The organism is Paenibacillus sp. SEL3 (assembly GCF_054602585.1).
In genome coordinates, this window is record NZ_CM137725.1 from 807400 (window position 1) to 865070 (window position 57671).

Sequence of the window (57671 nt, forward strand, 5' to 3'; positions counted from 1 at the left end):
ATTAACGCAAGAATTAATCTGCACAAGCAGAATGTACAATTTTCACTGAAAAAGAAAAAAATAGACCGTGAAAAAGCACGTGTAGCGGTTGTATTCGATGCTTCTATTTCTATGTTCAAATTGTACACGGGTGGGACGGTGCAAAAAGCCTGCGAACGTGTGTTGGCTGTAGCCGCCTGTATGGATGACGATGGTGAAATGGATGTATGGTTTTTTGCGGACAAAGCCAAACGTGCTCCAAGCGTCACAGAGAGGAATTTCGAGAATTACATTCATAGGAATTATGCTGAGCCTAGTGAAGATAGTGAGCTGGGGTGGGGCAATAACGAGCCAGAAGTCATGAAGGATATCATACTTAAATACACAAAAGAAGATCCCAACGACATGATCCCGACCTACATTATCTTTTTTAGTGATGGAGGTATTTATGAACAAAAAAAAATAGAACAGCTGCTGATTAAAAGCTCAAGCACTCCGATTTTCTGGCAATTTGTAGGTCTTGGTAAAGCCGATTACGGAATTCTTCGAAAGTTGGATAAGATGCGCGGCCGCGTAGTAGATAATGCAGATTTCTTTGCCTTGGATGACTTCGACTCGGTGACGGACAGCGAATTATACGACCGTCTACTGAACGAGTTCCCTGGATGGCTTAAAAAGGTACGAGCTAAGAAAATATTACGAAGCTAGTTCCTAGAAGCTTGTAAAATACGCGATTTTCTTCAGTTTGTCCTCTATCGATTTCAATCTCTCTACCTGATCTTATTTCTTTCATTTCCTAATTGGATATTTTCATGTAGTATAAGTCTAATTGAAGTAACCCTGTTTGGGCTATGCTGAAGCTATACACTATATGAAGGAGGATTTCATATTGAAATCAAATGAACCCACTTTGCACAAAAAGCTGCTCCCACGGCATATTACCTTTATGGCTATGGGCGGAGTCATCGGGACGGGTATTTTTAAAGGAAGCACCGAAACGATTAGCTTGGCGGGACCAGGAGTTATTTTATCCTATGTCTTCGCAGGACTCCTGCTCTTGGTCGTTATGGGCGCAATTGCCGAGATGGCTACCGTCTATCCCAACATGAATATGAAGGATTTTATTCGCAAAGCTTTTGGAGAACGACTGTCCTTTATTATCGGCTGGTTGTATTGCTTCATGTGGCTGGCCGTCTGTATCATTGAGGTCATTGCTGCGGGTAGCTTCCTGCAATATTGGTTGCCAGATGTCCCTCTATGGGTACTCAGTTTAGTCAGTGCGGCTTTCATTATTGTCGTCAACATGCTGAGTGTCGGCGGATTTGGAGAACTGGAATTTTGGCTTGCAGGTATTAAGATTGCCATGATTATTATCTTCATCGCCTTGGGTGGCTGTATACTGTTCGGGATTATTCCCACTGAAACTCCACCTTATCTAAGCAACTACGCGCAGCACGGCGGATTTCTACCCAATGGCTGGTTGGCTATCTTTTCAGCGCTGCTGGTCGTTACCTTTTCATACGGAGGGTCCGAGCTGATTGGATTGACGTTGACGGAGACAGAAAATCCGGAAAAAGTACTGCCTAGAGTGGTTAAAAGCTTTATTCTTCGCGTTGTTTTGTTTTATACGTTGCCCATTCTCATCATTTGTGGCTTGATTCCCTGGAACCAACTGGATGCGAATACCAGCCCGTTTGTACAGGTATTGTCTTCTGTAGGGCTTCAAGGCTCGGCTCATGTCATGAACTTTATTCTGATCACTGCTGTACTGTCTGCCGCTAATTCGGGGATTTACGGGGCTACACGTATGCTACATTCGCTGGCTATCAATGGAGAAGGTCCCAAATCACTCGCCCGCTTATCTTCAAACGGGGTTCCGGTAAATAGTCTCAAATTGTGCGCTGTAGTCCTGATTGTCGGTTCTATGGTTGCTTATATCGCTCAAGACGGGCTGTTCCGTATTTTGATGGCTGTACCTGGCTTCGTCGTGCTGCTCGTCTGGAGCTGCATTTGTCTGTCCCAATTGAAATTGCGCAAATCTTATCCCGTGGAGCCTACTTTTAAGATATGGGGATTCCCTTATGTAACGGCGGTTACAGTGGGATGTCTATGGGTCATTGCGTTCCTGTTCTTGCTTGACCCGCAAAATCGCATCAGCATTAGCGTGTGCGTGGCTTTCATGGCATTTCTGATCATTTGGTCTTTGGTGAAGTTCCGGAGAAAGCAGGCGTAAGTAGCATATGATTCAATCTTACCTGTTTCCTGTTTCGTATGCCTTTCTTGCGTTTCCTTTTGCTGCGTTATTGTTTACACTGCCTTTTCTAATCGTGCAATATCGCAGGCATGGCTATATTCACAAGGCTAGAGCATGGCTGCTTTACCTGATGCTTTTATACTTGATGAACGCCTTCTTTCTGGTCATATTACCGCTTCCGGCATCGCGTCATAATGCTGCATTAACCGGGGGAGCGTTGCAGTTGATGCCCTTGCAGTTCGTTCAAGACATTATAAGAGAAACATCCGTCTCACCCGCTCATCCCTCCAGCTATGTTCATTTGCTGAAGGAGCGTGCTTTTCTACAAGTCGTTTTTAACGTTGTGATGACCATGCCTTTCGGTATGTTCTTACGTTATTATTTCCGTGCACGATGGGGATGGTGTCTGATTCTGTCCTTTATCCTCTCCCTCTTCTTTGAGGTGACGCAGCTGACAGGACTGTATGGATTTTTTGACCATGCGTATCGTGTGTTCGATGTGGACGATCTGATGGCTAATACATTAGGCGGTATGCTAGGCTTTCTATTAGGCGAATGGTTTTCACGCTTCCTGCCTCGCTTGGAACATCTGGACAAGCATGTGGACATGGCAACGAAGCGAGTGTCCTATACCCGACGGGGTGTAGCCTTTTTCGTGGATTCTATCATATGGACCGGGCTACTCGGCATCATGGAGTCCCTGCATGTGCCTGCTGCCTTCTGGGTTTCCAGTGGGGTCTACTTTATGGTGGTCCCTTACCTGACGAATGGACGAACGCCAGGGAAATGGCTGGTGCGTATTCATCTTGTAGGGACAGGACAACGGATTTCCCTGTGGGGGCTCATCAAGCGCTACAGTGTCTTGTATTGGTTGTATTTTGGACTTAATTACGTACTGGGCGGACCCGTGCTGTGGTCTCAAGTCTCTCCATGGGTAAGTGTTCTGATCAGCCTTTTGTTGTTGGTGATGAATGGATGGTTCTTTTTCCATCTGGTCATACGTCTATTCCAGAAAGCTCCGTTATTTTATGAGGAGCTTAGCCATACTTCGCACCAGATTATATGGCCCAAGCGCTACCATCCTACTCAGAATGACCCCGCTGACCCAACACAGACGTTGGGAGCGAATATAGTACAAAAATAACCAGAGGATCGACACGTCATCAAGCCCCGGATCTGCATTGCATCTTGGCGAATAAAAAAACAGGCGAAGCAAAGGGATGTGCCTTTGCTCCGCCTGTTTTTATTTTGCGTATATTTCTATGTTGCATATAGATATAACTTAACTTATTTCCACTGTGCAATTTGATCAATAGGTAAACGTGTGGAAGGATGACCATCGTTGATTCCTTTACCCATGGAAATGAGCATAACAGGGACATAACGATCTTTGTCCAGACCAAAGGCTTCAGCAATTTGATCCTTTTCATAACCGCCAATAGCGTTAGTATCATAACCATGAGCGCGCGCTACCAGCATAAGCTGCATGGATACCAAACCACCGTCGATCAGGACCGTTTCTTTGTTCACAACGGGATCAAGCGCTGCAAAATGGGCTGCTACTTTTTCCTGTTGCATTTCTTTTATGTCTTTTGGCATATAGCCCAATTCTACAGCTTCTCCGAAAATTTGTTCGAAATTATCAAAGTTGTTCAAATCTCCAAACACAGCGATCACTGCCGAAGATGTCTCTACTTGACGTTGGTTGAAACGGGCCAAAGGTGCCAGTGTAGCTTTACCTTCAGGGCTGTCAATGACGAGGAAACGCCAAGGTTGCAGGTTAATGGAAGATGGTGCGCGTGTAGCTTCTGTCAAAATCTCAGTCATTTCCTCGCGGCTGATCTTCACGGACGGATCGTATACTTTTACTGAACGGCGTCCCAGGGCGATTTCTTTAAAATCATTCGTTTTTACCGTACTGGATGTGTTCGTATTATTCATTCCAATCTCTCCTTATCCCTCTGTGGGTATAGTAATGTTAAAAAAATGTTGTCAGTCCATATCGGATATATGACTATTCATCACTTGCAGCATATCAGCTAGCTGGTGCCGCTGGGTCTCGTCGAAGCTCTGTAGCAGCTGAGCTACAAACTGTGAGCGCTCCTGCTTAAAGATGACAATGCGTGCACGTCCATAATCGGTCAGGCTTACCAAGGTAACCCTGTTGTCCTCTGGCTTCGTGCGTCGTGTGACCATTTCTGTTGCTTCCAGTTGTTTCAAATGGCGCGTTACGGCTGCAGCATCAATGCCAACCTCTTTTTGCAGCAGAGTTTGACTAATCTCCTGCACTTGATACAACTTGCACAATAGCTGCAATCTGGATGCGCTGACTCCTGCACAACGCTCAAACTTGGAGCTAATCTGCTTGTTCAGCAACAATAGCATGTCAAAAATATACTCAGGCTCGGATGGTGTCTGGGTGATATCAATCTCTCCTCCCTTAAGCATATCGCTGGGCTTCATGATCCGACCTTTGAGCTATCAATTATTGATCTATCAAGTAATATACATCCTCTTTAAAGATAAATCAAGTCCCTGAGAAAAATAAAGTGCTCTTTGCAAATAAAAGCTGAGCGACTCGCACAAGAGCCGCTCAGCTTCAATTCAACTTTATTATGTTCCGTTGTGCTAAATAATCCCGTGTGACAGCATTGCGTCAGCCACACGCACAAATCCTGCGATATTGGCTCCGACAACCAAATTGCCCGGCACGCCGTATTCCTCAGCCGCCTTCACGCTGTTAGCATAGATATTTTTCATAATATCATGCAGCTTGGCATCTACTTCCTCAAAGGTCCAAGATAGACGCATGCTGTTTTGTGACATTTCGAGCGCCGACACGGCTACTCCACCTGCATTGGCAGCTTTGGCTGGCCCAAACAGAACTCCATTGTCCAAAAACACTTCAATGGCCTGTAACGAGGATGGCATATTGGCACCTTCGCCTATAGCTTTTACGCCATTGCTTACCAGCAACTGAGCTGCTTGCTCGTCAATTTCATTCTGAGTGGCGCATGGCAGTGCGATGTCGCATGGGATCGACCAGATCCCCGAACAGCCTTCTGTATAGATTGCGCCTGGACGTTCTTGCGTATACTCGCTAATCCGCAGACGGTTCACTTCTTTCAGCTGCTTCACCAGCTGCAGATCGATACCGTCTGGATCATAGATGTAGCCATTCGAGTCACTACATGCCACCACTGTAGCACCGAGTTGCTGTGCTTTTTCAATCGCATAAATGGATACATTCCCCGATCCCGACACGACGACGCGCTTTCCTTCAAAGGACGACCCCTGAGCCTGCAGCATCTCGTTTACAAAATACACACAACCGTAACCGGTCGCTTCCGTACGTGTGAGACTGCCTCCGTAATGAATTCCTTTGCCCGTTAGGACGCCGCCTTCATGTCCTCCGCGAATCCGCTTGTACTGCCCGAACATATAGCCAATCTCACGTCCGCCTACACCAATATCCCCTGCCGGAACGTCGGCATCTGGACCAATATATTTATACAATTCCGTCATGAAGCTTTGTGTAAAACGCATGACTTCGTTATCTGATTTCCCTTTGGGATCAAAATCCGAACCGCCTTTACCACCACCGATAGGAAGACCCGTCAACGCATTTTTGAAAATCTGCTCAAAACCCAAAAACTTGACGATTCCGAGATATACAGACGGATGGAAGCGAAGTCCACCTTTATAAGGCCCTATCGCACTGTTAAACTGCACACGGAAGCCACGGTTGACCTGTACAACCCCCGCATCGTCCACCCAAGGTACACGGAAGGTAATGACTCGCTCCGGCTCCACTAGCCGTTCCAGAAGCCCCTGCTGCATATACTTAGGATGCTTAGCCAATACCGGAATTAGCGAATCCAATATTTCCTTGACGGCCTGATGGAATTCATTCTCATGAGGATTGCGCGCGATAACCTTCTCAAAAACGGACTGCACATATTCGGCTGCTGCTTGTTGACTCTGCTCTGGACGGATCATGGTCATTATTTAATACACCCCTTTTATAATTAGCCCCTCTGTTAAATGACGGAACGACTTATTCTGCACCTTCGAGAGTGGAACCTTATGTATTCATAAAATTTAGTTAACTATACATGATTTTTTATAATAATACAGCAAATTCGCCTATAAAAGATTTTTGTATCCTTCATTAAATAACTCTATGAACCTCTCATTGCCTGTTAGTTTCCTGAAGCTAAATCCCTTGATTTACGGGCTTTTTTCACGATTTCTAAGGCCCAAACACCTTACTCTATATGGCATTATAATGTGAACAAATTCAAACTAATACATACATCATATCTGGAAAATATGGATATAAAAAAAGAGGCTGCGCACAGGGCGTAGCCTCTTTTCCCATTCTGTTACACATAAAAGGCTTCAAGCTGACGCACAATTTCTGCTTCGTCATGCTCTACCACCTGCTGATGCTGCGATTTCGAGAACAATTGTTCAATTTGCGCCGGGAACTCCTGCTTGATATCCACCAGACGAATGGCCTCATCAAATTTGGCTGGATGCGCTGTCGCAAAGGTCACACATACTTCGTCCGCGCCATTATACGCCTCATACGCGGCAATACCGCAAGCTGTATGCGGATCAAGCAAATAATCGTACTCGGCTTTGTATTTTTTGATCAGCTCCAGACACTGCTCATTCGAAGCACCCAGCGCTTCAAAATCCTGCTGGACACGTTTCAAATCCTCTGCACCGATCACAATCCGTCCCTCTGTTTTGAGGTTATTCATGTATTCAGATACCTTGGCTGCATCCTCTCCGAGGAAGTAGTACAGGTATCTTTCGAAATTACTTGCCACCTGAATGTCCATGGAAGGACTGTATGTGCTTTTGAAATCGCCCGGCTGGTATTCGCCAGTCTTCACGAAGCGCTCCAAAATGTTATTTTCGTTCGTGGCAATGATCAGCTTGTGGATGGGTAGACCCATTTTCTTCGCAAGAAAGCCGGAAAAGATATTGCCAAAGTTGCCGGATGGCACGCTGACATTGATCTTCTTCGTACCCGCAGACTCCTGCGCCCGGAAATAAGCATAGAAGTAATAAACGGTTTGCGCCAAAATGCGCACAAAGTTAATCGAGTTAATCGCCCGCAGATGATGTTTGGCTTTGAAATCCAGATCGGCAAACAGGTCCTTAATTACTTTTTGACAATCGTCAAAGTTCCCTTTTACGGACAGATTCAGTACATTTTCATCGTCTACTGTCGTCATTTGCAGCTCTTGTACCTTGCTCACCTTTTGATGCGGATGCAAAATACAGATTTTGATGCCTTCCTTGCCACGCACGCCTTGAATGGCTGCTGCTCCCGTATCGCCCGAGGTTGCACCCAAAATATGAATGATCTCATTCTGCTTTTTGGACACGTAGGAATAAAATTCACCCATAAATTGCAGCGCCACATCCTTGAACGCGAACGTAGGCCCATGGAACAGCTCCAAAATAGACAGGGAATCGTTGATCTTCTTCACTGGCGTAACTTCCGGATGACGGAAGCTTGCATAACTACGCTCCACCAGTTGCTCCAAATCCTCACGAGGAATCTCATCATTGATATACAGCGCAAAAACTTCCAGCAGCAGCTCTCTGTAGCTCAATGTAGCCCACTGCTCCAGCGTAGCTGCCGACACGGTCGGAATCTGCTCCGGCACCATTAGTCCTCCATCGTCAGCTAACCCCATGAGCACAGTATCAATAAATCCCTTGGCTTCTACTCGACCTCTAGTGCTTATATATCTCATATACATCCCCCAATAAAAATTCAATTCGAACCTTTTTTCGAATATATTATTGTCTATAATACCCTGTCGCGGTGCTGTAACCAAGCCTTTTTTTTATATTTTAAAGACTTTCTCCTACTTTACCATACCCCGATGCATCAGGCATCTGTCATTGCTAGACAATCAGAACGTCAGGAACAGGTCGTAAGTCTGAAAAAAGAAGGCTGCTCCAGCCATTAGGAGCCTGAAATCGAAAGTGCAGCCAGCTTGAGCGAAGGAGATGTGCAGCTTCCTGTAAAACGCAAATCGTTGCCAACTTCCTCTACCTGCTGTAGTACATCAAAGAAGTTGCCTGATACGGTAATCTGATTGACCGCTCTGACCACTTGCCCTTGCTCAATCCAGTAGCCCAGACAAGCCAGCGAAAAATTACCGGATGCCGTATTCGTACCCGCATGCAGCCCTTGGAGTTCGACGATCATCAACCCGCGATCTGTCTTGCGAATCATGTCTTCCAATGTAGACGTGCCTGGAGACACGTACAGATTATGATACGACACCCCAATTTTACCGTTATAGCTGCCTTTGGAAGCATGAGAGGTACTCTGTACCCCGGCCTTGCGGGCCGTCTTTCGGTTATGGAAATACGTCCGCAGTTCGCCATCCTTGATAATCTCATTGCGGCGTGTCGCACTGCCTTCCGCATCAAACGTACTGCCTGCCGGAACGTTCTCCATTAGCGGATCGTCAATCAGCGTAATACGCTCGCTTGCCACCTTTTGCCCCAGTTTCCCAGCCAAGCGTGAAAAGCCTTTATCCACCGACTCCGCAGAAAATACCGACGTATAGGCAGCCAGCAATTGCGCGGCTGCATCATGACGGAAAATGACTGGATAGTTATCCGATTGGATCGTGTGCGCCCCCAGCTTGGAAACAGCCTCTTTCACGGCTCTATGCGCCACATTCGCAATATCGATCTCTTCCACGCTCCGCAGCGAATAATCATGCCAGCCCCCGGTAACGGTCTCGCCTTGGTCGGCTGCAATCACATACACATAAGCGGTCGCCAGACTTTTGCGACGATGGCAGTGCAGTCCTTTAGTATTTACTATCAGGACCTCATTTTCACGAATGCTAACCGAGCAATGCCGAGCCATTACAATCCGTGGATCTGCGGCAAGCGCTGTACGCTCCATTTCTAGCGCCGCTTCGATCAGAATCTCAGGAGCCGTGTCAGCAAGCGTTGAGGCATAGGCAGGCTGCTCAGGGTAGCTCTCAGAGCCTGCAAACAGCTCATCCTGCTCCTCGCTCTCCAATATATCCGCGTTGCTGCGTGCTTCTTCCAATAAAAAGTCGATCACATCCGGTTCCAGCTTCTCCGTAGAGGCATAGCCCATTTTGCCGTTAATAACACCACGGAAGGAAAGTCCGCCATTTTCAACGATGGTATATTGATCAATTTCTCCCTTCAGTACCTTTACCGAAGTAGAACGTCCATTGACATAGTAGATTTCCATATCCGCATAGCCCATTTCCCGACCTTTGGCGAACAACGCTTCCTGAAATTGCTGAATATTCATCGCCTATTCCCCCTTTCGTCCGCCGACGGTCATTTCGGACACACGAATCGTCGGCTGTCCGCAGTTGACCGGAAGACTTCCACTAACCGAGCCGCACATCCCCTGACCATGATCCAGATTGTTGCCGACCATATCAATATTTTGCAGGGTTTCAATCCCTTTGCCGATTAGCGTTGCGCCTTTGACTGGCTCAGCAATTTTACCGTTGCGAATCATATACGCCTCTTCGACTGCAAAATTAAACTCGCTTGTCGAGGTATTCACCGAACCCCCGCCCAGCGATTTGGCATAGATCCCGTACTCTGTATTGGCAATGATCTCTTCACGGGTAGACTCACCATTCGCAATGAACGTATTGTTCATACGGGATGCAGGCGCGAATTTATAGGACTGTCTTCGTCCTGACCCTGTCGCAGGTACACCCATCTGGCGCGAGCCCATGCGGTCGATTAGATATCCTTTTAAAATACCGTTCTCGATCAGTACGTTGCGCTGTGCCGGCGCCCCTTCGTCATCGATATTGAGCGAGCCCCACGCATTCGGAATTGTTCCATCATCTATAGCCGTGACGAGCGGTGAAGCCACCTGCTGCCCGATTTTATTCGCAAACACGGAAGTTCCATGCGCCACCGCCGTAGATTCCAGCCCATGCCCACACGCCTCGTGGAAAAGAACGCCGCCGAAGCCGTTCTCAATTACGACAGGCAGTCTGCCACTAGGCGCATATCCCGCTTTGACCATTGTGGACGCAATCCGAGCGGCGTGTCTGGCATTTTCTTCGATATTCAGATTCTCCAGAAATTCAGTCCCAGCATACGCTCCCGGTCCACGGAACCCGGATTGTCTATGCTCCCCATGAGTCGCAATCGCACTTATTCTCATGCGTGTATACGTACGGGTATCCTCCACCAGCAGTCCGTTACTATTGGCGATCAAGACGTTCTGGATCGAGTTGCTAATCCCAACAGAGGTTTGCGTGATGGAAGGGTCATATTGGCTTGCCGCCTCATGCGCCCGTCTCATCATGTCGATCTTGGCACGTTTCTGCGAACCGTCAGGGATGATCGCAATTGGATGTTGGTTAGGGATCGCATGGGGATGGAGGGTAATGGTGTGTGTACCTAGCACTCCACCTCCACGAATAGCCTTGGCGGCCGATTTGGCCAGTCGGATCAGGCTCTGTTCGCTCATATCGCTGGTGTACGCATACACCGAGAAATGCTCCTTCATGATCCGAATGCCAATCCCAAAATCCCGGCCCGACAGCGCCGTATCCACGACGCCCCCAGTCATGCCCAGTTGTCCATTGGTCCGGTCCTCGACGAACACCTCTGCAAAATCTCCGCCCGTCTCCAGCGCGGCTTGCAGCATATCCTGAATCTGTGTTGGATGTATCATCACGTTCCTCCTCTTTTTTTCCATGTTTCATATTGTACGTTTAAGCGATCAAGATCATATGCGGGTTCATGTTTATTTCCCATAACTTTACTATACATGATGTTGGGAGTGGGTGTAACTATCTGGGTGGCAAGTGGTTTGGAAGGGAGTGAAGATTTATGCACGGGGATAGAGGGATTGAAATGAGAAAACCCGACCGGACCGTGAAGGGTCGTGTCAGGTTAGCTTGAGTTGCTTGATTACTGGGTGAATTGAGCAAGTACGTGCAACTAAGGACGCTACGTGGACGGATCATTCTTCCGATCGCTGTTGCCCTCAGATTTTTTTGATTATAGTTTAACAGTAAAAATCCGGGTTCAAAGGCGAATGCTCCGCTTCTTCAAAACGATTCCGTCCCCTCCGCTGCTATGCTTTGGTTTGCTTCATCTTGTTTGCCAAAATACTTTTTTTCAAACGAACTTTAAACAGTTCTCTTCGTAAATCCAGTTCCATGATATGAAGATGATCGGCCGCTTCTTTGACGGTCTCCATGTGAAGTACGCTTGCCTTTTGAGAAATAATAGCTAGAGCATCCCAAATGAGCTTTGTACATGTTTTAAGTCTCTCTATGTGTTCGTCTTCCTGTTGAACTAAGCTCTCGTATTCTTTAGCCGTATTTTCTTGAATATCCAAGTTACCATCTCCTTTTCACCAAAGTGTAACAAAGGATGATGCTGGATGTGGTACGTAGATACGTAATAATGAAAAAAAGTAAAACCACCTAATATGGAATAAATAAGACGACAACTACTAGAAGACAAAAACAAATTTTTTATACTACATTAAAGGATATTAATTTCTAAAGGAAGAGGAAAGTAACCGTTACATGTTTTCTAAATTTTGACTCAGGCTGGATAATCCTAATCAATTTCACAGCTTTTAAGAATAAAGATCTCATTGGTAACAACAGCGAAAGGAGCGTATTTCACTCAAATCATTTAAATTAGCAAAAATGAAATTCAATAGAACCAGCTTAATTTAGTACGGTTATTGGACAAATTTTCAAATTTTCGACCTATTTAATAGTTTGAGTTATTTTTAATCATAGGTTAACAGCACGCCAAAAGACCCAGCATTGTTTGCTAGGTCATGAAACGTTTACACCGCATTATACTTTATTTATAATTTTGGGTGCAACACGTTTTCTCCTCGCTCTTTTATTATGTTGAATAATACTAGTACAAGCTCTTTTATTTTTTCGTTCATTAGAATTTATGACTACTGCTTTTGATTCTACTGCTTCTGACACTTTTGACGTTGATTTAGCCTTTATGATCTCTCTAAGGGTATCAAAAATAATTAGCGTTAAAAAAGATTCCTTTATGACATTTAAGAATTCAGTATTATCAGAAATTTGAAGTTTCGATGCCCCCGAAAAGAAAATAATCGATGTTAAATCGTCAGATATTAATCCTAAAGTTGATATTGTATAAACAATTCCTGCCCATAAATATAAATCAAATCTTACATCAAATTTATAAAGAACATACATCCCCATAAATAATAATGAAATAAAATATGACGTTTTAAAAAGAACAAAATCTAAAACTGCTAGCCGCTTTATATATTCCATTACATCAGTTGTGTTCCACTTAATTTCAGAAATTTTTTTTTGAATTTTATCGTTTCTCTCAAACTCTTGAAATGTAATATCATAGTTCTCATTTAGTAACATATAGATAGATCTTCTATCAGAAAGTTTTTTATTGTTTTCTGATGTTTTTTTCGCTATATCCGTTATAATTTTTTCTAACCCATTGTTTTCCAAATTTTCTTTTGTAAAAATAATTTCTTTTTTGACTTGCCCTTTTGAAGCATACTCATAAAAAAGAGATGGCTTAACTAAATTAATAACATTGAAGCTTTGCATATATATAAATAAAGGAAGAAAAACGATAAAAAAACTAAACATAAAAATACTAAAAAAAACTCCGGCTCTTTTTCTCTTCTTAGATTTTAAAATAAAAAACAGAAGCAATAAAAATACGCCAATTGATAGTATATTACTTTCAAATAGAAATGGAGATTTGGAAATTAAAAGGTAAATTATTGATGTGCCTGTAAAAGTAATTCCAATTTTCAAAGAATAAGATGCCACATTTCTTTCATACAAAAAATCTTTGACACTAAATATAATAAGTCACCAACCTCAATTTTTAATCTAATACTTAAAAATTCTTGAGTATATGTGCTTCTTTTATAAAAAAATAAGAAGACATTGTTATATAAAGTATAATTCCCTCTCTATAGAAAAACTTCGACCTCCTCTTCCTTAAACCATTTCTCTTTTAATACATGCATTTTAACTAGCTCTGGATTCTCTGAATATGCTAAGATAGCAAGACTTTTTTCGGCGCGGCTACATGTAACATAAAATAAACGTCTTGTTCGCTCAATACTTGTATCTTTTCCTACAGATTCATTTTCTACATCTGTTTTAGTTTTTTCTTTTACACCGAATAACTTTTCATAGCTAAACAGAAAGCCACGCGCTTCGCTATCATCAATAATTACTAGTACACGTGGGAATTCGAGGCCTTTTACTCCTTGATGAGTCATGAAATTCAACTTACCATTTATATAAGAATCATATGCCGAAATTTGGCTAAAGGGGGCATTTAAGCATTCAGCCCAAGCTTCCATAGAGCTATATTCATTTTCCTCCTTTATATCTTCTTTATTTGTCTGATCATATTTACTATTGGTAACAAACGGATAAAAGGTGTCTGGAATATTAAATAGTTTTAATTTTTCCACACATTGTAAGACATCAATGCAACGTGGCTCTACATCTGCATTCCAAAGTGAGATTAACTGATTAATCGCTTCTTGAGCCTTTTTAATTTTTAACTGTTGACCAACTTCGTCTTTTGCTATTTTTAGTAAAGGAGAATGTTTTCTCACAATACTACCTATGGCGAATTTATCTCCAATTTTATTTGCTTCTACTATAGGCAATATAATTTGTGTAAATAAAAATAAATCAGAAAGTGTACCTTCCAATAGTCCCGTCCTTAATCTATCTATCTGGTAAAGTGGCCGAAAAAACTCCAAAAAGCCTAGTCGATTGGCAGCCATATGATGTTCAAGAATTAGAGATGTATAATTTGCATTCATACTAGACCATTTTTTATCGGCAGTAATTTCTGACATTCTATCCGCAACCATTTTCTCAGCCTTACCTTTTTCAGCCGTTGAAGGAAATATGAAAAAACGAGCAAAACCAGCTTCCTTATCTGTTCTTGTCTTTTGTTCCTGTCCATCAACTGTAAAACGTATTTTATTTAACAGATTAATGATTCTCGGTGGGCAACGATGGTTCATTTTTTTTACTAGTTTTTTCCAATTTCCCGGTAAATCCACTCCTAAATCTACTTTCCCATCGGAATATATCCTTTGCATCGTATCTCCAAACAAACCTAGTGAAAAAACACCGATATTTTTTTGTTCAACTTCAAACAGTGAATTAATTAGATCTTTATTAGTATCCTGGCTTTCATCTATAAATATGATCGGATATTGATTAGTTAGGATTTTTTGCATTAATGTCTTGTTAGCTATAAAATAAGCCCCTATGCTTATTACCTCAGTGTGGCTTAAAGATGCTTTTTCTTGATTAAGACCATTGGGATTATAAGTGAACTTTTTAATATGTTTAATATTTTGAATCCGGTTTTCCTTTGCCTCTATGCTTTGTTGGCGTTCAATAAACGTTTTGGTACCCATACGTCCTTTCTCTTGTTTTAATTTTAAATCTTCAATTTGTGATTGTAAGTTGGTATATAGCCAGTTCCTAATGTCTGCATCAAACCCTTTAATCAACCCCCATATAAATGCATGAATAGTAGAAATATTAAATAAGTGGTCGTAATCAACCCTGCGACCAATCTCATTGCATGCAGCATTAGTATACGTAATAACTGCTACTTGTTGTCCTCTATGCTGTAATTGATGATAATATTTTTCTCGAATTTGATTCAGAGCATATACAAGCGATTTAGTTTTTCCCGATCCAGCTCCTGCAAATAAGAAAAAACTCCTCAACTCTTTTGGATTCAAACAACTACTGATTTCTTCATCTACATGATTATCTATACAATTGTCTTTATTCTCGTCTATTTCGTTCATTTAGCTCATCACCATTTCTTCCACTAAAATATCAACAGAATTCTGATGAATAATAATATCCGGTTGTTTCTTTTGTAACTGATCCTCTAACCAAGTCAATCCTTCATTAATATACTTTGGTACTTTGATATCTTTAAGATCTTCTAAACAAATTAGTTGGAGAGCAAACTCCGCTTTTTTCCCTTTTCTTAAATCATCAAAAAATTGCTTCCCTAAATCAGCAATTGTCTTTTTTTTAGTAATCGCATTTTTAAATTTTTTTATTAAACCAGTTCCCTCAAGACTTTTAAATAATGATAAGTTTTCGAAAACTAAAGCATCTTCAAAAGTATACGGAAGAGCCTCAACCTCAGATTCATCATGAACCATTAAAACCTTAATTGGATATTGATAAGCAACTCTTATTGAGAAATTAGCATTTTGATATCTTTTTACTTTTTCATTACACTTTAAATCAAATAATTCATCGATCTCAGTTATACACGGAACCCAAGATTTTAACGTGTCATTTCCAGTAATATATCTTTTGTTACGAAGAGGAGCCTTAGCTAATTTACTTTTAGAATCTGTTGAATCTAAATCAGTTATAATTAAACTCGTCAAACCCAAGCCCTCTATTAGGGGTTTTAAAGTGTGGGCATGACTTCCTCCAATCTCCAATAAAGAAATATATTTTTGATTCAATACCTTAAAATGTCTTCGAATAAAATGCGGAATCAGCATTCGCTCAGCTGGCCCTTCCACTAATATTGCTGCATCAGCGAAAAGCAAGTCAAAATGAGTTATTTGAAGATACCTGGTTACAAAACGTTCTGTTGCATTATTTTCGCCGAATACATTCGAGAGATTAACGACAGTAGATATTGGGACTTCATTTTCTGATACCGAAGATTGTTTACGGAAATAACGCAAACTTGAAAAGGGTATTTCATGAGCAATGTGTCCTGAGTGTGTGCTTACAATTAATTGAGTTTTAAAGAAGTCTTGTCCTTTTAAACGATTATTATTACATAAAATCTCATATACGTGGCGAATGAAGACTTGTTGAACTTGTATATGAAGATGTGCTTCAGGTTCTTCTACCAATACAATATGTAGTGGAGGTATAAAAAAATCATTCTTATTGCTCGGAGTACTCTTGGCTAATTTCCCAACCTTCATCCATTCATCTCTAAATTGCATCATTTTAAAAATAATCGATATCAAATTTTGGTAACCTAGCCCGTTATATTGTTCAGGAAGTCTTAAATGCATTTCTTTAAATTGTTTATTCTCCGGCATTAGATCAAACTGAACAGCGGAACTATGTTTAAGACCATCAATTGGTTTAAATTTTGTTGAAATAGTTATCTTAGGATCAGAAAATCCAGGGTAACCTAAACTTTGCAATTCAATAAGTGCATTTTCAAAACCATCGCGTAACTTGGAATCAAAGATATCTTGAGCTGATTCAATAGCTTGCAAAGCATCAATATCAGTTGGGTCTGGTGATTCAGTTGGATTCAAGTGAGTATTATAATATCTGCGTAGTTGTGTGGAAAGATTCCCAACTAAAGCACTGGTAGATTCATCTTCTTCGCTTGTTTTAGCTGAGTCAGAAAATCCTCGTTGTGCACCAATATAGTGTACTAAAAAGAGTTTCTTAAATGGGTCTTCATCTACAGCATCACTATCAAAAGGCAAAATTTGAGGTCGTGCTAGACCACTTTCAGGATCAATATTCAAGAGTTTACTAGGATCAAGAATGTATGCCCTAACTGTAAAATGTGTATAAAATTTTTTATTTAAATAATCCTTAAGATTTCTTGGCCACAAGGAAAACGAGCTTGCAGACTTCGCAGCTGACAGCGTCTCTTTTGCAGAACTAATTGATTCAACAAAATCTTTGTACAGATATTCATTGTCTTTGGGCTCCAGTCTCAACCTAACCCCTAGTAATCCTCCATCCCAATCTAAGGATGGGATTAAATGAGTTACATAATGAATTTCGTTTTCTGAGACTTGTAACCACACATCCAATGTAGGTATTAGTTTTTCTAAGTCCTCAAAATCAGTCGTTTCCTCACAATTAGACAACCAGCGCTCTCCAATTCTATTAATCTCAATCCAATTTGATAATGTAAAATCATTTATAGTAAAGTCACTTTTTTTATCTAAAAACTTTCTTAGTGCATCCATGGCGGATGTTTTTCCGCTGTTATTCGCTCCTACAAATATTGTAGTTTTGTCTGTAAATTCTACTCGACAAGATTTTAATTTTTTAAAATTTTGAATCTCTACACACTCAATATGCATCCTTGCACCCCCAATTTCACTAAAATGTTTAGATGAATTTGCCATTAAGAAAAAAAGGACTATATGCCCAAGCCTAAGGAAATGACTTAGCCCATTTTTCTACTAAATTCTGCATAAATCTTCTTTATTTCTTACACTATAGCATATTCATGGGGATATATGGAACAAAAAAGGCCCTTGAATAATACCAAGGTCCTAATTCAACGCAAAATTCAAAGTAGAGCTGAGAACATTCATTTATTTGGATAATTTTTGGATTTATTTTCAGATTCAAATTCCTCCACTGAATGAACTCAAATAAAGCCGCTAACGAAAGAATCACGTTACTACGGCTGATTGGTCTGTATGTAAAACAAGATGCCCTTAGTTTGATCACATAAGGGGGAATTTGTCCCATGTCTGCTGACCAGTAACAAACCTGAATGAGGGCTCGTTAATTCATATGATTGCAGATTACCTCAGTTTAAATGAATTTATTTAACATCTATTAACCACTCTGTAAGCTTTGTAAATAATTCAGAAAACTTCGTGAAACTGGGTAATTACTCTCCCAAAAATATTGGTTTGCATTCTGCTCATCTTTAATAAAAAATAATTGTCTTTCTCTTGATGCTGATTCATTCAAATTATCCCTATGCAAACAAATAAATAAGTCAATTTGCTTGTCTTCTTTAAGTTTCCTTTGATAATAGGATTTTAACTCACTTGAATAACCATATCCAAATTCTGAAAACAGTGTTCTCTTCGCTACACGTGTTTTAAAAGCAAATAATGCTAATCGTATATGCTTAGTCTGCTCTCTCCTTCTAAAATAATTGTTTTTATTGCTCGTATCACGAATGTCTGATAATGCTAAATTACCTTTAACTTCTATCACCATTAAACAGTCAGAAGGATTTACAAGATATAACCCCTCCAACTCTCTTTTGTACATATTTTTCCTACAAACTAAAATATCGCATTGGGGACTTAATTCACCATTACAAACAACAAAACCACTAACAAACTCTAACATGCCGAATCGTTCTTTCAGTTCTTTTAGCAATATATTTTCGCCACAACGTCCCATTTCAGCATTGTGTTTAAGTCGCTCAGCAATAAAATACTTACAGAACATTAATTGTTCCGAATACTCTTCAAAAATTTTGGTAATGTCCCCTTCCATTTTAGAAGAAACCTTGGGGGCTACATCATCAATCCGATCCATAACTACTGTTGGCGTATCATAGTCTATCTTCTCATAAACCATTTCTCTGTACCGATTAAACGATAGATCATAATCATTCGCTTCAATAACCGCCTTGCCCACCAAGAAACTCTGCTCAGTCGGTAAACAGTTAGTTTCTTCCTCAAGATTATGAAAGCCCGTAATAATATCATTAATATCATTGTTCTGAACAAGAGATTGCTTAGCATCAAGTGAGAACCCGTCTGCCTGCATACGGTAAAACCAAACTTTATCTGTACCACCAGCACCTGTCTTGGTAAAAACAAGTACTGATGTACTTACCCCAGCATACGGCTTAAACACACCGCTCGGCAAGGAAATGACCGCCTGAAGCTGATGATTCTCTACAAGTTCCTTACGCAACTCTTTATATGCTTTTGTCTTCCTAAACAAAACGCCATCCGGTACGATACATGCAGCGCGTCCACCTTTGCGCAGCATTTGCAGGGAGAGGGCAACAAACAGCAGCTCAGTCTTTTTCGTATTGGTAATGGTCTTTAGGTTATCATGGATGCTCTCGGCATCAACCGTACCAGTAAAAGGCGGATTGACCAAGATAACATCATATTTAGAAGTGATATCATTTTGTTTGGATACACTGTCCAAATATCCAATATTAGGATTATTGATGGAATGAAGCATCAGATTCATACTGGACAGACGCAGCATCGTACTGTCAGTATCAAAACCGCAGAACATGTCGCCTGCAAAATGCTCCCGCTGATCCGCAGTCATCTCTGACTCGTATTTCTCACGGATATATTCTGCGGAAGAGATTAGGAAGCCAGCTGTTCCACAGGCGGGATCACATATTTTATCAGTTGGTGTTGGCGCGAGCAGGCGCACCATCATATCACGGATATGCTTCGGCGTACGGAACTGACCTTTATGTCCTGCTGTAGATAGCTTGCTCAGCATGTACTCATACAGATCGCCTTGCATGTCTAGATCTTTGATATTATGCTCATACAGTTCATCCAGGTCGGTGACTATTTTCTGTAAAACCTGTGGGGTTGGGACGAGAAAAGTGGCATTCTGCATATAATGTGAGAATGCAGATGCTTTCTCACCGTTCATCTTTTTAATGAAAGGGAATATTCTGGTGCTTACTATTTCGAACATAATGTGGGCGTCTTTTGTCTTGAAATTGCTCCAACGCATAGACTGCCCGTCTTCGCCCTGTGGGAATATTTTAGGGATAGAAGCGCCACTGATAGCTTCAAAGCTCTCGTTTTCAGTTTCTTGTACATCCAGTGAACGGATGAACATTAAGCAGGTCAGCTGCTCAATTACAGTAATTGGGTTAGAGATTCCACCCGTCCAGATATGGGACCATATTTTATCTACTTTGTTACGTACTTCTCCGGTTAACATTAATCTTACTCCTAACGTAATTTAACTTACTTCTTATAATGAAATACAGCTACACCTTTACTTCGAAACAAGTATTACAAATTACTTATGGCAATTGTAACAAACAAAAATCATTAGAAAAAGATTTAAATTACTGAGCTTGAATTCATAAATAAAATTATCATTAATCGAAAAGACATACTCCCGATATATCAATACCATCGACTTCACGTACCTAATGTATGTAAATAAAATATATTCCCGCACTCAACCCTAAAGCGTTTTTTGAATGCAGGAACATATTCAAGTTGCTCTTGAATCCTCGTTCATCAATGCTTCTCATCTCGATATATTACTACCACGCACTCCACATGTGTTGAGAGGATGGAACGGATATACTCCCTCTTACTTCCCATTTATATGCTTTTTTCTACCCTACACTTCCTTCCCATATTTCCTACTTCCAGTATTACACATTGAAAATCCCCCAATGAATGGGTCATTCTGTAAACTAAATCCCCCTTTTAACCGATAAATACATATGCTGGATTTATAATCCCACTTTTTTAATACAACTACACAAGGAGACACCTATGGAAAATATCGTGACGTACGGTCATATCGAGATCATGCCTTATGAGTTCGTCCGTCTTCATGAACTTAAAATCTTAAAAACAGTCAATGATCATGCCCGCATTATTTGTACAGGTATCATTTCGGAAGATAAGCGAGAGCTGTACGTACGTGCTTCAGATGAAGAAACCCAGGTCAAAGCTTTTGTTACAGACAAAAATGGCAATCGGCAGCCCCTTTTTCGAGGCATTGCCTTGGATGTGGAGGAAAAAGTCGTTCACAGGGTCCATTACCTGACCGTCGAAGCCATCTCTCATACCTACGAGTTAGATATTAAGCGCCATCAACGCTCTTTCCAAAATCCCAAGCTCACCTATACGGGTCTGATTGAAAGTATTGTATCGGACTATTCCAAAGCAGAAGCCATGGATGTTGTGTCTCATAAGAAGCCCATTGGTACCTTTATCATGCAATATGATGAAACCGATTGGCAATTTCTGAAACGGATGGCTTCGCACTTCTACTCTCCACTCATTCCTGCGGTGGGCTATGGAGTGCCGAAGTTTTATTTCGGGTTGCCTATGGGACTCAGCAAAGGAGAAATTAAATCTACGAATTATAAAGTCACCAAACGGGTCGCAGATTTTCAAACCGCCTCAGAGAACCATATCCCTGGCGTGTGTGATGCGGATTTTATCCAATATGAGGTCGAGACGGAGAAATTGCTGGAGCCTGGCTACGAAGTGACCTTTCAAGGTCATAAGCTGATCGTAGCTGAGGTGCTAACGGAGATGAAAGACGGGGTACTGACCCATACCGCCAAGCTGTCACCGCGGAGCGGCTTACGTCCGATTAAAGACTACAATCGCTCCATTATCGGCGCTTCCATTCAAGGCAAGGTACTGAGCGTTCGTCGGGACAAAGTACGCGCCCATCTCGATATGGACGATCAGCAAGATCCAAACACGGATTACTGGTTTCCCTACTCTACTATTTATGCCTCTGCGGATAACACGGGTTGGTATTGCATGCCTGAAGATGGGGACAGCATTCGTATCTATTTTCCCAGTTATAAGGAAGAAGAGGGATACGCGATCAGCTCAGTTAAGAGAGAACCTCAGCCTTCCGGGGGAAAGGTTTCTGTTCCTTCTGGTCACGGCACAGCCTCTGTTTCGTCTGCCGGATCAAATTCTTCTTCGGCCTTGTCTGCAGCAGCTCCTGCGCCAGATCGAATGGCTGATCCTGCCATTAAGACGCTGCGAACCAAATACGGCAAAGAAATCATGCTCGCCCCCGATCAAATCGTTATTTCCGGCAATGGCATGTCCATTGTCATTAACGATAAAACGGGCATTGATATTGTAAGCGGAAAAAATGTGAGCATTAGTGCAGCTTCGGATATTGTTATGAGTTCCGGTAACATCCAGCTTTCTGCCGGAAAAATTGAGCTGTCTGGTAAAGGCAATACGATCACATTGGATGACAAAACCACCTTCTCTGGTACGGAAATTAAGATGAACTAATGGAAGGTGAGAACTAGTAGATGGATAAACAAGCAGCGTTACACCATTTTAAAGAGCATTATTTTACACCTTTACTGGACATTCAGTTGGACCTGCTGGAAGCCATGTTTCATCGCTACCAAGCTCAACTAATCTTCGATTTCAAAGAATCGTTTAGGAATTTGTGTATACACATTCTGAGCATGCAGCAACAAGGTCAAAAAGAACCCATTGGATATATTCACTACTCGTTCTTGCGCACTCAGATGCTGGAGCAATCCTACCTGTATATGATCGAGGCTTATTCTGCTGAATGGTATGAAGATGATTCCGATTGCAAGTTAACCTATGACGCATCATGGGCTTATGGCCCGATGAGTACGATGCTGGAAACCTTGGAGCAGGAACGAAAAATATATATGGGGACGATTACCTCAGTGGACGTTGAACGACTGATATTGGAATCCGCTCCTTTATTCCACCAGTTTGTGAGCTCCCTCCTGCGCTTAGGCATGGCAGAAGCGGTTCAAATGCCTGAGTATCTTGCTATCCAAAAGGCTGAACGGCTGGCCATTCGAACAGGCGAGTACAGAGATATCAGTGAGAATCTTTATGTAGAAGATCAGGAAGTACTTCTTGCAGATCATGTGAGAGAGCATTTGATACATTCCAGTGAAGAAGAACCTTATGTTTATGAAAACCTGAAGCAGCTCTCTCTTCCCCACCTTCAGCTGATGCAAAAGGATTTGCGTTATAACGATTTCAGCCACAGTGACTTACGGGAAAGCCAGTTTCATACCTGCATATTGATCGGAAGTAGCTGGCAACGAGCGAATCTCGAAGGAGGCAGCCTTCAGGGGTGTCTGCTGACGGATGCGGATTTTAGATATAGCAATCTAGAGGGTGTTCATTTCCGCGGTGCCAGCGGACAGCCGTATCGGGAGCATGGCGTTCGGGTGCCAGGGCTATGTGGCCTTCATTTTGAACACGCCATTCTGGATGGAGCTGATTTTACAGATGTATATTCGTTTGAACATGCGTATTTTGAGGGGGCTTCAATGCAAGGGACCCTTGTCCCACGAAAGTACCAACAGCATTGGAAATTAAGCGAAGCACAGCGTCAATCGATCGTGTGGACAGAGTAAGGAGGAATGTGTATGCGCCATTATTATTTGCTGGTCGATGATCATCGTATTTCTCGAAATGTTAAACCGATGAATTTAGATCTTTTTAAAACGCCATTTGTTGGCATGCCTCCGGCTCAGGTTGTAGATGTTCATGCGACAGAAGATGCCGAGTATACGGACTGGCTACCATTTTCAACCTCACAACCACTATTTTCCGATTCTATGAAACGGATTCTAGAACTATACAATACACAAGCTCGGTTTAAGCAGGTGTATATCGTGAATCGGGAACCTAGTCGTCAGGAATTATATTGGGTTTCATCTGTTCCCTCTGTGGAGGGCCTTTCAGAACAGACTGAATTTTATGCGCACGACCAAACCCTAAAACGACTTGTGCTGGATAGCCATAAGGTGAATGGACACCATTTTTTCCGATTGTCCAACGTGAGGGAACCTTATTTCATCATTAGCTTGGAGGCTGCTGAAAGCTTGCTGCGGCGGAGTTTGAGTGGTTTTCGGCTACAGAAGCTAGAACTTGTATAAGGAGGTTCCATCTTGACGGAGCATTGGGATGAATTTTTTTTGAAACTGCATCATCAACAAACGTTGAAGGAGCAACTAGGTACAGCGGAGAACGATGAAAGCTGGATGATGATATCTATTGAAGAAGCGATCGAGGGAATTTCGAAAGGCTCACTAACGCTGGAAAATGAACAGGAAATTCGGTTTCAAACCCTTCCTGTCTTTGAAAATCAGGTCACTATTTCCCTGCCCGACTCTCTTGCTCCAGAAGTTCGAACTGGACAGACAGTAGATCCACCAAGAAGCTTCGTCGTTCAGGACAAATTGGGCGGAATTCTGTTCGGTCTGCACCAAAGCGGGCAAGAACTGAACCCCACGCAAATAGAAATCTATCAACAACAGATGATTGAGCAAACGAGTCGTGCACAACCAAGCATGAAGCTCGTAGATGAAAAGGCTCTTTCTATTCAAGATACCACCATTGGCTGCTATGAAGCTGTTTTTCTAGTTTCCCCCTCTCCCTATTATCAGATTGTCTTTGTGCGTTCCTGGCGCGGCAAAGCTGTGATCGGGAGTTGCCAATTTAAGCTGGAGGATGCTCCCCTTTGGGTCCCGTTAACCTATGCCATGCTGCATACTGCGACATGGTCGAAGCTTTCTTGATTCTATACCTTTTATCCAAGGAGGTACTTATATGTTTTTACCTATACTTATTAAAGCTTTGGCCCAGGGTGCGCTCAGCGGAGAACATTCCTATGTGGTGAGAGGAGCCAAGCTACAGTGCAGTCAAGGTACTGACCCTGGTGTGCTTAATATGATGTACAGCCATGGTGTCTTCATTAAAGATAAGCCCGTTCTGAATGTGGACGATGCCGTTTGTGGAGCCAATATTAGCAAAATTAATGCTTTTGGGCTGTGTAAATTGAAGCATGGTCTTCCTTGTGAACCCGAGATTGCATTTGGCTCCAAGTGGACCGGGGGGAAAGAAGACGTATTAATTGAGGGGGCTCCCGCTCTACTCAACAATTCGACGTTAATGTGTAGCTGTCAAGATGTTCTGACTAATACGTTCAATTTCATGATAGACCCCAGTGATGATGGTACCCTCTCTTCTGCGATCGGACCTAGTGGTGGGGGCATCATCTCGATCATCGATGACGGGCAAGACAGTTGATTTTATCAAGCAAGGAGATTCAGGAATGAACATCGTAGCGAAAGACCGCTTTACCTATCAGCATCTACATGTTACCTGGCCCTATGGCAAGCTGCGTCTTCGTAATGTCCATATGAGTCACGAGCTCGGAGAACATGCCAGACTGAGGATCACAGGCGTCTTGGAAGGCAACCAGGCAGACACGATCATTACCAAAGCGAGCAGCGACGACGAAGTTGAGCTATGGTATTCCGATGCCAAAGATCAGAAACATCCCTTATTCATGGGGCAACTATACTGCGTAGATGTGGAGCACACGCACCAGGAAATCATGGTAACTCTCGACGTCATTTCTCATACTTTCAAACTGGATACGCAGCTCAAAAACCGTTCCTTTCAACACATCAATCAAAAATATGTGGAGATTGTAGATGCAGTGCTGGCTGATTATAGAGGCTCGGATAAGATTGATGAAGCTTTTGAGAAAAAAGCGACAGGCCAGTTTATCATGCAGTATCAGGAGACGGATTGGACTTTTTTAAAGCGGCTGGCTTCGCATGTTGGAGCCTTACTCGTTCCTAATATCGTTTCACACCATGCGCAAATTTGGATCGGTATTCCACAGGGCAGGCAGCATATTCAATTGAAAGAGGTTCCTTTTACATTGCAGCGCAAGATTGCTCCCTATCTGGATCAGGAGGCGAACGGCTGGAGATCTGCCAACATCGGAGATTATACCCGGTATACTTTTGAATGGGATCAAATGCTGCAACTGGGAGATGAAGTCGAGCGCAATCACGAAACCTATATCATTACTAAACGTGAAGGCCAATTGATTGGTGGCTTGATGACTTGGTCGTATGAATGCGCGTTTCCGCAAGGCTTAAAGGTCCCTAAAATCTATAATCGAACGATTATCGGTGCATCCATTGAAGGAAAAATATTGGAGGTCAGCCGAAATCAGGTTCGACTACATTTGGATATGGATGATCAGCAAAATCCCAAGGATGCTCAGTGGTTTCCCTACTCTGCTGAAGGCAATCAGGTGTGGTATCTTATGCCGGAAAAAGGGGCTCAGGTCAAGCTGTATTTTCCCAGTGCAGACGAAGACGATGCGATGGTCATACAATCGGTACGAACGAAACCATCCAGCGTTGCTGTCCCTCCATCTCACGCATCTCAAGGTGCCGTGGTCGAATCACCAGCAGAACGCCATCAGCGTAAAACAGCTGATCCCGGAGTCAAATCCTTTGCGAATCCGCAGGGAAAAGAAATTTCCTTAGGGAACTCCGAACTGTCGATGAGTGCACAGGAAGGATCACTATACATCTCCATGAATACCCATCACGGTATCAGCCTGAACAGTACCCAACGTGTACAAATTCAATCTGCAGGCAGCCTTAGTCTGTCAGCCGGCAGCATCCAGCTGCAAGGAACCAACGGCTTACACTTGAATACAACAACGGATACGCTTGATTTGGAACAGGAAGTTAACAGCGTGAGTTCGGAAATCCAGCTTAAAGCTTCCCTCCATCAATACTACCCAGATCCGATCTTGTCTGACTTTGAGAAGCAAGTCGCTGAAAAGGGAATCCAAGGCGTAATGGGAGCTCGTGCTAAAGAAAACGTAGGTGCCACCCTCAAGGGAGAATGGGATGCGGGTTTGGAGTTTGCAAAAGGAATGTGGAATTCGTTTGTCGATATAGCCGATCTTGTAACAGTTCCTCTTGCTTTTCGTTTTATCTTGCCAGAAGGAATCTTGAGACGTAATGAAACTTTCGAAGGTATTCAGCATGGTATAGAACTGGGCGCTGAGAAAGGTACCAAGTATGTGGAAGTTATTAAAAATTCGTCCAGTGTAGGACAGGGATTTAAAGACGTTGGGAAAGAAGTAAAAAAAGATGCTAACTTTATATGGGACGGCATCACAGAACCTTTCGTAAAAAAATTAGATAACTTCTTCCCCAACCCCTATACCGATACCAAACAGGAAAGTTATGATGCAGGATATGATAGTATAAAAGCCGCGGAACGTGCAGCAGACATTTATACAGTTCTTAAAGGCGGCGCAAAGTTATTTAAAAATCTTGGAAAGCTGGGTAAAGAAGAAGTCTCCTTATCTAAAGGGGCCAAGGAAACTGGAGAAAAGAATACTGGAAAAGGTGGTATGCCGGGATTATTCGGAGATACAGCAAAAGCTGAATCTGCCCTTGCCAAGGCTGGAGATGGAAAATTCAAAACGAATGCCATTCGTTTCCCTAATAATTTTGAATCCTTAGGTAGTTACTTGCAAAGTGTTGCCCGAAAGATGAACATCCGTATAACTAGAAGATCACCGATATTGGGAACTAATGCAGGGCACTATCTATTCCATGATCTTGATCCTGATGTCCCACATTCTAGAGGTTCGGGCGCGAAAGTTTCCCCTGAGAGACAAAAACAAATTGATGCGTTAGAATCAGGAGAGTACACGGGTAAGAGTACTAAGGGGACTGGTAATGCTTCTAAAGCTATTGAAAATAGAACAGCTAATCTTGAAAACATAAAAGAATTCGCCAAAGGTAATAAAAAATTTGAAAATGTACTTGATGATTATGCATTAATTTATGGAGATATAGTAAAATCAAATAAACCATGGTCATGGCAAGATGACTTTGTTGGTAAATTATCCTCAAACCAAAGAAAGATGATAAAAGAGCGGGCTTTAGAATTACATCATGATATTCCTAAGGTTGAAGTGAAGAAAAAAGACGGATTGAAATTTGGATATGCAGACTTTAAAGGAGCAGGTGTGGTACTACATGAAGATGTTCTTCCGAAGGAACTATGGAAAGCAACAGATGATGTACAATTTAAGTGGTTGAATGATAGATTGCCAAATAAAGTACAACCACAAGGAACAACTTGGCATCATAATGAAGAAAGTGGAATAATGCAACTTGTACCATTTGGTATTCATAATATTACTAAGCATAATGGGGGAAGAACTAAAGGACACTGGGCAGACGCTCCAAGACATTAATTTGAGAGGTGAAATACTTTGAAAACACAGAATGAAAGTATAATTTTCCCTCTTCCAGATAGCAATTTAATTATGCGTGTGGAAGAGAATTTCGAAATTAAGTTTCCTAATGATTTTATAAATTTTATATCAAAAAACAATGGTGCTATTCCAATAACCAGATTCTTTGAATATAAATCTAATAGGTATGTAGTTGATCGTTTTCTTTGTTTATTGGACAATCCCGGCGAGCATGACAAAGGGATGTATGACATCAAGGTTGTTTTCAGTCAGTTAGATGAAAGAATACTTTCTGATGGAGACATAACAGGTGCAGAATTAGTGCCATTTGCAGCCCTATTTGCAGGTGATTTCGTCTGTCTAGATTTTAGCGAAAGTAAAACCGACCCAGTAATTTGTATTTGGTACAATGAGGAGTCAGACGAATATGATCCAGTTACAGAAAAAATCGCTGATAATGTAAATAGTTTTCTTGATATGTTAGAAGAATAATTGGAATGGACATGAATAAAATCATCATTCGAGTCTATTAATAATTTAGTGTAAATTTGACCTTTTTAAGCTAAAAACAATGACTTGCCATCCCTCCCCATCAGAGTTAACATACACACACTCAAACCACGGGAGGGGAAATACCCTATGTCAAATTGGCCAGATTGGTTTCTCGAAGCATTACGCCAGCGATTTTATCAATTAGAACTTGCCAGTGAACAACAGTCTTCTTTTTCATCAGAAGATGAGCCTCTGTTCACTCAAATGGATCAATTCAAAATGAACCAAAACGAGGATATCCAATGTCTATTATCTGAATGGGAAGAAGCCATAGGCTATCGGCTAAGTCAGGATAAACAATCCATCTATATGGAAGGAGTAAAAGACGGGATTCGATTGATTCTTCCCGTCATGCAGTCGACAGTTATTCGTTAGCCCATTGATCGTTTTAGCCTATGATTCTATTAGTCCAATATTTCATCTATGCTCATTCCACTTTTCAAGGTAAAAACAAAATGCGCTGGTGAGAGAATCGTGATCTTCTCCACCAACGCATTAAATAGGTTATCATCAAATTGCTTCAGTATATCTTGTCGCGAGCTTAAAAGTTGAATAATTTCATCGATTTGTTCCTTGATTTTTTCCTTCTGATCCTCTTCCTCCTCTAATTTCAGCATCTGTTGCCGTAGCTCGTTGAGTTCACTGGAAAGTCTGTTCGTCTCTTCATCATAAACCGTCTCATCCATCTGATTTCGCAGCTTGAGATTCACTAATTCCTTCAAGTCGGATTTCAATTGTTGCATCTTTCCTTCAATGTCCAATAGCTGTTCTTGCCCTGGTTTGCTGGAAAGTACCGATATAATATTGGCTTTCAGAGTCTTCATGAATCTTTCCTTGTTCTCATACATCCGGTTGAACAATCGTACAAACGCGGAATGTACAACTTGTTCATCGACTGCTTTAGCAGCACATGCTGCTTTACCTTCATTGACATTGGTTCGACATTGCCATACGACCTTCTTGGATGGGTTATTGCTGTTCCAGGTTCGGCGTTTAAAAATGACCCCACAGCATCCACAATATACTTTACTGCTCAGTGCGTATTTATTCGAGTATCTTTTGCTCTCCCCCATCACACTCCCTTTCAGCTTGGCTCTCCGTTTCTTCTCCTTTTGCACCGCTTCAAATATTTCCTTGGATACAATCGGTTCGTGGTTATCCTCTATAAAATATTGCTGCTCTTGTCCTTTATTCTTGATCCGTTTATGGGTTAGAAAGTCAACAGTTACCGTCTTTTGCTGAAGCAAGGCTCCGTAATATTTCTCATTCGTCAAGATTAATGTAATGGAGGAATCCCACCATCTACTGCCTCCCGCAGCCGTTTTGATGTGATCTCGCATCAATCCTCTAGCAATCGCCTGATAGCTTTTGCCATCCAAATACTCCTCGTATATACGCCGCACAATCTCGGCTTCCTTCTCATTAATGACCAGTTCACCATGTTCATCCTTATCATAGCCAAGGAAGCGAGTCGTATTGCAGAAGACCTTGCCGTTTTGGAAGCCTCGTAATATGCCCCATCGACTGTTTTCAGAAATGTTTCGACTCTCGTCTTGGGCAAGGGAACTCAGGATGGTCAGCAATACTTCACCTGTGGTATCCAGTGTATTAATATTCTCCCGTTCAAAGAATACAGCCACTCCAAGACTTTTAAGTTCCCGTACATATTTCAATAAATCCAGTGTATTCCTAGCAAATCTCGAAATCGACTTGACCAGTATAAGATCCAGTTTACCGTTTCGGGCATCCTTTATCATGCGATTAAAGTGCGTTCTATTTTTAGTGCTGGTTCCGGTGATGCCTTCATCTGCGAAAATATCCGCCATTTCCCATTCCAAGTTTTTTTGAATGTATTGAGTATAGTGATTCACCTGATTGGTATAGCTCTCCTTTTGCTCCTCGGAATCGGTACTAACTCGGCAATAGGCGGCGACTTTCTTCTTTTGAATAGATTGGATTCCCTCTACGATGTCCATCGTTTTAATGGGAACGATCACGACTTTTTTTGCGGTTGCGGCTTGTGCCATAGACGTTTCTCCCTTCGATATCTTCTTATACGGTCACATGTTATAATGCTTGCGGTACATCATCAAGTCCATTTCTGCCCATGTGATAGCTATTTGAAAGACTTTTTATTCAGCTCATCAATTTCTCTAAACTCTTCTTCTGTAATTACGTTTTGGGCTTTCAATTGTTTTAACAGGCTTAGACTCAGTAGATAATCAATAGATTTTCGTTGCATATGTATGTGCTCCTTTAAAATGGAAATGGCTCACCTCTAAGGCAAGCTGATAGCTATAAAACTTAGAATAAATTCTTAAGGCTAATGGTCTTTTCTATCATAATGCTAGGATCGCTTACTAAGGTGGCATCCAGTATAAGAGCTTTATTGTTCACTCCACTACTGCTTCCTGCTTTTATGGTTACACTATTTCCTGTGCTGGCTGTTATGCTCCCCATGATAGGAGTTGAATCATCTTGATTCCGTAAGCTCCACTCTACCGACTGGTCAAACACTTCTGTTCCATGATCATAGATATGACTGACGTATGAGGCACTTTGTCCTGTTTTGAGAATGGGATTACCAGTAATGGCTATCGAATAGATATGCGTTCCCGTTTCGACGATTCTCATTTCAATGCTACTTTGTACTGCTGGGTGATACGTTAATTTCGCAGTGATTCTTGCTTGTCCCAAAGCGATACCCATAACCTGACCTTGCTGATCTACACTAACCACACTTGGGTCACTAGATATATAGGTAATCGCCGGATTCGCTATCTCATTTCCATTATCCGTAGCAGACACATTCAACGGTATTGTTTCGTTTAGAGGTACATGGGCCATCGTTCCCTGATGTATATGTAATGCGTATGTATGAGCCATCTCGTACTTCCATCGGTCTGCAATGTTATTTTCCACGTCATCATAAGCTGTATTTATGCTATCTAATGTGCAGCTTAGCTGAATAATGCCATTCATTGTGCGGTCAATTCCAGTCACTTTAAATGGCTGATGAGTCATATAAAATCGTTGGCTTAATGTAATGCCCCTTGTATCTGTATTATCTTTTACGGTAACCAGAATGTTTCCCTCTGGCATGGAGATAACTTTACCTGTTTCCGTTGAAAACGTTCTGGCTGCCACCACAGCATCAAACCATTTTACCTGCCTGTTCCAGTTCAAAGCCAGCCGTTGGTTACACTTTTTCATTCTGCCTCGACAAGACTGTTCATTTCGATCCACCTGACTGGTGATCAGATACCGTTCATAACCATAATCCACGATATCTCCTGTATGTAAAGGTGTTGCTGCACGAATAATTTTTTCATCGGTCATTTGAATGGTATTTGTCGCATCCTGAATTAGAGCAAGCTGTCGCATACCCTTGATATGTACAAGCTCTCCCTTCTCTCGTAGAAAGAAATCCAGCATGGGTTCTAAGCTCCGTGTCACTCCTTCACCTCCATTGCAAAATCCTGCTTACAGCGATACAGATATAACTCCATATAATCGCTCCATTCTTTCTTATCCAAAATAATAAAAATATCCTTGCCAATTCGAACATAGCCGTTTAATTGCAATAAGGATTCCATTGGACAGAAAGCTCGATATGTCGTCTCTAGTATGTAACCATCTTCAAATGAAAAGCTTTTACGATTTGGTTGTACATCTGCCGTTACTAACATAACAGAGTTGAAATGAGTAACATCCAAAATCTCCAGCTTTGTATCATAGAACATTAATCTGTTCCGACCTTGATTTTAGGTAGAGGAAGAGCCAATCGAATACTTGTCGGAATGCCTGTTTCATAGGTAGCAGATCGCTCTCCCTCCTGTTTATCTATTAGACCAACCGAATCCCGATTTTTATAGAGATACACCGCATAATCGACCATAACATCATCATATTCCACTGGTAGTGTTGAAACATTACAATAGCCATAAATGTTACTCCTCGCTTTATTCAAATAATGGATCAGGATATCATCCTTAGATATGTCTGTTGGTTCCATGTTTAATAACCGTTTAAGTAAAATCAATGAATCACTCATGTGCTGTCTCCTGTTCCTCCTTTACCTGTACCTTCTCGGTACGTTTCATATTCTTGACAGCTTGAGCTTTCGTTACAGTTTCATCTTGCTCAGCCTCATCTGGTTGAGGTTCCTCTACTTGCTCATAATGCCTACTGGCCTGTAGCCGCAGCATTAACTCCTGATCTGTGACTTCCCATGTGCAGCCCGTTTCCTGATTCAAAAACCACATCTTATTACCCTCCAAAAATGAAAATAAGGGCATCCAAAACGGACACCCTAAACGTGTTTCTTCTATTATAATGTGTTCTCATATCATTCACTTTCAATTAAGACTTATTGGCTGTGAGTATAGCGAGGGCTTCCGGCTTGATACATTTGGCTCCGAATACCTGTAACCCTTTTACTGCATCTGAAAATTGCTTTTCGGGTCTGAATGCTTCCACTGAATCTACTTGCCCCGCAAACGAAATGGCACTCTTATGACCAGCGATGATTTTATACTTAGCTCCTGCGGTATTTGGCACATTGTTGGATTTATAAACGGTCATGCTATCAATATCTCCGACATAGCCTGTGCGAATAATATTTGGGTCTTTGGTGAAACGAGCATCTTTCAAGAGTAAGCCATAATACCAAGCGGGAACCACCACAAATCGTTCGCTTTCTGGTACATTGTTCTCATCCAATATTACGCCTAAATCAATCAGCAAATCATAGGCTGTATCTTTTGTTGGAATTACGGGTGCTGCATCGTTTCCTATCATATTCTCAACTTTAACCTCCGTATAAAATCCAGCAAGGTACTGATCGACTACATTGGCCAGTCCATAAGAGGCTTCCACGATCCCACCATCCAGTAGATTCACATTTGCTTGAGCAGCATCTACATCATCCACTTGAAAGTTGAAAAACTTGGCTTGATCGATCACCAGCGTCTTTTGCGTAGCATCCAGTTCCTGTGGATTCCCGATTCCTGCTACCTTATCATAGTTACCAATGGTTACTGCCCCAATCGAATTGATTTTCACTGTGGAACCTTGGCCTTTAATTTCACCTTCATAATCAGTGTTGACCACGTTCCCATACACCAGATTCTTCTTCAAACTCTCATTTAAACGTGCGCTCCAAATGGTAGGAATAAAATGTTGTACTGTCATATCTAGTCACCTTGTCCTTTTCTCTATTATTGTTTGTTTTGTAATGCTTGTTTGACTTGATCCCAATGCTGATTAATCTCGTTTGGCGACATGCCTTTGATTGAATCCAATGTAAATGTGCTACCTGTTGAACTAGTTGGAGGTGTATAGCCATCCCCTTTGAGTCGTTGCTCCACTTGCTGTTGAATCACACCTTGTAGCGATTGTTCCAACATGGCTAAATTCGCTGTCGTCGCTTCTTCATCTGCACCAATAAAAAAATCCACTAACGGGAGTGGAAGTTTCTTTTCGGATGCTATTTTGATCGCTTGGCTAGTTAACCGCTCACGCTGCTTCTCCAGCTTCATATTTTCGACTTCGGCTCGTAGCTTCTCAACTTCGATTTCTTTCTCATCCTTCGCCGGAAATCGCTTCTTGATCTCAGCGTCCACTGCACTTTCCAAATGGTTGGCTTTCCACGTTTCCAGCGATTTAGCGGATCGTTTGTCTACCGTGCTATCGAACCAACTTTTCGCATCCTTATTGGATTGGATGTATTGCTCTATCCCTTCCACGTTATACGGATTCAAACCCTGAAGATACGTTTGCCATTCCTCATTCATTTGGTTTTCTTTAATTAACTGCTTCATTTGTTCTAAATTCATTTTCGTTAATCTCCTTTATTGCCCATTCGACTACGCAGAACCGAACACGCTTATATATGTATGGAGCCTTTTAACGTCATGCTCAGGACAGTGTTGTTACGCTTTAGAAATCACAAAAACGAGGAAAAGGTACAAACATACCATCTCCCCACTTTTAGGTATTTTTAACCCTTATTTCATTTGGATTTTTGACAGCCTAAAGCGTAACAACGAGTCTGTTTGGGTTCGAGCTTTCGAACACGTATATGTATGTTCAATTCGTTTAACGTCATACCTGCTACAATGATGTTACGCATTAGAAACCGTAAAAACAAGAAATAGGTACAAACATACCAACTCCTCATTTTAAGTTGTTTTTCACCTTTAGTTTATTGGGCTTTTTAAACCTCTAAAGCGTAACACCAAGCCTGTTTTTTCCTCATCTGACGCATCCGCAATTTCGTCTTTTCATTCGCATTCTTATCTCTGCATTTCTCACAGTATTTTTGTCGATTCGAATGAGCTGAAAATGCAGCTCCACATTTCTGACAGTTCACCCTCGGTTGCGCTGTTTTAAACTCAGTCCCCGTATCCCGCTCAGACTTATATTCTCGCTCCAGCTTCTCGTCTATTGGCAACACTCCATTTTCAAAATATATACAACGGGGTAGACCATCATCTTGAGCGAAAAATACACATGGGCTATCCTGTAAACAGCAGTAGTTTGGGATTCCATGCTTCGTTCCGAGATAACCAGCACAGCTATTCTTAACGAGCCGCTTGATACCATTTTTATTCTGCATTCGATTTCTCCTTACTCGCATCTGCTAATCGTTGCTGCTCCGAATGAAATTTATTGAATTCCAGCTTTGGATTCTCAACAAACGGAAGCAACGTGAGCAACGTTTCCTGAGATACGACTTGTTGCAATTTGACGATGACATCGGCCATTCCGACCAAATCTGTTGGCAAGTTACGAGTAAACTTCACCGCTATATCCCTGTAATCATATTGAACGCCTTCTTTAATGTGCAGGAACGTGAAGAAATTACGTAACCGCTGCTTGATCGCCTTTTCCATCAACGCTTCACGCATCGCCACTCTATTCTCCAAATTCAGCAGCTTATTTCGCAGTGCCAAGGAGGACGTATTACTGGCCCAGTTTTCATTGAAGTTGACCTGATCCATCATGTCGAAGATTTTGCGTTCAATATTGTCCAGCTCGTTCTTCACAAAAGAATCATTAATCTCTTTCGTAAGCCAGCTTACTTTCCCACCAGCCGGAACCTGAATAATGCCCATCTTCTTCATATTCAATAAATCTTCAGCTTCCAGCTTTGCATTCTCAATCACAAGATAGGCGTTGCGATGATCTGCAATTTCATTGACCAAGTCTGAATTCATTGCGTTATAGGCATCAAATAAAGAAATCACATCATGGAAGCCACTTTTTCTCTCCGTATTGGCTGGACAGGAAATGAGCGGGACTCTTCCGAAGATGTGATTATGTTTACCGATATATTTTAATTCAGGTGCTTGATTTTGCTTTATTTGATTGCCTTTATCATCACTGTCGATTGTATAGTGTAGGATTTCATGATCGGTATACACGTCCAAATATACCTGCTTATCAAACCTTCTCGTAAATTTATGTAAGCCAAGTAATACATTTCGTTCTGCTGTTCCGTCCTCTAACACAAACGCATTCAAAGGAGATAATACTGTGGCTGAGAACTGACCATCCGAATCAATATAGTTCAATTCGAAGCTCTCACCGAAGATTTCGGATTGTTTCCGAAGCTGTAAATTATGCTCCTTATCCCAATGGTTCATATGCACATCTATTTTATGTATGGCTTCATCCTGATCCGACTTGGACACATAGTTTACTGGCTTTCCAAGCAGATAGCCGACCTCGTTATCTACAAATTTACGTGGGAAATTGAAGATAAGCTTTTGATTGCTTCGGCTTTCTTGCATCGCATAGTTCTTGAGAATAGCATGCTGACCATTGTAGTAATCTGAATATTTCTGTTTGGCTAATGCAGCCGATTGGAGTTCATTTAGACATTCTATAATGATTTGTTGAGTAATTTGCAAATACATCTTTCCTTTCAAAATAGGTTAAGTAAATGTTGCTTAAATAAAGAAAAGAACCACCTTTACTAAGGTAGTTCCTTGTTGAATTTCCTTCGCCGTTCATACTCTGCTTAAGTGAAGTATGGGAAGTGATCGCGCATAAAATGAGTTAACGCATCCTTCAAATTTCTATGCTGTTTCTTATATTGGAACAAGATGGCCGACGTAAGCACGGTTTCATAGTCCACGATAGTAATAGTCCAGAACGGTGGTTCCTCAGGGTTATAACTAAATTCACTAACGATGCCATATGCTACACCTAGCTTGTCAATCCTCTCGTGTAGGATCTGATAGATCTTACCACTCAATTGATGAATATCACTCTGTTCCAGAGCCTTCTCCTCATTCCAGCCGTCCATAGAATATTAACCTCCTTACATACCCGTGATTAAGCAAAACGGGGATTATAACAAGTATCTATTGGTATCAATATATTATTACGGGCAACAGGTGAGCGGATATTTAATACCGGGTGTCTTATTATCAAAACGTAAATGGACACAAATACATTTCATCTGTTTAACAGCTCGTTTATCTTCAAAGAAAATTATTAAGATACAGGCGAGGAGCTAACCTTATTTGCACTCGTCCAACTCTAGTTATTATCTGTTGAGCTTATTTACGGATTATTACCAGCACCAACCACGACTGAGAAAACTCCCTCTTCATCGTGCTGCAGTATGACGATAAAGGTGCCTGGCATAGATTCTGGACTATTCGCTGCATCAAGTTCATACCAACCCTTCAACCGTTCTGAAAGGAGCTTACTCTCGTACTGGATAACATCTCGCCCCTCGTCTACCTTATACTCCTTGACCTTAACAGCATCACTTGGAATTATAGAAGAAGCCTCGCGTATAGCTTCCTTTACAGAGCGCCTTGGCGTATCCGTAGCTTCAAATGACAGGGTTACATTCAAAGCCGTGTCTTTCTTTGTAACGTCATCTTCGGCATAAATAGCCAGAAAACTATTGTTCTGATAAGAACTAATGCCAGCATCTTGCCCATTCTCATCTGCCCCGCGGAGATGTTCGATAGTTTCCTTCGTATCACCAAGTCCTCCTGCCTTGGTGATCAGAGGTTCTATAGTTGTGCCTTGATCTTTTACTGGCTCAGAAGCCTCACCGCTTACTGTATCAGTCACAGCTTCATCTGCAGCAGTTGATTCAACCGTGCTTATTGTCTCTACAGCATTATCGTTGTCTTTGCTTTCTTTGGTTGATTCCCCGCAACCTGTTAACGTTACGTATAGAGCAATACATCCTGCCATAATAAGCAATCTCTTCTTGTAAATCCCCACACTCCGACCTCCATATTTTATAATGTTTAATTCTATCCTTCATTTACCAATATTGTATTATAAAAAAATTAAGCTCGCAGTCTGGACGCTATCTGGTATATTGTTCAATGTCTTCTATATTCGAATTTCTTCTCATCTGGTCCTCATATTCATGTACGTCGTTATTTAATTTGGCCACAGCTCCCCAACCCGAGAATACAAGCAGGAGTACTCCCATCAAGGCATAGGCGAATGTGAAATAATTCAAATAAAAGTTTAAAACAATACCACCTAAAATCAGCAGCAATACAATCCACAGCGTCCGCTTTAAGCCCTTCTTCAATAAAATCTCTCCCTCATAAGGATTCCTATAATGTTTCTTTATGTATCATGATACATACGATTCACATGTCTAAAAAGTTCAAGAAATTTAGGCATCATGAGTGCTGTAACTGTTATTGTCTTGATTACAGTTATCAGCTTGTATGGTTGCCACAACACTTAACTATTCTACCCGTTAGTTCAATCCATGGTCGTCGTCAATTATCCACGAAAATTCTTTCGTAATCGAAATTGCAATGCTAGATAATATTAGTTCTAAGATGTCATCAGTGTATGTTGGTACATCAATTTCAATTAAATTTACTTCTTCAGTACCATCAAGTGTATCGAAAGCATAGTTCCCATTTGGATTAGCGAGAATACCAGTTACTTTAACAATCTCCCCATTGACTTCTTTATGAAATGTTAGGTGACTTGCTTTTGTGAATCCCAAAACAGAGGTTAAGAATTGCTCAGCAACCTCCGATTTAATTTTGGACATGTACTTATCCGAATGGATACTTATATAGTCGTACATAGTTTCACCATACTCATGTCTGCCCATAGCTGCCTTTTGCTACTTCGAGAGAGCTTAAATAGGTAACGAATCAATATGAGATTCAACTTCAAAAATAAATTCTTCAAGGCTTTCACAATCAAACCATTCACTTCCTTTATTTATCTCAAACAATACTAGATAGCTATGATGATTTATTAAAAATTGCCAACCCTGCCTTGAAATCACGGACCCCAATATTTGACAGTAATCAAATAACTTTTCAACGTCAGCTCTATTCATTAAGTCATAATCCTGATAAGTGGTTCCTAATGGTTCAGGAAAGATTCGATATGCTAACTATTTTCTTTCCAATTTAATACACCCCTTAGAGTTACAAAAGCAAAGCGGTCATAATTAGTGATTCGACATTTTACTGCTGTATCCTGTCCATTGACTTAACGATATTGGATAAAATAAGATTTGAGTTTTAGCAAAACCCTCAAAATAACAAACTTCGATCATAAAACTTCAGACTCTTGACCGACTGTATCAATTGAACAGCCCCATATAAACTATCTGGCGCATCGTCGTATGTACAGTTTCGATTGTAATCCTTCACTTGATGGTTATATCTGAGGTTATCCGAATTGAAAAGAATATGGCCCTTCTTCACTTCCGGCTCCAAGCTAATAATTCGTTCATGCTTCTGCCCCTTGGAATGGACACTTTCAACAGGCGTATGTATCTTCACTTTCCATAATTCTTCTTCAAACTTTTGCTTCATATAGCTTTGCGCTTGATTGACTTCAAATCCCAGCTTATCTACAGGATAAAGCTTCAATTTTTCAATAGCCACTTGGAACAAATCATCCGGCAGCAGTTTATAGATGTTCCCGTCAATCACATACATTTGCTTCGTCCTTCGGTGCTGACCAATAATTGAAATAGCCGAAAAGTCATTTTTCTTCCCTGCTTTAATAGCTGGATCAATGTACATGGCTAGTTCCATGTCCTCAAATTCAGGCAATCTGTCCCAATACATGAGATTTTGAAATATGTATTCGTCTGTTGAACGCGGATCGTTTTGTAGCTCTTTATAGAAACTCTTTTCACCCATGGCTTGCTTCTTGCACATCAAATAATAATAGTCCAAGTACTCGCTCCACAGGATTTCTGTACCCTTTAGCATTTCCTTCTCATTCGCCATAAAAAAAGACAAAGCCGTATTGATCCTGTCCTCGTCTTGCAAGTTATTATATTGTCGTTCCCACTCTGACCATAGATCATCACGCTCTGAAAATTGAAGCACTGCTGCTTTACGAACACTTCTCACACCAGGGATTTTACCTTTGAGCAAATCGGCCATAATATCTTCTTCGTTCAAAATGGTTCCACAGATCAGAATATTCGTATCTCTTGTGCCAATAGGCAGAATGACATCCGTAAACGTATTTTTAATTTGTTCTCGTTTGGCTTCGGATCGAGCCGTATCCTCCTTGAGCAAATCATCCATTAGAACCAGTGTGGGACGATGGTGCTTATAATGGATACCTCGAAGTGAACCATCTATCCCACGAATCATAATGCAGGAATCCAGTCCACCTTTACTCTTGAGCCATATTTCATTGTTGTTCCAGCGGCTCCCTTTTCGAATGCCAAAATCCTCAATCAGCATCTGATTGGTTTCTAACTCATCTTTGATCATATCCAAAAACGGCAATGCAATTTGTTCTGTCGCTGATATGATTAATGTAAACTGTGATTTATCATATAAAGTCGCATACAGCGGAAATAAAAAGGAACTAATCGTTGACTTTCCATGCTCCCTTGGGAGTCCAAAAGCCGTAATCAGTCCTGTATTTGCAAGCATATGTCTTAATTCCGTGAATAGCTCTTTGTGAAACTTTCCAAATACTCGATCAAAATATTTAGGGAAATAGGCCAATGCAAAAAATTCAATGTCCATCTCACCGATAAGCTTCCGTAGTTCAGAGAAAGAGAACGTTTCGATCAGTTGTTTCATTTTGGGCGGCTTGAAATGCTTCTCCATATACTGCTTGAGCAGTTCAGCTTGACGCTGCTCTTCTTGCTTCATTGTTTCAATGGGTAAACTCCTTTCTCAAATTCACTATAAAATCATCACAAAAATGTCTGCACCCTTTGCTGGCGGCTCCGTTTATCTGCATAGAAGCCCCCCTCCCACCACAACAAAAAGAGTGGCTCCTCACCACTCGATATTTGCCAAGGCTTCAGCCATATCCTGCTGTGTTGTTAGGGTATAAATATTGGTGGTTGCTACGTGGTCATGTCCAAGGATTTGCTGGATGGTTGTCAATGGAGTCGTTTTCACCAACTTATAGCCAAGTGTATGTCTGAGCATATGTGGTGTGACCTTCACGTTGATCCGATCTCCGTATTTGTTCAGAATCAGGTTAACCGCATTTCGCTCCAATGGCCCACGCTGCCCAATACATAGATATTCTGATTCCACTTGTGGCCTCATTTCAAGATACCGAGTAATGGCTTTTCGCACATCCTTATTTAATGGAATAGTACGAAAGGAATTCCCTTTACCGAATACCTTCAATAACCCTTTGCGTTCGCTTATTTCAATATCTTTCAGTTTGATACCAACCAATTCGCTTACCCGTATCCCTGTTCCCAGCAACAATTCAATCATACAGATCTGCAGCCGATTACCCATCCGGTGAATTTCATTTCTCAGCTTCCACAAATCCTTTTCTGCTAACCCTTTGTATTGCCGAACAACCTTATTCCTGACCGCTTCGATATGTATTTCTTCCTTAATATATCCTTGTTGGTGCATCCACTGAGCAAATACGTTGATACTGGCAATCTTGCGGTTGATGGTGAGTATCGCTTGGTTGGTGCTTTGCAGATATTTCTTGTACTCCACGCCATCCAATTCAATCCACTTGTCCAGTCCATATTCCGTTTTCCTTTGATACCAGGTTATAAACTGCAACACGTCCCGAATATAGCACGAAACTGTGTTCTCGCTTCGATCCTTGCTCCGTAAATGGGCTTCAAACCCTTGAATATACTCCATTTTCTCCCCCACCTTTCGCTCGTGTGTCACATCATACCGTTGATGTGGGGGAAAGTCCACTGATTGCATAACTTATCTTATGCACTTAGTTTGGCTACTTTTGGGGCAAATTTCGGACTAAAACAGGTGTTTATCTATACAATTACTGACGGCATAACGTTATAGCTGCGAATCATCCAGCTCTATGTATCCTTACTCCATCTCAACCGATTCCTCAATAGTTTCATAATCGGCATCCACTACATCGGCTCCAATCATATCCAAAAATAGCTGCTTACGTTCCTGTTCCAGTGCCTTCGTATTCACCACCAACTCACGTCGATCATTCCATTCATTTGGAGCACGGTTCTTCAAATAGAAGATCATCGCTGTCGGATTGGGAGGCTGATATCGTTTTACTTTTTCGATGCGTGTCTTCTTTTTTCCATTTTTGTCCTCTTCAATGATCGTTTTAATTTCCTCATATTCATATCCTGTAGCTGCTTTTAAAAGTGAATTTTCCACGTGGGATATGGGGACAGATTTGCTCCATTTGACTAGTTCAGCCAGCATCGGATGTTTATCAATATACTCGTACCAAGTCGTTTTACCTATATCGAGTTTCCTGATAATGTCCTCCGCGTTCATACCTTCTTCAAACCATACTTGGATTTCCGCAAGTCTAGGATATACATGTGTTTCCCACTTGGTTGGACGTTCCAATGCTTCCGCAAATTTAGGATGCTTCCTTCGGTAATCGCCTAATGTCCAAATATGAATATTTAATCGCTTAGCAATCTCCTCATCTGTTGCTCCTTCACGTACCCAAACGGGAATATCTCTAAGCCGTGGCACAACAAATTGATCATACTTGGTCAGTATCTTTGGTTTGATCCTTTTTGGTTTTTCATTATTTTTGCTCATCTTCTGTTCACCTCCAGCACGAAAAAAGGGGACCAGACTATAATAGCCCATTCCCCATATGTATTAGCTTAACTTTCTAACTCAGCTCGTAAAACAACTTGATATCCTCAATCACCTTCTGAACCAACTCATTGTCCTCACGCGCTTCCTCAGTTCCTAGCACATTTACCTTTTCGGCTTGCATGCCCTTTAGGAACCGAATCACCATATTCACTTTTGTTTTGCCCATATCCCCATCACCCTTTCGGTTTAGTCAGCACATGATACCTCTGACCTTGCCGACTCAGCAACAACTTCATGATAGTCATACTGTTTACCATTCCGAACCAAGCATACGCCGTTATCGCTACCAACGTGGGCAATATACCGCTTCACAATCACATCTACATATTTGAGATCAAGCTCACTCGTATAGCAAAGCCGATCCGTTTCCTCACAAGCAATCAATGTAGAACCTGAACCACTAAATGGATCAAATACGATATCACCAAGCTTACTAGAATTTTTAATCGGATAACTAATTAAGGGAATCGGCTTCATCGTGGGGTGATATTCATTGCGAAAGGGGCGATCAAATTGCCATAATGTCGTTTGCTTACGATCACTATTCCAATAGTGTCCACTTGTCGGCTTCCAACCATATAATACAGGTTCGTGCATCCAGTGATAATCGGCATGTCCCATTACCATTGCTTGCTTTGCCCATATACAACATTGAGACAGTTTGAATCCAGCTTCAATAAATGCCCTTCTAAAATTCAAACCTTCACTATCTGCATGGAACACATAAATACTTGCCCCGTCATCTGCTACTTCAAACATTTGAGTATGAGCTGCCAATAGGAAATTATAAAACTCGTGATTGTCCATTTTATCGTTCTCTATTTTCAATGCATCCTTGGTTTTACCTGTGTAGTCGACATTATAAGGTGGATCAGTCACAATGAGTTGTGCCTTCTTGCCATCCATCAACGTTGCAATATCCTGCGTATTAGTCGAGTCTCCGCATATTAGCCTATGCTTTCCAAGTAGCCAGGTGTCACCTTTACGAGTGATCGGATGTTCAGGTAATGCTTCTTCTAGATTAAAATCATCATCATCTACTGTATCTTCGTGCAATGTATCCAGCAATTTCTCACACTCACTCATATCATATCCAGTTAAAGAAAGATCATAATCAGCCAGTTTTAATTCTTCCATTTCCTGCGCCAACAATTCAAAATTCCAATCTGCATACTCAGCCGTTTTGTTATCGGCTATTCTGAAAGCTTTGACCTGTTCTGGTGTTAAATCATCCACTAATATCGTTGGAACTTGCTTTAGTCCAAGCTTCTTAGCTGCTAGCAAACGAGTATGTCCTGCTATGATTTCATTGTTACTGTCAATCAGAATGGGATTTTTAAAACCATAACTCTGAATACTCGTTGCTACATAATCTACAGCTTTCTCATTATTTCTGGCATTTTTTATGTACGGATTTAACGTTTCTACGTTTACGAATTTGATTTCCAATCCACTTGATCCCCCTTTCTACCTTCATTTTTAAAAAGGCTGCAATCCACATCCAGGTAAAAAATACACCAACCGCAGTGATAAATCGTAATATTTCTATGATTATTGCTTGTAGTAGTAATAGCATCCTAAGTTCTCCTCTCCAAATGAAAAAGGAACCCTAGCTCATAGCCAGACTTCCCGTGTTATGATTCTATAATTGTAAATCTATTCATTGTGTCACGTGACACATCTCAAACTATGTAAGTTCAAGTCCTCAATTCGTGTAGTTTAAAATTTTGCAAATAATAGTCCAATTCAGCAAGGATAAAATCCAATATAAAATACGAAAATTTTAAATCAGGTAACATGACAAATAAATTCTATAAGAATGTGACCCTCAATTATGCAAATTTAATTTCTAAGTCCAAGTGCCTACCGCGCAACGATAAACCTGTTGCTTGCTTGTCCCCCCAATCCAAGGAAAACCATCTTGGATATGGAGGTACTCAACTGGAAACCTTCCTTCTATAGAACAACATAGCCCCTTTACCCACACTAAAGCTATATTCCACGGACTGACCCCAGTTTCCCCTATATATAGAGAAGTGGGGTCACGTCTACTACGAACCAAATATCTGATATTCGTAATGTTTGTTAACCGTTGAGATGTACTTGGTGTTAGAGCTATATCTGTCCTTTTGCTCATAAATAATATATCCGTATTGTGCAAAAACTTTATTGATCATCTCTTTCTTGTTTATCCAGTTGTTGTTTTTGGACAGCCATTTCCTAAATTTCTCCCCAATACTATCTGCACCCTTTTGAATATTACTGACCGGCATAGGCAACTGATTAAAATAGGTAGAATTCTCCCAAATCCAATGATGTATATCCTGTGCAAAGTTACGAATAGTATCTCCACGACTGTATAATGATTCATCATTGACGTAGTGATAGGTATAGTTCATTTTTCCATGCATATACCAATTATTAATCTCCCAAAACATCGGTTGAACTACAGCTACGTTTTTTTCATTTTGGTTAAATGCAACATATATGTGAATGGGGGTATCTCCATTAATTTTTCTTAACGCTGTCCGATGCACAATTTGCAAAAACTCAGCGTACAGTTCTCCTCGATACACCATCTCTAACTTTTCATCTTCAAACCAATTCAAATCATCTTCCTCGCTCATTTTTAGTGAAACCTTGTCTCCATAAAGCGATATTGCAATGATTTTATAGTAGTCGGGATTCATTCGAGGCAGACTGGTCAAATACAACGCTGTCTTATCTTTAAGCTGATTTTTCCCTGTGGTGTTCATTAAGTTGATAGGCCGAGTATGATCACTTACTTTCTCTTCAAAGGAATCCTGCTGCTCAGTTCCAATTGCTCCTAATTTTTTGTAGATTGGGATGTCAAATTTCGTTGGCAATATGAATAAATCTAAATGCTTCTGCTTTAACTCAAGTATCCGTTCCGTAATTGCTTTTTGAGTGGTATGGCCCTTCTTCAAACGACTATTTTTTGAAGTGTTGATGATATCTTGGCACATATTTAGCCGAGCGTAGTGATTATAATTCTGAATGATCTTTGCTTTAAAACCTATGTATTGTCTACTGTTCATTTTAGCAGTTCCATCTAGGACAAGCATATTTAAGTTTAGTTTGCCATAGTGGATACGTTCTGCAACGATAATTTTTCTACCTGTCAAACCATTTTGCTCATAGTCGTCTATTCTTCCAAATTTAGCTTTCTTACATAACTTTTCAAAGTGAATCATTTTCTTGTACGCTTCAATTTTGCTTTTGGATTCAACATTAGCCTTTATGGATTGAATGGCATTCAGAATACTTTTCATTTTGTCATCTTTAGTTTTCGTCATTAGAGCCGTTGTTACATCTGAGGTATTTTCGACAAGTTGGTTTGCGATTAAATGAAGAATATACGTTTTTAAAACTTGAGCTTGAAAAGGCTGCATTTTTAAAACAAACGACAGCGTATTAAACCAATCTAAGGCATTATCCCAACTGTCAATTCCAAAAATCGAAGCGTCAACAAAGGAAGGCTTCTCATCAACAATCAATAGTCGTTGTCGGGTACATACATAATTGTGAGTATCAAGAGCATCGTAGCTACTGAACCCATTCATGCGATATTGTTTCCAATTTTTATAGATTTGAGCATTCCCATATCCAAGAGCCAGATTATCGAGTCTACTATGAGTAATAATGACAATTTGATGATAACAAACATACTGCTCAATATCTTCTTTATTGGCTGCTCTCACACTGACAATACAATGCTCATCAAATTTCTTCAATTCATTGAATACTTCTTCAGCCATCCCATTCTCCCGAATGACTAATAAGACTGGAACCTTCTTCTTCAAATAAGTTTCAGATACAAGCCACTTCAAGAAACAAATTAATACGGTTGTTTTACCATGCCCCATACTCGCGTTGCAGAGCCATTTTACAGCTGAATCAGGCTTTTCTGCCCGGTTATTATTTTTGAATTCTACATATTGATGATACTGTTTAGTGTACTCGTCATATAAATCTAAAAATACATTTGCAATATCCTGAAATGCTTCCTTATGTACATTTTGTTTATGTTCTTCAGATAAATAATTATACATTTGCTCAATTTCACAATCCCGATTCACTGCCAAATCAGATTCACTCCTTATATTTTCAGTTGCTTAATTTCCTCTAAAGCCTGTTGAAATTCTTTACTAATAGCATACAGCCAAAACTTTTGGTGCTTATCAATCGTCAAAGCGCGAGTAATGTACCGGATATTTTTATCCTGTAATTTCCGCATCATCTGACCATCATAACAATAAAAATAGCTCATCCAGATTCACTCCTCTCATTGTGAAATCACACCTATATATCAGGTGTCACCCAAGCGCCCGTGTTAACAGGCGCAATATCATGACAGACCCATGGTTCAATCTATACAATATGGACTACAGCCTTAAAGCTCGATTTCGTTACTTTCTCAATCCTGATAAATTCAATTGTCGCTCCGTCAAAATCCAGTAAGGATAACCTCTCATCTCGGCGAATGACCTGATCTCTCGGAATGATACACTTCACTTTCCCCTGCTCATCCACAATATGAACATAGCAATACTCGACTATTTGAATCCGCCATGTCTTGCCTAATATCTGGTCAGCTATCAACCGGGATTCTTCCTGAGACTTTTTCAATGTGCTGAAGCCAAGCGGATAATTCCTCAATATTCGTCTTGTACTTTTCTCATCCAGCAAAGAAGGCGTATTACTAGTTTGTACTACGGTTTCCTGTTCAGCTTCATACCATATGAAGAACTGTCCCATAATTTCAAATAATGAATACACACCATCCGGCACATGGAATGGAAACTCCAGATCATCTATTGTAGCGATGCCAGTGTAAACGGTAAGCTCTTTACCTTCTACATTACGATTCGTCAGCCGGTTCACCTTTTGTACTTCTCTCTTCAAAACATTTTCATACAGCTTTAGATTTTCCAGTAGCCCATCTACAAACAGCCATGCAAAGGAGTACGTTCTGTAGGTTTGATATGCGATCTCGACAGCAACACTGGCAAGTACCGAAGGATAAGGGCAGATCTCTTCACACTGAGCTTGGTATTCCTCTCTTAACCTGGCGTATTCTGCGCTGATTGCTTTCCGGGTATCATTATCCCGTTCCCATTTTTTCAGTTCATTAAATTCCTTTTGGCGATGATCAATTGGTTTCTTTTGCTCATTGTAGTCTTTATACATTGGTTCAATGCGGGCTAAATAGCTCAGAAACTTAGGTTGGCTAACCTTGCTCATATCCTGTAACAGTTGTCTCGTACTCTCGATGCCCAAAATAGACTGATCCAATTTCCCATCTTTCACTTTGAACGTGTCATCTATGTACTTTTCTGCCTTGACGCAAAATTGATTAAACGGCGATTTCGTCGAGTGCTGATAATCCTCGGCTTTGCCACCCTTCGCAAAACGAAAGAAATACGGCATTTGGATAGCCAGACGATCCAACACATATGGAATCTCTACTTCCAGTCCATTTTTGGTCGCATCAATGATTTGACCTTGGAGGAATTTGAGGACAGAGTTTTCCAAAACGCGTGCTTGAAGGCTCCCCTCCTCCAAAGCCAGATTCTGAAAATACGTATTCACATTCGTACATCTACCCGTTAAGTTATGTAGGCTCTTCAATTCCATCTCGATGATACTATCCATATTATTTGGTACTGGAGCAGCTACTTTTTTATCATCTTCATTGATGATGGTAGGAGCATCAATCACGGTTGAGAGTATGGTGGGATCATTGGTACAAAGAGCCGTATCTCCATCCACATCTCCTAGTCCAAGCCTTGCAAGTGTTAAATCACAACAGTTCAGAACAATCACGTTGTCCAGATGACGCATATATCGGTTATGTACTTGTACAAAATCTAGCTTACCGACTTCATTAAATATCGTTAACGGTGAACGGAATAGCGCATGCATTCCACGTTTCCGATTCATAAAAGCCTGGTTCTTCTTCAACACACCTTTTACTGGAATTGCGCTGGCATGCTCCATAAAAGCTATTGGATCATTGGTTAGATAAAAGTAGCTGCCACAAATCGGGATGCGACCTTTCAACATATCCTGTACTTTCAGCATGGCTTGCTTCACGATGAATTTGCGGACGTTTCCGTCATACAGCATCAAATCATTCAAATCGATAGCTTGGATGATTTCATTTATAAATTGCTTCTTCTGACCTCGTTCTATTTCATCTTCCTGTTCGTCGGGTTCTTCATCTACATCTTTGGGTTCATCGTCTTCTTGGACTAGCATATGTAGGAACGCTTTCGTGTACGCAATATCTCGAAGCCACTTTTCATGGGTGTCATTCTTTTGCCCATGTAGTACACGTTTGATGACATCCATTTGAGGCGTAGCTAATTTAAATAGATCGTTTAGCGTAAGATTCAACGCATGAATATATTGATATGTCAGTGATGTATAGGCGTTCATCTGGTATGCTGGCTTCGCATAATTGGCGACCCAAAAGTGGTTATGATTATGTACTTTCAGTAATGCTTCATATTCCGTTATATTTTCAAACAAACATTTAGGCTTAGCTTCTCCCTCACTGTATTGATGCCATGCTTTGAAGCAGGATTTGGTGAGGATGAGATCAATAGGACGACCCTGTTTATCGATGATCGGCTGTGATTCACCAAAAACATCTTTTATCTCTGTAACGTTGTTTTCCTTGAGCCAATTCAACAGATCGAATCGGATAAAGTTTCCCTTAATATATGGGAGCCTTCCCTGAACCGCATTAGGTGAATACGATAGGTTAAGATGCTGTCCAATACACTCGGCAAACTGAAAACTCATTAAACCTTGACCATCAAAAAACTGGACATTCTTATTTTCATACTTTGGATACTCGACTCGCTTAAATCCGATGGACTCTTCATTGATAGCGATGATTGGAATTTCTTCTGTTTGCTCGATGGAATAGCAAGGATATAGTTTGTCATCATACATAACCGAACGAGCAGGGAAAGGAATTGCTTCTAGCTTCACACGACGATTCTTTTTATTCCATCCATTGAATGTTTTATACTCTAATTGATCAGGAACAGACTTTGTACGACCATTCCACGGGATTATTTTATTCGGTATACGTTCTAACTTATGTAATTGTTCCTTAGATGGTTTCAATTCTTTCTTCGCTTTGAAATATTCACGTTGCCTCGTCTTTTCCTCGAATATTAACTTCTTTTGTTCCGAATCTTCAGCACACTTTTCCACCTTCCACACATCTTCAATGATCGTATCCTTTTCATAATCTGGAATAACGACGATACGTGGAATATACGGGACTGGTTGTGCTGCAGAACGACTTACACCTAGTGCTGCTTCCCACTTATGGATATTGGTGAGCGGTGGCATTTTACCGAGTGTAATGCGTCGATACAGATCAGCAACATACTTTTCTTGGATGAACTCTGTCCTCTGTGTACGCCCCATGGCAGGTGACTTAATTGAACGAACATATTTCCTTCCATTATAGTAGATGCCCTCTCGTAACATACGTTCAAACAAGGCAAGTTGAGATGGATCGTCTTCGTCAATTTGGTCAGCTTTGAGCATAAAGATCACATCGGTAACATCAGCGAAAAGATCACGTTCTGCTACGACTCGTTTGAGTTGATCGAGATAGATGCTGTTTGATACGGTGATGATACGAGTGCTGGATGTTGGCGCGTTAATTTGGTCGCCTACATGTGTGATTTCGTTAAAATGGTACAGTTTGATTTGGTATTGATTTCTTGTTAGATTAGTAGACAAATTTTAGCCTCCTGTTTATTGATTGAATGATATGATTGTGAACGTTCAATACATGTTAAGCCCCCTCTTTGTATCAAAAAAGAAACATACGTTCCCATTTATTGTATCGAATATACGTTTGTATTTCAAGAGGAGATTGGTATATTGAGGACAAAAATTCAAAAGGGATCAGAAAAACCGAGAGCTATATACCCTCGGCTTATCTATAATGTAGATGCACAAGTTTTTTTGAAAACAGTGCAATATAAGGAAGGAAGTCTATACACTAAAATATGATCAATTAATAAAAATCATTAATCGTATAGATCTTCACTTAATTCTGCGCTAATATCTTCACTTCGAGCTTCTCCACCATAGTAAGAAGCTATCGAACGAAGTATTGTTGTAGTACGGGGCCATCTCAAACTTGTGATATTAGCATAGTTGTTATACTTTTCACTCAAATGTCGCTCCTGTTCTCCGCCTTCTAATATCTGCTTCATGTAAACGCCTCTACTATTGTATACAGATGTTTTAAAACCTTTTTCTAAATTTAGATTCGCCATATCCTCTATAATATTGCGCACATATTCATGAGGGTAAGCTCCATCGTTTCCATTAACCGATTTACTTAAGATCTCTCCAATATGACGGGCTCCATATTTACTTCTTCCTCTATCAGAAACTATTCGCAAAGCTTCTTTCACCCATGTGTAAATGAACTCTTCATCTATATTATTACTATCATCCTGACCAGGTAAAACTGTCCAAGACTCCAGCAAATCTAATGCCCGATTTATATGCCATTGTGATTCTTCAGTTGTTTCTTTTAACTCATCTGGCTGTTCATTTTCGGAATCATATATTAATGTTATCACATCTGCAAAAAAACTAGGATCACGCGACAGTTTGTGATGAAGAAATTTAGGAGTATAAAATTGATCCTTCAAAATAGGAAGATATGCCCATTCCATAGATGCAATTCTTTCCTCATCTACTTCATTAGATTCTTCTAACACCTGAAAAATCTCAGATAGATAATAGGAAAAGGAGTCCCTCGAAATATTATCTTTATAAGAAACAGATAAAGCTTGTTCCAAAGACTCTATTATCTGTAGAGGTTTGGAGTAGTCCTTATTTAGTCCCAAAATCTCTATTGCAGAATAAGGAAATTTATACTGTAGGTAGTAACCCACTGCTTTATCCAAATTTTCTTGATGAATAGTATAGGGTGAAATCGAGGACCAATATTTACTTCTGATCTCAATACTTTCCTTCTCAAGTAACATCCATGTACTTTCTTCTGCAGGTAGGTGAAGAAATAACTCATTCTTTTTATTTACTGACCACACTTTCGCTACAGAAGACAACTTATTTCTGATCCAGTCATAGCCTTCATACACGATTCTCCCCAATAAATATCCTCTTGCATACTCTGAATATTTTTGTTCAGTTGAATCTAGGTTCATCTCCATCATATGGTCTTCTTCTGCACCGAGTATGCCAATTTCTCCTACAGTAACGCCCAACTGGTACGAATTTTCAACATTATCTAACAAATTCTCAATACCAGCTAGCCCTAACTTTTGATAGATAGCTGTTACAGCATCCTTACGTTCTTGCTTTAATAGTTTTTTGTGTTCCTCCCAATGCATTCCACGTTCGCGCGGAAATGCAGGTCTTTGATCAAATAACCAGCTATAAAGAAGTATAATATCAGTCGGTTTAAAATTAAAAAACACTGCTTCTAACTTGTCTACTAATTCGTTAGAAAGAGCCCAGTCTGAATCTGGAAATGAACGGTGTCTCAGCACTTCTCTTCTTAAAGCATTCCAAAGTTCTGTTTTCCTTTTAGAATCTAAATTTGATTGTGATAAAAGTTTTAATTGCTCAAGTACCAATTGAAAATCTTCTAGAGATTGATTGGACAAAGATTGAATAATCTCTTTCCAACGCTGAACAGACTCTCCAACTAAGGATAACAACATTTTGATAATTTCGTGTGTTGCTTTACCATATTCGGCCGCCGATATACTACCTTTATAATTTAGGGCCCACTCATTCCATTTAGGTTTTGAATTATTATGACCTATGCTGTTATATTGAGGTAATAACTTACATAATAGCTTCCAAGCTACATCTGGTTCCTTTCTAACTAATAACTCAAGAGTTTGAAGTCGTTGTTCCACTGTTGCACAAGTTTGTGCATGCCATGTTAAAAATATTTCACGTAGGCTATTATCCGGCCTATTAGACAATTTTCCCCCAGGATCTATATTGCTAAGTCTAGCTAGCAACATAGTTACTCTTCCTAAATATTCTGGATTCCAAGCTAATATTTCTAAAGCCCAGAGTATATGAGTATGTGGAGAAGATCCAAACATACTATCCTTCTGATCATTAAAAAGATTTACAGCTGTATCACTGTCTTTTAATTGAAACTCTAATGCATCAAAGAATCTGTCTGGCGCAGCTTCAGCAAGAAGCGGCAGAACTGGCGATAAAGTAGACCAGAGTTGCCAATCTCCTTTTGCTACTTCAAATAGCTCATATATAATTGTTGAGGAAATATTTCTTAGTGATAAAGATGGGTGGAAAGAAGCTGCTTTAGAGCCCATAAAAGCTAACGTATCAGCTATATTTCGTTTTAATAAATCAGAATAGATTGATGATCGACCAAGTAACCCTGCATACCATTGCCTTTCTATAGGCAAAGTATACTTAGGATTGACCTCACCCAATACATTTAAGACTAGGCTTTTAAACTTATCCATGTCGTTAGAAGTTATATATCGCACAAGTTGGGTCCATGCATCTTCTTTTGAGATTAAATACCAAATATGTCCAACTTTTCGTATTGGAGGATCTGATTCATAAGCCCATCTGATAAGCACTTCATTTACGTACTCGTAAGAAACACCTGCTAAATCTGCAAGGGCTTTTTTATCCCCCTCTCTATCTTCGTGCCAAGCACCTACTAATAGAATAGGTACTAAAGATCTTGCCTCGCTTGGTCGTGCCCATAAAGGTTGTCTCACTTCTGGGCTAATCGCCATCCGACGACGGTATGTAGTTAGTCCTCTTCGAGCCATAAGTCCAAGTTCCCGTGACTGATCATCATCAATTCCTTTTCCTATTAGAATCTCTGTCACTTTATCACGGGAAAGACGTGGAATCTGCAACGTGTCTGACGTAGAACAATCAGAGCGTCCTAAAACAATTAAAATATGATGGCCATTCCTAATTGCACGACTTAAGCTTTCTGAATCAAAAGTAGGAATTAGTATAAGGTTATTTTGTGAGGATGATAGATAACTCCAAGCATCTAAGCTTTTTACGACTATAGCCTTTGATAAAAAAAAGTCCTTTTCTTTTGAGGGAAGTAGGCTAATAGATGCAGCAAATACGGCAATAGCCTCATCACGTGTTTCCGCTTGAAGAGTTAATGGAGAATGGGAACTCTCAAGCCATTTATAAATTTCTGAAGTAATATTTTCACGCCCCGCTAACACCATTTCAGGTGTGATAGCTGGTTGAGTTTCTTCTGACCAATCGATCCAGTATCCACTTAAATCTATGCAATTTTGGGGGTGCTTACCAAGAAGTATAGATAGCCAAACATGAACAGTAGGATTAAGACTTAACCATGTCTCAAGATCATCAGCATCATAAACACAAACTTCCTTCCAAACTCCTTCTTTTTGCTTTTCTTCAGTCCATTTATCTTTATCCTTCCACCGCCTGAGTGTTATGAAAACATATGTAGTTTCTGCTGGAATCATAAATAAAGGGTTATTGCATCGTTTCTCGTAATCATTATCAGCTTTCCCCTTAACATTTCTATTTACCCCCATTTCCCATACTGATGTGCCTGTTGGTACAAAACTATCACCTTCTTCAGCAATAGTAATGCCATCCCATCCACCAAGGCTCACACCTTCACCTGCTGCAAAGTTTATACGGTTAATATGTACGCTGCTAGAAAGAATTAAACTCCTTATGAGTTGAGGAAGCATGGATTGGGAATCTCGTCTCTCGGCCCATTGAGCCAGGTCAGTTGCATCAACCAGTAGTTTAGAATGCATAAAACTTCCTCCCTAGTATTTCAATTTTATATTTCCTCATTATACGATGCTCTTGCTACTTTTAAATCCACCCTGCTTACTCCAAAGTCCTGTTAGCAGTTCTAATCCTCTCAATTACATAGACAATTTGCCTTCTTTCTGCATAATACGTTCTTGCCACTTGTTTTCACCTCATCAGAATATCTCACCTCATACAAAAGGACTATATACCCAAGACCAAGGGGATACTTCTGCCCAATACTCTACTAAATTATGCATAATTATTCTTTATTTCCTACATTATAGCATATTCATGGGGATATATGGAACAAAAAAACCCTTGAATAATACCAAGGGCCTAATCAATCTGTATATCTAGTGAGTGTATCATGATTCGGCTTAATTTTGAAACAAAGTCCGTATTAAAAAAATTCTCCAAACAATTATTGAGTGATTACTAGAAACAGCTAATTCATTTATAAACAGTTTCAATGTATCATAAAACTGAGGTTTAAGTATAAGTAGTATCGAATGCTTGGACTTCCATAGTAGTTAATTACATCAATCAAAGCCCTATAAAACATTTTAGAATTATTTACACACTTAATTATCTATAAATCCAAAGATTTTTTTATTATATTCTTAATATTTTTTTGTCGTTTCTTAAAAGTGTCAGACAAAATATTAATAATTCCGATCTTTTCATCGTAAACATTACATGATTCTATAAATTTTTGGAGTTCTTCTTCAAAAATGAACTCAAAAATCTCATCGAATTTCAGAGATTCAATTTTACTTATTATCTCATAAAATTGCTTAATTTCTGATATTCTATCACCTATTACCTGTAAACCTGTAAAATTAAAGAATACAGGAAAATTATCTAAATGTAACTTTCTCAAATCGCCTGCTAAGTAACCGCCCAGACACCTAGTATGATCTATTAATACTGGATAGTAATTATTATTTTTTTTAGAAAAGCAAATGTTATCCACATGTCTATCAGTATTGCAAACTAATATGTCAAATGCAACCATATCAATCAAACAGGAAAAATTACATATATTCTCCATTTCGATTTCATCTAGTTTATAAACCGGAGGTGGAACTAATTTAGTAATTATACCAACTGTATATTGATCCATATGAAACGATGTATCTACCATTGGTAACTTCAACTCTAGACCTATTTTATTAGCTACTAGCTCGTTAACAATTTTTCTAACATAATCATCAGTTAAATTTCTTAATTCAACGTGCTTATATATGCCAACCTCTAAAGTTTTCTCATTTATGAGAATTTTTTTGTTGCCGTCTAAACCACCAAGGTCTAAATTAACAGGATTTATCCAGTTAACAAAATCACCTCTTCTCTTATCATTAATAATTATAATATTTTTTAATTTAACATCGTTGAAGGTTTCAATTAATTCTTCTCCCTGAGTAACTTTTTGCAACTCTAGATAACAAAATTGATCATTGTTGAAATATTCCTTAAAATTAACATAATGCTTTGTGGTTTGAATTGGGTATGTAGCGTTAAAAAGATGTTTACTATTTTTGAGGTTAAATATTTCAACTTTGAGTAGTATATTCTCCCTATCTGTCTCATCAATTATAATACTAAGATTTTTAACATAACCATCTCGTATTATTAAATTCTCTCTAAAAATTTCTACCAAAGATTCATATCCACGACTAGTATATTCAGACAGACGAATTACTGCATAAACTAAATTTTTCTCTTCATCCAAGATTGTTCCTACTCCCCCACCTCCAGGATTAATAATGCCATCTTTATACCAATCTAAATCAGGTAAGTTCAAAAAATTTTTATCATTAATTTTTTTATCTACTTCTAGTACACAAATTCCATCAACGGTTACTTTAAACACACTTATTACAAACTCTTCCGACTCAAGTGTATTATTGCTTATATGTGCAGCATGTATATAAATTCCCTGTACATTTTTTATTATTTTAATTATTTCTTCAAATTGGCTTCCATCAAATAATAAAAACCCATCGCTAATAATTATATTGTTTACCATCAAACTATACGTCTTTTTGACGGAGTTTATACTTATTGAAATTCCCATGCCAGGATCTAAGTAAAAATGTTCAATGTTTGATTCTCTTCTAATTAAGTTGTTATATTTTGTGATACACTCATTTTTGAATTTACTATAGGCAATTAGTGAAGGAAACAAAAATACTAAAGTTGGAATATCAGCCTCTATTTGCAGTTTAGGTAGAACTTTTTTCTCCAATTGCATAGATAATCTTCTAGCTTTTTTATTTTGTCGATTTGCCACTTTGAACTCTCCCTTAATGTTTTATGTTTTATGTTTTATGTTTTATGTTTTAAGAACTTTTCTTTCACTTAATGTCTTGTAAAGGTAGTTTCTGGATTTGACTACAAACACCTGCTTTACTTCAACTATAGAATATTAAGAACTTCTATTTTTGACTTTTTGAAATTCACATTAGTTATCATTTAATATAATTGATTCTCTTATAAACCTATCACAACAAAATCTTCTATCTAATAATTAATTAAAAGCTCATTTCCTCTAAATTATTAATAAAATTCATTTTGATTATAACAAATTTCAAGAAAAATACGATATATACAAAATTAACAGATACCTTCATTTCTGAACCTAATATAATAATTCTTAGGAGAGTCTTCAATAGCGTAAAAAATGCCCATAATTTCGTTAAAATGATGTGACTTTTTAATGCTATGAGATCCTACTAAATCCTTTTAAATATGCCCTTTCTATATATACCTCCTGACTTCTTGCGTGCCTTGCTATATGTAAATAATAAATATTCCCGCACTCAATCCTAAAGACTTTTTTTGAATGCAGGAACATATTCAAACTACTCTTAAACCCTCGTAGATCAATGCTTCTTATCTCGATATATTACTACCACGCACTCCACATGCCTTGAGTGTACAAAAATGATGACCCTAAGGCCTGGTCGCCACTTGGCGGAAAATCTATCGTTTTTAGATCAGAGTCTTTATGTCTTTCTTTTTTTATTTTCTACTGAAAGTGTCCCTCCTGATCCATCTGCCCCAAGGCAGTCTTGGTTTTTCTGACTTTCTGACAATCCTGTCAAACATAAAACCAGTAAAATAATTTATTGCTCAACTACCCCAAAATCATCCACATAAACATATCCTGTACCAGGATTCTTGTAAGCATACACTGTTGCCCTGGTAGCGCCTGCTCCGGTTGTAAAAGGAATGTTTACCATTGTCCAGGATGTACTGTCA

General features: G+C 40.2%; 48 protein-coding genes and 1 pseudogene (2 of these 49 only partly in view). 11 read left to right on the forward strand and 38 right to left on the reverse strand.

Annotated elements, in window-relative coordinates; genetic code table 11:
• The 3 genes from ACYCS5_RS03960 to ACYCS5_RS03970 all read left to right on the forward strand — a co-directional run.
• Positions 1-687, forward strand: the 3' portion of a protein-coding gene (locus ACYCS5_RS03960) for a VWA domain-containing protein (RefSeq protein WP_459760836.1). Its footprint begins 618 nt before the window's first position; the window shows 687 of its 1305 coding nt (coding positions 619-1305); the start codon falls outside the window, past its left edge; its stop codon occupies positions 685-687.
• A gap of 181 nt (positions 688-868) precedes the next feature.
• Positions 869-2212, forward strand: coding sequence for an amino acid permease (locus ACYCS5_RS03965; protein WP_328800516.1), 1344 nt, complete (start codon positions 869-871; stop codon positions 2210-2212).
• Between the two features lie 7 nt (positions 2213-2219).
• Positions 2220-3377, forward strand: coding sequence for a VanZ family protein (locus ACYCS5_RS03970; RefSeq protein WP_459760837.1), 1158 nt, complete (start codon positions 2220-2222; stop codon positions 3375-3377).
• A gap of 143 nt (positions 3378-3520) precedes the next feature.
• Here the strand turns inward: ACYCS5_RS03970 and ACYCS5_RS03975 are convergent, their stop codons facing one another.
• The 12 genes and pseudogenes from ACYCS5_RS03975 to ACYCS5_RS04030 form a co-directional block, all read right to left on the reverse strand.
• On the reverse strand, positions 3521-4174 hold the full coding sequence (locus ACYCS5_RS03975) for a nitroreductase family protein (RefSeq protein WP_069010473.1): 654 nt from the start codon (positions 4172-4174) through the stop codon (positions 3521-3523).
• Positions 4175-4225: 51 nt separating this feature from the next.
• Positions 4226-4618 carry a MarR family winged helix-turn-helix transcriptional regulator gene (locus ACYCS5_RS03980; protein WP_013311380.1) on the reverse strand — a complete coding sequence of 131 codons (393 nt, stop codon included), beginning with the start codon at positions 4616-4618 and terminating at the stop codon, positions 4226-4228.
• Positions 4619-4861: 243 nt separating this feature from the next.
• Positions 4862-6238: an NADP-specific glutamate dehydrogenase gene (gene gdhA / locus ACYCS5_RS03985; RefSeq protein WP_165149692.1), complete on the reverse strand. Its 1377-nt coding sequence runs from the start codon at positions 6236-6238 to the stop codon at positions 4862-4864.
• A gap of 380 nt (positions 6239-6618) precedes the next feature.
• Complete coding sequence (thrC, locus tag ACYCS5_RS03990) at positions 6619-8010, reverse strand: threonine synthase (protein ID WP_459760838.1); 1392 nt, start codon at positions 8008-8010, stop codon at positions 6619-6621.
• A 215-nt stretch (positions 8011-8225) separates the two neighbouring features.
• Positions 8226-9569 (reverse strand): TldD/PmbA family protein, encoded by a 1344-nt coding sequence (locus tag ACYCS5_RS03995; protein WP_459760839.1) that lies wholly within the window; start codon positions 9567-9569, stop codon positions 8226-8228.
• A gap of 3 nt (positions 9570-9572) precedes the next feature.
• Positions 9573-10967: a TldD/PmbA family protein gene (locus ACYCS5_RS04000; RefSeq protein ID WP_459760840.1), complete on the reverse strand. Its 1395-nt coding sequence runs from the start codon at positions 10965-10967 to the stop codon at positions 9573-9575.
• 405 nt (positions 10968-11372) lie between these two features.
• Positions 11373-11639 carry a hypothetical protein gene (locus ACYCS5_RS04005; protein WP_459760841.1) on the reverse strand — a complete coding sequence of 89 codons (267 nt, stop codon included), beginning with the start codon at positions 11637-11639 and terminating at the stop codon, positions 11373-11375.
• Positions 11640-12114: 475 nt separating this feature from the next.
• Positions 12115-13089 carry a hypothetical protein gene (locus ACYCS5_RS04010; RefSeq protein WP_459760842.1) on the reverse strand — a complete coding sequence of 325 codons (975 nt, stop codon included), beginning with the start codon at positions 13087-13089 and terminating at the stop codon, positions 12115-12117.
• Between the two features lie 161 nt (positions 13090-13250).
• Positions 13251-15134: a UvrD-helicase domain-containing protein gene (locus tag ACYCS5_RS04015; protein ID WP_459760843.1), complete on the reverse strand. Its 1884-nt coding sequence runs from the start codon at positions 15132-15134 to the stop codon at positions 13251-13253.
• Positions 15135-17474 carry an ATP-dependent nuclease gene (locus ACYCS5_RS04020; RefSeq protein WP_459760844.1) on the reverse strand — a complete coding sequence of 780 codons (2340 nt, stop codon included), beginning with the start codon at positions 17472-17474 and terminating at the stop codon, positions 15135-15137. It abuts the gene before it with no gap.
• A gap of 442 nt (positions 17475-17916) precedes the next feature.
• Entirely contained in the window at positions 17917-18594 is a 678-nt protein-coding gene (locus ACYCS5_RS04025) for a DUF6602 domain-containing protein (RefSeq protein WP_459761297.1), read from the reverse strand.
• Positions 18589-20031 (reverse strand): annotated as a pseudogene (locus ACYCS5_RS04030) (class I SAM-dependent DNA methyltransferase); the annotation flags it as partial. The pseudogene ACYCS5_RS04030 and the gene ACYCS5_RS04025, both read right to left, overlap by 6 nt.
• A gap of 572 nt (positions 20032-20603) precedes the next feature.
• Here ACYCS5_RS04030 and ACYCS5_RS04035 point away from each other — a divergent pair.
• The 8 genes from ACYCS5_RS04035 (at position 20604) to ACYCS5_RS04070 (ending at position 28836) form a co-directional block, all read left to right on the forward strand.
• Entirely contained in the window at positions 20604-22106 is a 1503-nt protein-coding gene (locus tag ACYCS5_RS04035) for a hypothetical protein (RefSeq protein WP_459760845.1), read from the forward strand.
• A 20-nt stretch (positions 22107-22126) separates the two neighbouring features.
• On the forward strand, positions 22127-23230 hold the full coding sequence (locus tag ACYCS5_RS04040) for a pentapeptide repeat-containing protein (protein WP_459760846.1): 1104 nt from the start codon (positions 22127-22129) through the stop codon (positions 23228-23230).
• Positions 23231-23242: 12 nt separating this feature from the next.
• Positions 23243-23755: an imm11 family protein gene (locus ACYCS5_RS04045; protein ID WP_458140268.1), complete on the forward strand. Its 513-nt coding sequence runs from the start codon at positions 23243-23245 to the stop codon at positions 23753-23755.
• Between the two features lie 12 nt (positions 23756-23767).
• Positions 23768-24397 carry a hypothetical protein gene (locus tag ACYCS5_RS04050; protein ID WP_459760847.1) on the forward strand — a complete coding sequence of 210 codons (630 nt, stop codon included), beginning with the start codon at positions 23768-23770 and terminating at the stop codon, positions 24395-24397.
• Positions 24398-24428: 31 nt separating this feature from the next.
• Complete coding sequence (locus tag ACYCS5_RS04055; protein WP_149033905.1) at positions 24429-24908, forward strand: DUF4280 domain-containing protein; 480 nt, start codon at positions 24429-24431, stop codon at positions 24906-24908.
• Positions 24862-27909, forward strand: coding sequence for an HNH endonuclease (locus ACYCS5_RS04060; RefSeq protein WP_459760848.1), 3048 nt, complete (start codon positions 24862-24864; stop codon positions 27907-27909). The genes ACYCS5_RS04055 and ACYCS5_RS04060 overlap by 47 nt, the downstream gene beginning before the upstream one ends.
• Before the next feature lie 18 nt (positions 27910-27927).
• Positions 27928-28401 (forward strand): SMI1/KNR4 family protein, encoded by a 474-nt coding sequence (locus ACYCS5_RS04065; RefSeq protein WP_305164912.1) that lies wholly within the window; start codon positions 27928-27930, stop codon positions 28399-28401.
• A 147-nt stretch (positions 28402-28548) separates the two neighbouring features.
• Positions 28549-28836, forward strand: a complete 288-nt coding sequence (locus ACYCS5_RS04070) for a hypothetical protein (RefSeq protein WP_459760849.1) — start codon at positions 28549-28551, stop codon at positions 28834-28836.
• A 29-nt stretch (positions 28837-28865) separates the two neighbouring features.
• On the opposite strand, the gene ACYCS5_RS04075 is transcribed toward ACYCS5_RS04070, so the two are convergent.
• The 26 genes from ACYCS5_RS04075 to ACYCS5_RS04200 form a co-directional block, all read right to left on the reverse strand.
• Complete coding sequence (locus ACYCS5_RS04075) at positions 28866-30488, reverse strand: recombinase family protein (protein ID WP_459760850.1); 1623 nt, start codon at positions 30486-30488, stop codon at positions 28866-28868.
• An 89-nt stretch (positions 30489-30577) separates the two neighbouring features.
• Positions 30578-30703 carry an SHOCT domain-containing protein gene (locus ACYCS5_RS04080; RefSeq protein WP_305164916.1) on the reverse strand — a complete coding sequence of 42 codons (126 nt, stop codon included), beginning with the start codon at positions 30701-30703 and terminating at the stop codon, positions 30578-30580.
• Positions 30704-30765: 62 nt separating this feature from the next.
• Entirely contained in the window at positions 30766-31917 is a 1152-nt protein-coding gene (locus ACYCS5_RS04085) for an Ig-like domain-containing protein (protein ID WP_459760851.1), read from the reverse strand.
• Positions 31914-32204: a hypothetical protein gene (locus tag ACYCS5_RS04090; protein WP_341071085.1), complete on the reverse strand. Its 291-nt coding sequence runs from the start codon at positions 32202-32204 to the stop codon at positions 31914-31916. Before ACYCS5_RS04090 ends, ACYCS5_RS04085 begins: the two co-directional genes overlap by 4 nt.
• Complete coding sequence (locus ACYCS5_RS04095; RefSeq protein ID WP_459760852.1) at positions 32204-32515, reverse strand: phage head-tail connector protein; 312 nt, start codon at positions 32513-32515, stop codon at positions 32204-32206. The genes ACYCS5_RS04090 and ACYCS5_RS04095 overlap by 1 nt, the downstream gene beginning before the upstream one ends.
• Positions 32508-32726: a hypothetical protein gene (locus ACYCS5_RS04100; RefSeq protein ID WP_459760853.1), complete on the reverse strand. Its 219-nt coding sequence runs from the start codon at positions 32724-32726 to the stop codon at positions 32508-32510. The genes ACYCS5_RS04095 and ACYCS5_RS04100 overlap by 8 nt, the downstream gene beginning before the upstream one ends.
• Before the next feature lie 97 nt (positions 32727-32823).
• Positions 32824-33654 (reverse strand): phage major capsid protein, encoded by an 831-nt coding sequence (locus ACYCS5_RS04105; protein WP_459760854.1) that lies wholly within the window; start codon positions 33652-33654, stop codon positions 32824-32826.
• A 26-nt stretch (positions 33655-33680) separates the two neighbouring features.
• Positions 33681-34298, reverse strand: coding sequence for a DUF4355 domain-containing protein (locus ACYCS5_RS04110; RefSeq protein WP_459760855.1), 618 nt, complete (start codon positions 34296-34298; stop codon positions 33681-33683).
• 380 nt (positions 34299-34678) lie between these two features.
• Positions 34679-35080: a hypothetical protein gene (locus ACYCS5_RS04115; protein WP_330707160.1), complete on the reverse strand. Its 402-nt coding sequence runs from the start codon at positions 35078-35080 to the stop codon at positions 34679-34681.
• Positions 35070-36377 (reverse strand): phage portal protein, encoded by a 1308-nt coding sequence (locus ACYCS5_RS04120; protein ID WP_318627476.1) that lies wholly within the window; start codon positions 36375-36377, stop codon positions 35070-35072. Before ACYCS5_RS04120 ends, ACYCS5_RS04115 begins: the two co-directional genes overlap by 11 nt.
• A gap of 110 nt (positions 36378-36487) precedes the next feature.
• Positions 36488-36775 carry a hypothetical protein gene (locus ACYCS5_RS04125; RefSeq protein ID WP_459760856.1) on the reverse strand — a complete coding sequence of 96 codons (288 nt, stop codon included), beginning with the start codon at positions 36773-36775 and terminating at the stop codon, positions 36488-36490.
• 260 nt (positions 36776-37035) lie between these two features.
• A complete protein-coding gene (locus ACYCS5_RS04130; protein ID WP_459760857.1) occupies positions 37036-37716 on the reverse strand; it encodes a hypothetical protein in 681 nt (226 codons plus the stop codon).
• A gap of 88 nt (positions 37717-37804) precedes the next feature.
• Positions 37805-38038, reverse strand: a complete 234-nt coding sequence (locus ACYCS5_RS04135) for a hypothetical protein (RefSeq protein ID WP_459760858.1) — start codon at positions 38036-38038, stop codon at positions 37805-37807.
• Between the two features lie 174 nt (positions 38039-38212).
• The gene (locus ACYCS5_RS04140; protein ID WP_318627480.1) at positions 38213-38518 is read right to left on the reverse strand and encodes a hypothetical protein; all 306 of its coding nucleotides are present in this window, start codon (positions 38516-38518) and stop codon (positions 38213-38215) included.
• Between the two features lie 90 nt (positions 38519-38608).
• Complete coding sequence (locus ACYCS5_RS04145; protein ID WP_459760859.1) at positions 38609-38815, reverse strand: hypothetical protein; 207 nt, start codon at positions 38813-38815, stop codon at positions 38609-38611.
• A 199-nt stretch (positions 38816-39014) separates the two neighbouring features.
• Positions 39015-40610, reverse strand: coding sequence for a phage terminase large subunit (gene terL, locus ACYCS5_RS04150; RefSeq protein WP_459760860.1), 1596 nt, complete (start codon positions 40608-40610; stop codon positions 39015-39017).
• Between the two features lie 129 nt (positions 40611-40739).
• Positions 40740-41585 carry a tyrosine-type recombinase/integrase gene (locus tag ACYCS5_RS04155; RefSeq protein WP_305164929.1) on the reverse strand — a complete coding sequence of 282 codons (846 nt, stop codon included), beginning with the start codon at positions 41583-41585 and terminating at the stop codon, positions 40740-40742.
• 192 nt (positions 41586-41777) lie between these two features.
• Positions 41778-42488 carry a transposase gene (locus ACYCS5_RS04160; RefSeq protein WP_459760861.1) on the reverse strand — a complete coding sequence of 237 codons (711 nt, stop codon included), beginning with the start codon at positions 42486-42488 and terminating at the stop codon, positions 41778-41780.
• Between the two features lie 76 nt (positions 42489-42564).
• A complete protein-coding gene (locus tag ACYCS5_RS04165) occupies positions 42565-42717 on the reverse strand; it encodes a hypothetical protein (RefSeq protein ID WP_459760862.1) in 153 nt (50 codons plus the stop codon).
• A gap of 20 nt (positions 42718-42737) precedes the next feature.
• Positions 42738-44000: a DNA modification methylase gene (locus ACYCS5_RS04170; RefSeq protein ID WP_459760863.1), complete on the reverse strand. Its 1263-nt coding sequence runs from the start codon at positions 43998-44000 to the stop codon at positions 42738-42740.
• Between the two features lie 602 nt (positions 44001-44602).
• Positions 44603-46657, reverse strand: coding sequence for a hypothetical protein (locus ACYCS5_RS04175; protein WP_459760864.1), 2055 nt, complete (start codon positions 46655-46657; stop codon positions 44603-44605).
• 14 nt (positions 46658-46671) lie between these two features.
• The gene (locus ACYCS5_RS04180) at positions 46672-46812 is read right to left on the reverse strand and encodes a hypothetical protein (protein WP_459760865.1); all 141 of its coding nucleotides are present in this window, start codon (positions 46810-46812) and stop codon (positions 46672-46674) included.
• A 131-nt stretch (positions 46813-46943) separates the two neighbouring features.
• On the reverse strand, positions 46944-50342 hold the full coding sequence (locus tag ACYCS5_RS04185) for an RNA dependent RNA polymerase (protein WP_459760866.1): 3399 nt from the start codon (positions 50340-50342) through the stop codon (positions 46944-46946).
• Between the two features lie 293 nt (positions 50343-50635).
• Entirely contained in the window at positions 50636-54406 is a 3771-nt protein-coding gene (locus tag ACYCS5_RS04190) for a hypothetical protein (protein WP_459760867.1), read from the reverse strand.
• 590 nt (positions 54407-54996) lie between these two features.
• The gene (locus ACYCS5_RS04195; RefSeq protein ID WP_459760868.1) at positions 54997-56700 is read right to left on the reverse strand and encodes a hypothetical protein; all 1704 of its coding nucleotides are present in this window, start codon (positions 56698-56700) and stop codon (positions 54997-54999) included.
• A gap of 835 nt (positions 56701-57535) precedes the next feature.
• Positions 57536-57671, reverse strand: the 3' portion of a protein-coding gene (locus ACYCS5_RS04200; RefSeq protein WP_459760869.1) for a carbohydrate binding domain-containing protein. Its footprint extends 2105 nt past the window's final position; only the last 136 of its 2241 coding nucleotides appear in the window; its start codon lies beyond the right edge, outside the window — the gene reads right to left on this strand; it ends in the stop codon at positions 57536-57538.

What these genes read in the sequence shown, in the direction of transcription:
- ACYCS5_RS04040 (WP_459760846.1), top strand. Translation starts at nt 22,127, where the DNA reads ATGGATAAACAAGCAGCGTTACACCATTTTAAAGAGCATTATTTTACA.
- ACYCS5_RS04035 (WP_459760845.1), top strand. Translation starts at nt 20,604, where the DNA reads ATGGAAAATATCGTGACGTACGGTCATATCGAGATCATGCCTTATGAG.
- terL (WP_459760860.1), bottom strand. Translation starts at nt 40,610, where the DNA reads ATGAAGCAAGAAGAGCAGCGTCAAGCTGAACTGCTCAAGCAGTATATG.
- ACYCS5_RS04165 (WP_459760862.1), bottom strand. Translation starts at nt 42,717, where the DNA reads ATGGGCAAAACAAAAGTGAATATGGTGATTCGGTTCCTAAAGGGCATG.
- ACYCS5_RS04180 (WP_459760865.1), bottom strand. Translation starts at nt 46,812, where the DNA reads ATGATGCGGAAATTACAGGATAAAAATATCCGGTACATTACTCGCGCT.
- ACYCS5_RS04045 (WP_458140268.1), top strand. Translation starts at nt 23,243, where the DNA reads ATGCGCCATTATTATTTGCTGGTCGATGATCATCGTATTTCTCGAAAT.
- ACYCS5_RS03970 (WP_459760837.1), top strand. Translation starts at nt 2,220, where the DNA reads ATGATTCAATCTTACCTGTTTCCTGTTTCGTATGCCTTTCTTGCGTTT.
- ACYCS5_RS04155 (WP_305164929.1), bottom strand. Translation starts at nt 41,585, where the DNA reads ATGGAGTATATTCAAGGGTTTGAAGCCCATTTACGGAGCAAGGATCGA.
- ACYCS5_RS04055 (WP_149033905.1), top strand. Translation starts at nt 24,429, where the DNA reads ATGTTTTTACCTATACTTATTAAAGCTTTGGCCCAGGGTGCGCTCAGC.
- ACYCS5_RS04110 (WP_459760855.1), bottom strand. Translation starts at nt 34,298, where the DNA reads ATGAATTTAGAACAAATGAAGCAGTTAATTAAAGAAAACCAAATGAAT.
- gdhA (WP_165149692.1), bottom strand. Translation starts at nt 6,238, where the DNA reads ATGACCATGATCCGTCCAGAGCAGAGTCAACAAGCAGCAGCCGAATAT.
- ACYCS5_RS04140 (WP_318627480.1), bottom strand. Translation starts at nt 38,518, where the DNA reads ATGTCCAAAATTAAATCGGAGGTTGCTGAGCAATTCTTAACCTCTGTT.
- ACYCS5_RS04025 (WP_459761297.1), bottom strand. Translation starts at nt 18,594, where the DNA reads ATGGAAGGGGACATTACCAAAATTTTTGAAGAGTATTCGGAACAATTA.
- ACYCS5_RS04095 (WP_459760852.1), bottom strand. Translation starts at nt 32,515, where the DNA reads ATGAGTGATTCATTGATTTTACTTAAACGGTTATTAAACATGGAACCA.
- ACYCS5_RS04190 (WP_459760867.1), bottom strand. Translation starts at nt 54,406, where the DNA reads ATGCATTCTAAACTACTGGTTGATGCAACTGACCTGGCTCAATGGGCC.
- ACYCS5_RS03995 (WP_459760839.1), bottom strand. Translation starts at nt 9,569, where the DNA reads ATGAATATTCAGCAATTTCAGGAAGCGTTGTTCGCCAAAGGTCGGGAA.
- ACYCS5_RS04020 (WP_459760844.1), bottom strand. Translation starts at nt 17,474, where the DNA reads ATGGCAAATTCATCTAAACATTTTAGTGAAATTGGGGGTGCAAGGATG.
- ACYCS5_RS04145 (WP_459760859.1), bottom strand. Translation starts at nt 38,815, where the DNA reads ATGAATAGAGCTGACGTTGAAAAGTTATTTGATTACTGTCAAATATTG.
- ACYCS5_RS03975 (WP_069010473.1), bottom strand. Translation starts at nt 4,174, where the DNA reads ATGAATAATACGAACACATCCAGTACGGTAAAAACGAATGATTTTAAA.
- ACYCS5_RS04070 (WP_459760849.1), top strand. Translation starts at nt 28,549, where the DNA reads ATGTCAAATTGGCCAGATTGGTTTCTCGAAGCATTACGCCAGCGATTT.
- ACYCS5_RS04075 (WP_459760850.1), bottom strand. Translation starts at nt 30,488, where the DNA reads ATGGCACAAGCCGCAACCGCAAAAAAAGTCGTGATCGTTCCCATTAAA.
- ACYCS5_RS04100 (WP_459760853.1), bottom strand. Translation starts at nt 32,726, where the DNA reads ATGTGGTTTTTGAATCAGGAAACGGGCTGCACATGGGAAGTCACAGAT.
- ACYCS5_RS04090 (WP_341071085.1), bottom strand. Translation starts at nt 32,204, where the DNA reads ATGTTCTATGATACAAAGCTGGAGATTTTGGATGTTACTCATTTCAAC.
- ACYCS5_RS04080 (WP_305164916.1), bottom strand. Translation starts at nt 30,703, where the DNA reads ATGCAACGAAAATCTATTGATTATCTACTGAGTCTAAGCCTGTTAAAA.
- ACYCS5_RS04000 (WP_459760840.1), bottom strand. Translation starts at nt 10,967, where the DNA reads ATGATACATCCAACACAGATTCAGGATATGCTGCAAGCCGCGCTGGAG.
- ACYCS5_RS04015 (WP_459760843.1), bottom strand. Translation starts at nt 15,134, where the DNA reads ATGAACGAAATAGACGAGAATAAAGACAATTGTATAGATAATCATGTA.
- ACYCS5_RS04160 (WP_459760861.1), bottom strand. Translation starts at nt 42,488, where the DNA reads ATGAGCAAAAATAATGAAAAACCAAAAAGGATCAAACCAAAGATACTG.
- ACYCS5_RS04105 (WP_459760854.1), bottom strand. Translation starts at nt 33,654, where the DNA reads ATGACAGTACAACATTTTATTCCTACCATTTGGAGCGCACGTTTAAAT.
- ACYCS5_RS03980 (WP_013311380.1), bottom strand. Translation starts at nt 4,618, where the DNA reads ATGCTATTGTTGCTGAACAAGCAGATTAGCTCCAAGTTTGAGCGTTGT.
- ACYCS5_RS04125 (WP_459760856.1), bottom strand. Translation starts at nt 36,775, where the DNA reads ATGGACGGCTGGAATGAGGAGAAGGCTCTGGAACAGAGTGATATTCAT.
- ACYCS5_RS04115 (WP_330707160.1), bottom strand. Translation starts at nt 35,080, where the DNA reads ATGCAGAATAAAAATGGTATCAAGCGGCTCGTTAAGAATAGCTGTGCT.
- thrC (WP_459760838.1), bottom strand. Translation starts at nt 8,010, where the DNA reads ATGAGATATATAAGCACTAGAGGTCGAGTAGAAGCCAAGGGATTTATT.